58 protein-coding genes (2 of these 58 running past the window's edge) are annotated in these 56,748 nt (G+C 61.6%); 20 read left to right on the forward strand and 38 right to left on the reverse strand.

Features of this window, described 5'->3' with window-relative positions; genetic code table 11:
- From FKB36_RS10265 to FKB36_RS10280, 4 genes are all read left to right on the forward strand, one after another.
- Positions 1 to 812 carry the 3' portion of a TIGR03557 family F420-dependent LLM class oxidoreductase gene (locus tag FKB36_RS10265; RefSeq protein WP_261597974.1) on the forward strand. It extends 205 nt beyond the left edge of the window, so only the last 812 of its 1,017 coding nucleotides appear in the window; its start codon lies off the left edge, out of view; the stop codon is at positions 810 to 812.
- Positions 813 to 834: 22 nt separating this feature from the next.
- The gene (locus FKB36_RS10270; RefSeq protein ID WP_261597975.1) at positions 835 to 1,983 is read left to right on the forward strand and encodes a hypothetical protein; all 1,149 of its coding nucleotides are present in this window, start codon (positions 835 to 837) and stop codon (positions 1,981 to 1,983) included.
- A 121-nt stretch (positions 1,984 to 2,104) separates the two neighbouring features.
- Positions 2,105 to 2,524, forward strand: a complete 420-nt coding sequence (locus tag FKB36_RS10275) for a pyridoxamine 5'-phosphate oxidase family protein (protein WP_261597976.1) — start codon at positions 2,105 to 2,107, stop codon at positions 2,522 to 2,524.
- Positions 2,525 to 3,434: 910 nt separating this feature from the next.
- Positions 3,435 to 4,394, forward strand: coding sequence for a zinc-binding dehydrogenase (locus tag FKB36_RS10280; protein WP_261597977.1), 960 nt, complete (start codon positions 3,435 to 3,437; stop codon positions 4,392 to 4,394).
- A 104-nt stretch (positions 4,395 to 4,498) separates the two neighbouring features.
- On the opposite strand, the gene pfkA is transcribed toward FKB36_RS10280, so the two are convergent.
- The 4 genes from pfkA to FKB36_RS10300 form a co-directional block, all read right to left on the reverse strand.
- Complete coding sequence (gene pfkA / locus FKB36_RS10285; protein ID WP_261597978.1) at positions 4,499 to 5,470, reverse strand: 6-phosphofructokinase; 972 nt, start codon at positions 5,468 to 5,470, stop codon at positions 4,499 to 4,501.
- On the reverse strand, positions 5,467 to 6,678 hold the full coding sequence (locus FKB36_RS10290; protein WP_261597979.1) for a phosphoglycerate kinase: 1,212 nt from the start codon (positions 6,676 to 6,678) through the stop codon (positions 5,467 to 5,469). Before FKB36_RS10290 ends, pfkA begins: the two co-directional genes overlap by 4 nt.
- A 248-nt stretch (positions 6,679 to 6,926) precedes the next feature.
- On the reverse strand, positions 6,927 to 7,295 hold the full coding sequence (locus FKB36_RS10295; RefSeq protein ID WP_261597980.1) for a PRC-barrel domain-containing protein: 369 nt from the start codon (positions 7,293 to 7,295) through the stop codon (positions 6,927 to 6,929).
- Positions 7,296 to 7,468: 173 nt separating this feature from the next.
- Positions 7,469 to 7,714, reverse strand: a complete 246-nt coding sequence (locus FKB36_RS10300) for a ChaB family protein (RefSeq protein WP_261597981.1) — start codon at positions 7,712 to 7,714, stop codon at positions 7,469 to 7,471.
- A gap of 182 nt (positions 7,715 to 7,896) precedes the next feature.
- Here FKB36_RS10300 and FKB36_RS10305 point away from each other — a divergent pair, with 182 nt between their 5' ends.
- Both FKB36_RS10305 and FKB36_RS10310 read left to right on the forward strand, forming a co-directional pair.
- Complete coding sequence (locus FKB36_RS10305) at positions 7,897 to 9,006, forward strand: TIGR04013 family B12-binding domain/radical SAM domain-containing protein (protein WP_261598078.1); 1,110 nt, start codon at positions 7,897 to 7,899, stop codon at positions 9,004 to 9,006.
- Positions 9,007 to 9,008: 2 nt separating this feature from the next.
- A complete protein-coding gene (locus FKB36_RS10310) occupies positions 9,009 to 9,650 on the forward strand; it encodes a metallophosphoesterase family protein (RefSeq protein ID WP_261597982.1) in 642 nt (213 codons plus the stop codon).
- Here the strand turns inward: FKB36_RS10310 and cyaB are convergent.
- Both cyaB and FKB36_RS10320 read right to left on the reverse strand, forming a co-directional pair.
- Positions 9,637 to 10,167 (reverse strand): class IV adenylate cyclase, encoded by a 531-nt coding sequence (gene cyaB / locus FKB36_RS10315; RefSeq protein WP_261597983.1) that lies wholly within the window; start codon positions 10,165 to 10,167, stop codon positions 9,637 to 9,639. The two genes, FKB36_RS10310 and cyaB, sit on opposite strands and share 14 nt — an antisense overlap.
- A 36-nt stretch (positions 10,168 to 10,203) precedes the next feature.
- Entirely contained in the window at positions 10,204 to 11,700 is a 1,497-nt protein-coding gene (locus FKB36_RS10320) for an AAA family ATPase (RefSeq protein ID WP_261597984.1), read from the reverse strand.
- 140 nt (positions 11,701 to 11,840) lie between these two features.
- Between FKB36_RS10320 and FKB36_RS10325 the strand changes: the two genes are divergently transcribed.
- From FKB36_RS10325 to FKB36_RS10345, 5 genes are all read left to right on the forward strand, one after another.
- The gene (locus tag FKB36_RS10325) at positions 11,841 to 12,572 is read left to right on the forward strand and encodes a peptidylprolyl isomerase (protein WP_261597985.1); all 732 of its coding nucleotides are present in this window, start codon (positions 11,841 to 11,843) and stop codon (positions 12,570 to 12,572) included.
- Between the two features lie 906 nt (positions 12,573 to 13,478).
- Complete coding sequence (gene rqcH, locus FKB36_RS10330; RefSeq protein ID WP_261597986.1) at positions 13,479 to 15,377, forward strand: ribosome rescue protein RqcH; 1,899 nt, start codon at positions 13,479 to 13,481, stop codon at positions 15,375 to 15,377.
- A complete protein-coding gene (locus FKB36_RS10335; protein WP_261597987.1) occupies positions 15,374 to 16,399 on the forward strand; it encodes an mRNA surveillance protein pelota in 1,026 nt (341 codons plus the stop codon). The genes rqcH and FKB36_RS10335 overlap by 4 nt, the downstream gene beginning before the upstream one ends.
- A gap of 725 nt (positions 16,400 to 17,124) precedes the next feature.
- On the forward strand, positions 17,125 to 17,487 hold the full coding sequence (locus tag FKB36_RS10340; protein ID WP_261597988.1) for an EMC6-like membrane protein: 363 nt from the start codon (positions 17,125 to 17,127) through the stop codon (positions 17,485 to 17,487).
- A 6-nt stretch (positions 17,488 to 17,493) separates the two neighbouring features.
- On the forward strand, positions 17,494 to 19,263 hold the full coding sequence (locus tag FKB36_RS10345; RefSeq protein WP_261597989.1) for a ribosome biogenesis/translation initiation ATPase RLI: 1,770 nt from the start codon (positions 17,494 to 17,496) through the stop codon (positions 19,261 to 19,263).
- A 358-nt stretch (positions 19,264 to 19,621) separates the two neighbouring features.
- Here the strand turns inward: FKB36_RS10345 and FKB36_RS10350 are convergent, their stop codons facing one another.
- From FKB36_RS10350 to FKB36_RS10425, 16 genes are all read right to left on the reverse strand, one after another.
- Positions 19,622 to 20,773: a hypothetical protein gene (locus tag FKB36_RS10350; protein ID WP_261597990.1), complete on the reverse strand. Its 1,152-nt coding sequence runs from the start codon at positions 20,771 to 20,773 to the stop codon at positions 19,622 to 19,624.
- Entirely contained in the window at positions 20,770 to 21,261 is a 492-nt protein-coding gene (locus FKB36_RS10355) for a chemotaxis protein CheD (RefSeq protein ID WP_261597991.1), read from the reverse strand. Before FKB36_RS10355 ends, FKB36_RS10350 begins: the two co-directional genes overlap by 4 nt.
- 16 nt (positions 21,262 to 21,277) lie before the next feature.
- The gene (locus FKB36_RS10360; protein ID WP_261597992.1) at positions 21,278 to 21,898 is read right to left on the reverse strand and encodes a chemotaxis protein CheC; all 621 of its coding nucleotides are present in this window, start codon (positions 21,896 to 21,898) and stop codon (positions 21,278 to 21,280) included.
- A 13-nt stretch (positions 21,899 to 21,911) separates the two neighbouring features.
- Complete coding sequence (locus FKB36_RS10365; RefSeq protein ID WP_261597993.1) at positions 21,912 to 23,867, reverse strand: chemotaxis protein CheA; 1,956 nt, start codon at positions 23,865 to 23,867, stop codon at positions 21,912 to 21,914.
- Positions 23,860 to 24,894: a chemotaxis-specific protein-glutamate methyltransferase CheB gene (cheB, locus tag FKB36_RS10370; RefSeq protein ID WP_261597994.1), complete on the reverse strand. Its 1,035-nt coding sequence runs from the start codon at positions 24,892 to 24,894 to the stop codon at positions 23,860 to 23,862. The genes FKB36_RS10365 and cheB overlap by 8 nt, the downstream gene beginning before the upstream one ends.
- Positions 24,895 to 24,896: 2 nt before the next feature.
- On the reverse strand, positions 24,897 to 25,259 hold the full coding sequence (locus FKB36_RS10375) for a response regulator (RefSeq protein ID WP_074369477.1): 363 nt from the start codon (positions 25,257 to 25,259) through the stop codon (positions 24,897 to 24,899).
- Positions 25,260 to 25,328: 69 nt separating this feature from the next.
- Positions 25,329 to 26,135 carry a CheF family chemotaxis protein gene (locus FKB36_RS10380; protein ID WP_261597995.1) on the reverse strand — a complete coding sequence of 269 codons (807 nt, stop codon included), beginning with the start codon at positions 26,133 to 26,135 and terminating at the stop codon, positions 25,329 to 25,331.
- Positions 26,136 to 26,171: 36 nt separating this feature from the next.
- Positions 26,172 to 27,299, reverse strand: a complete 1,128-nt coding sequence (locus FKB36_RS10385) for a hypothetical protein (RefSeq protein WP_261597996.1) — start codon at positions 27,297 to 27,299, stop codon at positions 26,172 to 26,174.
- 2 nt (positions 27,300 to 27,301) lie between these two features.
- Positions 27,302 to 28,900, reverse strand: a complete 1,599-nt coding sequence (gene flaJ / locus FKB36_RS10390; RefSeq protein WP_261597997.1) for an archaellar assembly protein FlaJ — start codon at positions 28,898 to 28,900, stop codon at positions 27,302 to 27,304.
- A 4-nt stretch (positions 28,901 to 28,904) separates the two neighbouring features.
- Positions 28,905 to 30,758, reverse strand: a complete 1,854-nt coding sequence (locus FKB36_RS10395; protein ID WP_261597998.1) for a type II/IV secretion system ATPase subunit — start codon at positions 30,756 to 30,758, stop codon at positions 28,905 to 28,907.
- A gap of 4 nt (positions 30,759 to 30,762) precedes the next feature.
- Complete coding sequence (locus tag FKB36_RS10400) at positions 30,763 to 31,506, reverse strand: ATPase domain-containing protein (protein WP_261597999.1); 744 nt, start codon at positions 31,504 to 31,506, stop codon at positions 30,763 to 30,765.
- Positions 31,507 to 31,518: 12 nt separating this feature from the next.
- Complete coding sequence (locus FKB36_RS10405; protein ID WP_261598000.1) at positions 31,519 to 31,971, reverse strand: flagellar protein FlaF; 453 nt, start codon at positions 31,969 to 31,971, stop codon at positions 31,519 to 31,521.
- Positions 31,968 to 32,492, reverse strand: coding sequence for a flagellin (locus FKB36_RS10410; RefSeq protein WP_261598001.1), 525 nt, complete (start codon positions 32,490 to 32,492; stop codon positions 31,968 to 31,970). The genes FKB36_RS10405 and FKB36_RS10410 overlap by 4 nt, the downstream gene beginning before the upstream one ends.
- 3 nt (positions 32,493 to 32,495) lie before the next feature.
- Positions 32,496 to 33,320, reverse strand: a complete 825-nt coding sequence (locus tag FKB36_RS10415; RefSeq protein WP_261598002.1) for a FlaD/FlaE family flagellar protein — start codon at positions 33,318 to 33,320, stop codon at positions 32,496 to 32,498.
- 484 nt (positions 33,321 to 33,804) lie between these two features.
- A complete protein-coding gene (locus tag FKB36_RS10420; protein WP_261598003.1) occupies positions 33,805 to 34,386 on the reverse strand; it encodes an archaellin/type IV pilin N-terminal domain-containing protein in 582 nt (193 codons plus the stop codon).
- Between the two features lie 10 nt (positions 34,387 to 34,396).
- On the reverse strand, positions 34,397 to 34,969 hold the full coding sequence (locus FKB36_RS10425) for an archaellin/type IV pilin N-terminal domain-containing protein (RefSeq protein WP_261598004.1): 573 nt from the start codon (positions 34,967 to 34,969) through the stop codon (positions 34,397 to 34,399).
- Positions 34,970 to 35,328: 359 nt separating this feature from the next.
- Here FKB36_RS10425 and FKB36_RS10430 point away from each other — a divergent pair, with 359 nt between their 5' ends.
- A complete protein-coding gene (locus FKB36_RS10430; RefSeq protein ID WP_261598005.1) occupies positions 35,329 to 36,000 on the forward strand; it encodes a hypothetical protein in 672 nt (223 codons plus the stop codon).
- 136 nt (positions 36,001 to 36,136) lie between these two features.
- Here FKB36_RS10430 and FKB36_RS10435 read toward each other — a convergent pair whose 3' ends face one another.
- The 14 genes from FKB36_RS10435 to FKB36_RS10500 all read right to left on the reverse strand — a co-directional run bounded on the left by FKB36_RS10435 (position 36,137) and on the right by FKB36_RS10500 (position 46,201).
- Entirely contained in the window at positions 36,137 to 37,924 is a 1,788-nt protein-coding gene (locus tag FKB36_RS10435; protein ID WP_261598007.1) for a Na(+)/H(+) antiporter subunit D, read from the reverse strand.
- A complete protein-coding gene (locus FKB36_RS10440; RefSeq protein WP_261598008.1) occupies positions 37,921 to 39,402 on the reverse strand; it encodes a monovalent cation/H+ antiporter subunit D family protein in 1,482 nt (493 codons plus the stop codon). The genes FKB36_RS10435 and FKB36_RS10440 overlap by 4 nt, the downstream gene beginning before the upstream one ends.
- A gap of 1 nt (position 39,403) precedes the next feature.
- Positions 39,404 to 40,891, reverse strand: a complete 1,488-nt coding sequence (locus FKB36_RS10445) for a monovalent cation/H+ antiporter subunit D family protein (protein WP_261598010.1) — start codon at positions 40,889 to 40,891, stop codon at positions 39,404 to 39,406.
- On the reverse strand, positions 40,888 to 41,265 hold the full coding sequence (locus FKB36_RS10450; protein ID WP_261598011.1) for a cation:proton antiporter subunit C: 378 nt from the start codon (positions 41,263 to 41,265) through the stop codon (positions 40,888 to 40,890). The genes FKB36_RS10445 and FKB36_RS10450 overlap by 4 nt, the downstream gene beginning before the upstream one ends.
- Positions 41,262 to 41,690, reverse strand: a complete 429-nt coding sequence (locus FKB36_RS10455) for an MnhB domain-containing protein (RefSeq protein ID WP_261598012.1) — start codon at positions 41,688 to 41,690, stop codon at positions 41,262 to 41,264. The genes FKB36_RS10450 and FKB36_RS10455 overlap by 4 nt, the downstream gene beginning before the upstream one ends.
- On the reverse strand, positions 41,687 to 41,965 hold the full coding sequence (gene mbhE, locus FKB36_RS10460) for a hydrogen gas-evolving membrane-bound hydrogenase subunit E (RefSeq protein WP_261598013.1): 279 nt from the start codon (positions 41,963 to 41,965) through the stop codon (positions 41,687 to 41,689). The genes FKB36_RS10455 and mbhE overlap by 4 nt, the downstream gene beginning before the upstream one ends.
- Positions 41,962 to 42,207 carry a hydrogenase subunit MbhD domain-containing protein gene (locus FKB36_RS10465; protein WP_261598014.1) on the reverse strand — a complete coding sequence of 82 codons (246 nt, stop codon included), beginning with the start codon at positions 42,205 to 42,207 and terminating at the stop codon, positions 41,962 to 41,964. Before FKB36_RS10465 ends, mbhE begins: the two co-directional genes overlap by 4 nt.
- Positions 42,204 to 42,521, reverse strand: coding sequence for a monovalent cation/H(+) antiporter subunit G (mnhG, locus tag FKB36_RS10470; RefSeq protein WP_261598015.1), 318 nt, complete (start codon positions 42,519 to 42,521; stop codon positions 42,204 to 42,206). The genes FKB36_RS10465 and mnhG overlap by 4 nt, the downstream gene beginning before the upstream one ends.
- Positions 42,521 to 42,784 carry a monovalent cation/H+ antiporter complex subunit F gene (locus FKB36_RS10475; protein WP_261598016.1) on the reverse strand — a complete coding sequence of 88 codons (264 nt, stop codon included), beginning with the start codon at positions 42,782 to 42,784 and terminating at the stop codon, positions 42,521 to 42,523. Before FKB36_RS10475 ends, mnhG begins: the two co-directional genes overlap by 1 nt.
- Complete coding sequence (locus tag FKB36_RS10480) at positions 42,781 to 43,281, reverse strand: Na+/H+ antiporter subunit E (protein WP_315901837.1); 501 nt, start codon at positions 43,279 to 43,281, stop codon at positions 42,781 to 42,783. Before FKB36_RS10480 ends, FKB36_RS10475 begins: the two co-directional genes overlap by 4 nt.
- 825 nt (positions 43,282 to 44,106) lie before the next feature.
- A complete protein-coding gene (locus FKB36_RS10485) occupies positions 44,107 to 44,349 on the reverse strand; it encodes a type II toxin-antitoxin system HicA family toxin (RefSeq protein ID WP_261598018.1) in 243 nt (80 codons plus the stop codon).
- The gene (locus FKB36_RS10490; protein WP_261598019.1) at positions 44,327 to 44,623 is read right to left on the reverse strand and encodes a type II toxin-antitoxin system HicB family antitoxin; all 297 of its coding nucleotides are present in this window, start codon (positions 44,621 to 44,623) and stop codon (positions 44,327 to 44,329) included. The genes FKB36_RS10485 and FKB36_RS10490 overlap by 23 nt, the downstream gene beginning before the upstream one ends.
- 323 nt (positions 44,624 to 44,946) lie before the next feature.
- Positions 44,947 to 45,798, reverse strand: a complete 852-nt coding sequence (gene speB / locus FKB36_RS10495; RefSeq protein ID WP_261598020.1) for an agmatinase — start codon at positions 45,796 to 45,798, stop codon at positions 44,947 to 44,949.
- Between the two features lie 25 nt (positions 45,799 to 45,823).
- Positions 45,824 to 46,201, reverse strand: a complete 378-nt coding sequence (locus tag FKB36_RS10500; RefSeq protein ID WP_261598021.1) for a translation initiation factor IF-5A — start codon at positions 46,199 to 46,201, stop codon at positions 45,824 to 45,826.
- A 90-nt stretch (positions 46,202 to 46,291) separates the two neighbouring features.
- Here FKB36_RS10500 and FKB36_RS10505 point away from each other — a divergent pair, with 90 nt between their 5' ends.
- From FKB36_RS10505 to FKB36_RS10540, 8 genes are all read left to right on the forward strand, one after another.
- Positions 46,292 to 47,068 (forward strand): bifunctional fructose-bisphosphatase/inositol-phosphate phosphatase, encoded by a 777-nt coding sequence (locus FKB36_RS10505; RefSeq protein ID WP_261598022.1) that lies wholly within the window; start codon positions 46,292 to 46,294, stop codon positions 47,066 to 47,068.
- A 7-nt stretch (positions 47,069 to 47,075) separates the two neighbouring features.
- On the forward strand, positions 47,076 to 47,888 hold the full coding sequence (locus FKB36_RS10510; protein ID WP_261598023.1) for an NAD(+)/NADH kinase: 813 nt from the start codon (positions 47,076 to 47,078) through the stop codon (positions 47,886 to 47,888).
- Between the two features lie 73 nt (positions 47,889 to 47,961).
- A complete protein-coding gene (locus FKB36_RS10515) occupies positions 47,962 to 48,678 on the forward strand; it encodes a DUF169 domain-containing protein (protein ID WP_261598024.1) in 717 nt (238 codons plus the stop codon).
- Between the two features lie 118 nt (positions 48,679 to 48,796).
- Positions 48,797 to 49,285, forward strand: a complete 489-nt coding sequence (locus FKB36_RS10520; RefSeq protein ID WP_261598025.1) for an amino acid-binding protein — start codon at positions 48,797 to 48,799, stop codon at positions 49,283 to 49,285.
- Positions 49,285 to 50,271, forward strand: a complete 987-nt coding sequence (locus FKB36_RS10525) for a homoserine dehydrogenase (protein WP_261598079.1) — start codon at positions 49,285 to 49,287, stop codon at positions 50,269 to 50,271. The genes FKB36_RS10520 and FKB36_RS10525 overlap by 1 nt, the downstream gene beginning before the upstream one ends.
- Positions 50,255 to 51,382, forward strand: coding sequence for a sugar-specific transcriptional regulator TrmB (locus tag FKB36_RS10530; protein ID WP_261598026.1), 1,128 nt, complete (start codon positions 50,255 to 50,257; stop codon positions 51,380 to 51,382). Before FKB36_RS10525 ends, FKB36_RS10530 begins: the two co-directional genes overlap by 17 nt.
- A gap of 646 nt (positions 51,383 to 52,028) precedes the next feature.
- Complete coding sequence (locus FKB36_RS10535; protein WP_261598027.1) at positions 52,029 to 52,454, forward strand: DUF2284 domain-containing protein; 426 nt, start codon at positions 52,029 to 52,031, stop codon at positions 52,452 to 52,454.
- A gap of 150 nt (positions 52,455 to 52,604) precedes the next feature.
- Entirely contained in the window at positions 52,605 to 54,020 is a 1,416-nt protein-coding gene (locus tag FKB36_RS10540; RefSeq protein ID WP_261598028.1) for an RNA-guided endonuclease TnpB family protein, read from the forward strand.
- 11 nt (positions 54,021 to 54,031) lie between these two features.
- Here the strand turns inward: FKB36_RS10540 and FKB36_RS10545 are convergent, their stop codons facing one another.
- Positions 54,032 to 55,135 (reverse strand): inositol-3-phosphate synthase, encoded by a 1,104-nt coding sequence (locus FKB36_RS10545; RefSeq protein ID WP_261598029.1) that lies wholly within the window; start codon positions 55,133 to 55,135, stop codon positions 54,032 to 54,034.
- A gap of 238 nt (positions 55,136 to 55,373) precedes the next feature.
- Positions 55,374 to 56,748 carry the 3' portion of an APC family permease gene (locus tag FKB36_RS10550; RefSeq protein ID WP_261598030.1) on the reverse strand. 50 nt of this gene lie beyond the right edge of the window, so 1,375 of the gene's 1,425 nt are visible here — the last part of the coding sequence; the start codon falls outside the window, past its right edge; the stop codon is at positions 55,374 to 55,376.

Below are 56,748 nucleotides of genomic sequence, written 5' to 3' on the forward strand. Positions count from 1 at the left end.
CCACCGGCGTGACCTGCCCGCTGATACGCTACCACCCGGCGATCATCGCACAGGCCGCGGCGACCGCGGCAAACCTGATGCCCGGACGGTTCGAACTCGGCCTCGGGACCGGCGAGAACTTGAATGAGCACGTCACCGGGGGAATCTTTCCCACATCCGAGCCGTTGCGGCTCGGTATGCTCCGCGAGGCGGTGAAGATCATCCGGACGCTCTGGAAGGGCGGCACGCAGGACTACTACGGCGCCTACTACACCGTCGACAACGCGCAGATCTTTGAACTCCCGGAGGTTCTCCCACCGATCCGCATATCGGCCCAGGGGCCGATGGCGGCAGAGGTTGCCGGTGAGATCGGCGACGCGCTCATCCACTTCGAGCAGAAACCGGAAGAGGTCGTCGAGACGTTCCGCGCATCCGGCGGCGAGGGCAAATCGTGCATGATCGAGACCGTGGTCTGCTACGCCGGAAGCGAGGAAGAGGCGAAGCGCACTGCGTACGAGTGGTTCCCCATGGCGGCAAACAAGGGAGAGTTGAACTGGGTCGTTCCTACGCCGGCACACTTTGAGCAGTTGCAGCAGATGGTGACGCCGGAGGATGTCGCAAAGAACGTCCTCTGCGGACCCGATCCGCAGAAGATCATCGAGAAGGTGGGAAAACTCGTCGATATGGGGTACGACAGTGTTCTGTTGCACCAGGTCGGCCCGGAGCAGGAGAGGTTCATCAACCTCGCCCACGACGTCATCCTGCCGGAGTTCGGGATCAAGCCTCCGCGGCCCGAGTCCGGGGGGCGGATGGTCATCGGGCCGGCACGGTGAGCATGACCCCGGTGAAGGAGAGATGGCGAAGAGCGTGACCACCACAACCGTCCGCGACCTCATGGCGGAGTTCGCCAGCCTGACCGGGCTCGACCCGCCCTACGACCACCCGCGGCGCTACCTCTGGACGGACGCCTACGCGGTCTGCAACTACCTCGAACTCTTCCGCCGGACGGGTGACGCGGCCTACCGCGACCTTGCCCTCCGCCTCGTCGACCAGGTGCACCACACCCTCGGCCGGCACCGCGACGACGATCCGCGGACCGGGTGGATCAGCGGTCTCCCCGACGAGGAGGGGGAGGCGCACCCGACCCGGGGCGGTCTCCGGATAGGTAAACCGCTTCCCGAACGCCGGCCTGGTGAGCCGTTCGACGAGCGACTGGAGTGGAAACAGGACGGGCAGTACTACCACTACCTGACAAAGTGGATGCACGCGCTCAACCGGGTGAGCAGGACGACCGGAGACCCGGCCTATACCCGGTGGGCGGTGGAGCTTGCAGGGGTCGCCCACGCCGCGTTCACCTATACCCTCCCCTCCGACGGCAGGAGGATGTACTGGAAGATGAGCACCGACCTCTCCCGGCCGCTCGTCCCGGCGATGGGGCAGCACGACCCGCTCGACGGGTTCGTCACCTACAGCGAGTTTCAGGCGGCAGGGGGAACCGGTCTCTCGGTCGAGATTGCCGATATGGCCCGGATCTGCCGCAGCGAGCCCCTCTCCACGGACGACCCGCTCGGCATAGGCGGCCTTCTCTACGATGCCGGGAGGATCTCGCAACTCGCGGGCCGGGAAGGGTTTGCATACGAAGATCTGTTGCCGTCAGTTCTCGATGCGGCCCTCTCCGGTCTCAGGCGCTTCACCCGGGGTGGGACGCTCCGCTACCCCGCTGATCACCGCCTCGCCTTCCGGGAGCTCGGGCTCTCGATCGGCCTGTCGGGTGTTGGGCCTCTCCTGGAACGGGTCAGGGATAACCCGGTCCTTTTCGGGCGGGATGGGAACGTGCAGCAGCGAGCGGAGGCTCTCATGGAGTACGTGCCGCTCACCGATGCGATCGAGCGCTTCTGGATGGACGGTACCAACCAGAAAGCCGGCACCTGGGCGCAACACCGGGAGATCAACATGGTGATGCTCGCCACCAGCCTCGCTCCCGGGGAGTTCCTGGGGGTCTAACTCGGGTGGATGCGATCCCTGCCAGACAAGACCGTCCGGCGGCCCAGGGGGGGCGTGAAGCCCTGACCCATATCTATTTAGGAAGGGACGATTAGTTCTGATTCGAAGGAGGTATGTACCTATGGTATCTAAACTGATGGACTACTTCAACAAACAACCGAGACTCGGGGTGCTCAGCACCGCGAACAAAGAAGGCAAGATCGATGCGGCGGTCTTCGGGTCGCCGATGATGGTCGACGAGAAGACCGTCGTGATGGGGCTCGGGAATAACCGCACGTTTGCCTACCTGCAGGATAATCCCAATGCCGTCTTCACGATCATGGAGCAGGGGGCGACGCTTGCGGACTGGAAGGGGCTCCGGGTCTACCTGAAGATGAAGAACTACGCGACCTCCGGAGAGACGCTCGATGCTTACCGGCAAAAGGTCGCTGAGGCCGCGGGTGAGGATGCGGCGGCGATGATCCATGCCTCGGTGACGTTCGAGGTCGGCGAGGTGCGACCCCTCATCGATATGGGCCAGGGCTGGGAGAAGTCTGTCTAACTCTTTTTTCCTTCGATCCCGGCGCTCCGGCTCCTTTATTACCTATCGCTATGGTTGTTCTTCCAGAACGGCAGGGACGGCATGCTGCGATGAGAGCCTGCCGTGCCGTCATGGGGCGCGCACCGAGAGATGCCAGGACCGGGAGTGATCTGCGATCGAATCCCTGGTCTCCCCTCTGGGTGAATGCCGTCCGCAAGCATGGTTATGCATCTCATTCTCTGGGGCCCGGCAGCTGGACGGTGCCCGAAAACGCCCCCTGCTCCCCCTCACCCCTCTCTTCGGCAGCAGTGCAGCAGTCCGGCCAGCGCTTTGCCATCCTGAACGGTGTACGATCTTATAGAGCCAGATGGTGCGCTTAAAAAAGAACTCATCGCTCCAACTGAGTGCCGGATAACCGGTATGCCTGCAGACCGCGCAATTATCCGGTATCCCCTCTCATTCCGGCTACCTTTATTGAATTTGCGGAAGATGCGGTTTTTTTGGCAGCGCGGCAACATTTAAGGATCATGAAGGATAGTTACCAACTAGAGGTCGTCATAAAACACCCTATCGGGAAGAGAGATACCTCTCCCGATATTCCAACTCGAAACCTCTGGGATTTTTGAATCCCTGCCGTCTGATAGCCGCGAATCGCGTGCATCCCGGACTCGATAGACGGCTGCCATCCCGGCGGATGCCGGCTGGTCTGCGTGGTAAGGTAGAGTAGACGAATACACCCTGCCGGGCGGGTGCACGGGCTGGACCCCGCGCCCGGCGACGGCAGGGGCGGCCAGCATCTTCGCTTGAACCCGGCCGCTGGGGAAACGTCATGGGATGACCGGATATCTGGGCGGGATTGTGATTGTAGGTGCTGGATCGCGAGATTGCACGTCCGAAGAGGATGTGCAGTTGAAACCAGGAGAGTATTAGCATGATGAAAGGATGGGAATTTACCTACACCCATAAACCGCTGAGACTTGTTGAAAAACCTGATCCGGTTGCGAAACCCGGTTACGTAGCGCTCGATGTGAAGGCCTGCGGGCTCTGCCATTCGGATGTCGGCGCACTGGAGGATGAGAAGTGGTTGGCGCTGATGAAGTACCCGCTCATCATCGGTCACGAATACGCCGGCGTCATCACGGAGGTCGGCGAAGGCGTCACCGGATATAACGTGGGAGATCGAGTCGGCGTCTGCCCCATGCCTACCAAAGACGGGTACGGCGGGGGATACGGCCGGGACGGCGGATACGCCACGAAATCGACCGCTCCGGCGGAGATGCTGGTCCCGGTTCCCGATAACGTCTCATTTACCTATGCTGCGGCCGCTACGGATGCGGGGATGACCTCCCACCATGCGGTGGCCGTGGCGGGGGGTGCCGGGCCCGGCATCAACATGGGCATCATCGGCATCGGTGGCCTGGGCCAGATCGGCACCCGGGTCGCCGTCCTCAAGGGCGCCAATGTATACGCGGCTTCCAGGAACCCCGCAGCACGGGAAGAAGCCATGAAACTCGGATGCAAGGCCGCATACCCGTCGATCAGCGAGGTCGCCGAGCACCATGATCTGGATGTCATCGTCGATTTTGCCGGGGCCGGCAAGACAACCGCGGACGCCCTGGAAGCGGTCGGGGTCAATGGCCGTGTGGTCCTGGTCGGCATGGCAAAACTGGAGACCACCCTCAACACGATGCCCCTGATCACGAAAGAGGTTACCATAGTCGGCAGCCAGGGCGGCAACGTCGACGATATCGCCAGCGTCTACAAGATGATGGCATCAGGCGACCTCAAACCGGACGTCATCGAGATCGGATTCGATGATATCCCGGCGGGCCTCGAAAAACTCAAACAGGGCGGGGTAAGAGGGAGACTGGTTGCCGTCATGGACAGATGAGGTCCACGCGACATCGCGGAATGCATCCGCGTCATTCACCCGGGTAGCTTCCAACGCCCTACCCTTTTTTGGTGGGAGAGGGAACTTCCGGCCCCGTACCCCGCCTATTCCGAGAGGAACGGGAATATCCGCACTAAGTCCTCGTTGAGCGGTTTCTTCTTCTGCCAGGTCTCTTCAAGCGGAGTGCATCGAAGGTTGCCGCCTACCTCTCCCACCATGCATTCGCGCTGGCCCTCGAGCAGTGCCTCGACGGAGGCAACACCGAGGAGGCTCCCGAGCACCCGGTCGCGCAGCGTCGGCGGCCCGCCCCGCTGGAGGTGACCGAGGACGACGACCCTTGAATCGAAGTTGAGGCGCTCGCCGACCTCCCGGGCGATCTCAAACGAGACGCCCGGCGTCTTCCCCTCCGCCACTACCACGATCGCGCTCTTCTTCCCCGTGATGAACCCCGCCCGTATGCGCTCGCTGATCCGGGCGATCGAGACCTCTTCTTCCGGGATGACCAGTTCCTCGGCGCCGCCGGCGATACCGCTCTCGAGCGCCAGGAACCCGGCCGTCCGCCCCATCACCTCGATGAAGAAGAGTCGTTCGTGAGAGCGGGCGGTGTCGCGGATCCGGTCGATCGCCTCGACCGCGCAGTTTGCGGCCGTATCGAACCCGATGCAGTAGTCGGTCCCGTAGACGTCGTTGTCGATGCTCCCCGGCACCCCCACGAGCGGTGCCGTATCTGCATCGGCGGCGAGCAGGCTCGCGCCATGAAACGTCCCCTCACCCCCGATCAGGATGATACCGTCAAGCCCCAACCGTTCGATGGCCTCCGCCGCTTTGAGCCGCCCCTCCCGGGTGTAAAAGTCCGGGCTCCGCGAAGTTTCCAGGATGGTGCCGCCCATGTGGATCGTGTTCCGGATAGCCCTCCGGTCGAGCGGCACCCCATCACCGGCGATGAGCCCGGTATATCCCCGGCGTATCCCGACGACGGCAAGGTCGTTCGCGAGCCCGGTCCGCACCGCCGCCCGGATGCAGGCGTTCATTCCGGGCGCGTCGCCCCCGCTCGTCAGGATGCCGATCCGCTTCACGGCCCCTCCGCATCGTCGAGCGCCTCAACGCCCGGGAGCGGCTTTCCCGCGAGCATGGCGAGGGCTGCACCGCCGCCCGTCGAGACATGGGTCATCTCGTCGGCAAGCCCGAACCGTTGTACCGCATCCGTGGTCGAACCCCCGCCGATGACCGTTGTGCCGTCGAGATTGGCAAGGGTCGCGGCGATCCGGCGCGTCCCTTCTGCGAACTCCGGGATCTCGAAGACCCCCACCGGGCCGTTCCAGGCGACGGTCCGCACCGCCCGAAGCTCCCGGGAGAACTCATCGACGGCCGCAGGCCCGATGTCGGCGATGATCTGGCCGTCCGGGACCTCCGTCGCGGGCACAACCCGGTTCGGGACGCCCGCTTCCAGCCTCTCCGCGACGATGACGTCTGAGGGCAGAAGGAGACGGACGCCGCGTCGTTCCGCATTCTTCTCGACCCTCCTGACTTCGTCCAGGCGGTCGGTCTCGACCTGCGACGCACCGGTCCGGTAGCCCCGGCTCGCAAAGAACGTCGCCGCCATGCCGCCCCCGATGAGGAGGAGGTCCACCCGGGAGATGACGTTATCGAGGAGTTCCAGTTTGTCGCTCACCTTGGCGCCACCGATCACCACGGCAAACGGCCTCTCGGGGTTCTGCAGGATGCGCGTAAACGCGTTGACCTCTCTCTCCAGGAGGAGCCCGGCCACCGCCGGCAGGTAGTTCGGGACGCCCACGATCGAGGCGTGGGCCCGGTGGGAGGCCCCGAAGGCGTCGTTGACGTAGATCTCGGCGAGACTGGCGAGTCCCTCTGCAAAGGCAGGATCGTCCTTTTTCTCTTCCGGGTGGAACCGGAGGTTCTCGAGGAGAACGATATCACCGTCGTTCATCGCCGCGACCGCGCTCTCCACCTCCGGCCCGATGCAGTCATGGAGTGCGGCGACCGGCCGGTCGAGGAGGAGAGAGAGCCGGTTCGCCACGAGGGCGAGGCGCAGCCGTCCCTCGACCCTGCCCTGCGGCCGGCCCAGGTGAGAGCAGAGGATCACCCGCGCCCCCCGCTCGCAGAGATACTGTATCGTCGGCAGGCTGGCCCGAATACGGGTGTCGTCGGTGATGGCGCCGGCTTCGTCGAGCGGTACGTTGAAGTCGGTGCGAACGAGCACCCTTTTGCTCGTCACGTCGATCTCCCGGACAGTCTTCTTCCGTCTTGGTATCACGTTCTGCATACCGATGTACCCCCGGAGCAGCGGAGAACTAGGGGGGTTCCTTGCCGCATATCCGGGCGCTGGATCCCCTTATCCGGCTGCCTCCCGTCTTTCAGCCGTTCTCCGCCGGATTACGGTCTCGCAGTGCATGCGTGCCCCGGCATATATAGTGTTCGGAGATGTAACTCCCCGGAGATCCCAGAAGTGCCGCCGGCCCCGGTCACCGGAAGGGGCCGGCGGTGGTCGAATTCCGGTTCACTTCAGCAGGTTCACCGCTCCATGCGGCGCTCCCAGTAGGGCGTGTAGCCGTAGTGGCTGTACATCCCGGTGAGCCATCCGCGTTCGGCGGTCGTCGGCCAGTTATCCTTGTCGAAGCCCGGTGCGTTCTCCAGCCGCTCTTTTGGGACATCAAGGACGAAGGTGTCGTCGGTCGCGTTGTACCGCAGGGCCTCCCAGGGAACGGCGAAGAGTTTGTCGCCGAATCCCAGGACTCCTCCAAACGAGAGGACGGCATAGGCGACGCGGCCTTCGTTCGTATCGATCACGACGTCCTTAATCGTCCCGAGATCTTCACCCTGCGGGTTCCTGACCGAGTAATCCGCGATATCCTTTCCCCGGATGATACTCCGTGTCTGCATCTCTGTAGCAGTTCCTCTCATGTGGATCACGTCTCCATCTTCGTGGAACGTCCTGTCCCACGGTAAGAGGGTGAATACAGGCCGGGAATATTTAATCCTTATTGAAATATTCTTGCGGTCGGATATATTTCTCCCAGGGCGTGTTCTCCCGGTCGGGAGCCAGGAGCACGAATCTACTGCTTCGCCTCCTTCCGTTGCCACTCTCCCCCAGACCCTTTCCCATAGACCTGCTCCACCGCCGCCCAGGCGACTTTGTGGGCAACCTCCTCACGTGAGTCTTGTGGGTTTCTTCGCTCCGAGGGGTCGGCGTACTGCTCCCAGGCGCTGTTGAACGCTTCACGGTAGATATCCTGGCCGTGCCCGGGAAGCGCCTTTCTCACCGGTAGCGGCAGGTCTTTGTTCAGTCCGTACTTCGGCATTGCCCCTCACAGCCGATCTGCGCCGTCTCTCCCATCCTCACAATGAACGTATCGGTTCGGCGAAAGGCCCGGCAGGTCGTCACTTTAATCGCCTGTCAGGAGAGATAGGTGGATACATGCCGTGCAGGCAGAACCGCCGGGATCCCGGTGAGCGCACGCTGCACGGCCGGAACACCGCAGAGATGAAGGTATACTGGCGACAGATCTCCCAGGCGAGCAACTCCTTCGCCGCGCTTGCCGCAGCGTGCGAGGTACACGGATACGATATCGAGACGGCGGACGGGCCGCGCTCCGACGTCACCCTCTACAGCCTGAACTCGATCAATGAGCGCCTCTACCGCGACGAGATCGCGGGAGCCGACTGCGTGACGATCGTCGGCGGCCCCCACGCCTCCGCCTGTTACCAGGAGGTGGCGGGGTACGCCGACTACGTCGTCGTCGGGGAGGGGGAGTACACCCTCCCGGCCCTTCTTGCCGCCATCGAGGAGGGGAGGGCGCCTCCTCCCGGGGTCGCGACCGCGGCCGGCTACACGCCCGCCCGCCATACCGTCCTCCTCGACGGCTACCCCCCCTTCTCGCGGGTCAAGGGTTTCGTCGAGATCACCCGGGGCTGCCCGTTCTCCTGCGGCTACTGTCAGACGCCGCGCCTCTTCGGAAGGTGCATGCGCCACCGTTCTATCGATGAGATCGTCCGTTACGCCTCGCGCTTCCGGGATATCCGGTTCGTCACCCCGAACGCGTTCGCCTACGGTTCGGACGGCGTTCATCTCCGTCTCGACAAAGTCGAGCGTCTCCTCCGGCGCCTCGACGGCCGGGTCTACTTCGGCACCTTCCCCGGTGAGGTGCGCCCGGAGTGCGTCTCGCAGCAGTCGGTCGAACTCGTCCTCGAGACCTGCGCCAACACGCGCCTGCACTTCGGGGCGCAGTCGGGGAGCGACCGTGTGCTGCGCCACCTGCGCCGCGGACACACCGTCGAGGACGTTGTCAGGGCGATCGACCTCTGCCGGGAGAACGGTCTCGTCCCGGTCGTCGATTTCATCCTCGGGCTGCCGTTCGAGAGCGACGACGACCAGCGCGCGACGCTCGATCTCGTAAAGATGGTCACCCGGGAAGGAAAGGCGCACATCCACTACCTTATGCCGCTTCCCGGGACTCCTCTTCAGAACGCCCGCCCCCGGCCGCTCCTTCCCGAGACGGAGAAGGTCCTTGGGAAACTGGCGCTCGGCGGCAGAATAACCGGCTCGTGGATGGATCATGAGATAAGGTTTTTTAGACGCACTCCTCACCTATAGGCATGACGGATGTGCTACTCCTAGCAGATCTGCACGGTAACTACGGAAAGCTTGACGCTTTTCTCAGCTACGACTACGATGCAGTCATCATTGCAGGCGACATCACCAACTTCGGTCCACTTGAGCCTGTAGATTCGGTACTCTCCAACTTTGAGGTGCCGTGTTTCGCAATCCCCGGAAACTGCGACCCCCGCGAGATCGTCGACGTGCTCGAGCGCTCGGATGCGGTCTGCCTGCACGATTCATGGATCGCGCTCGGCAAGATCACGCTCGCGGGCCTTGGCGGTTCGAACAAGACCCCGTTCGACACGCCGTTCGAGTTGACGGAGGAAGAGATCGACAGAGACCTCACCCGGATCACCAAGAACATGGACAAGAACATCCACAACGTTCTGCTCTGTCACGCCCCGCCTTACGAGGCGCTGGACGTCGTCGACGATAACCACGTCGGCAGCCAGAGCATCCGCAAGCACATGACCCGGTTCGATCTGGTCTGCTGTGCCCACATCCACGAGGCACGGGGCGTCACCGAGGTCGACGGCGTCAAGATCGTCAACCCCGGCCCCGCTTCAGAAGGCTACGGCGCTATCATCCGTTTCGGGAAGGAGCCAAAAGATATCAATATCGACCTTATTGCTGTTTAGAGAGCAGCATCTCCAGATACGAGGTGTAGACCGGTGGACCATCTACACCCAATTCTTTTGCAATAGCCCCAATCCGGTCGGCGGCATCTTCTTTGTTCTCTTCGGTCAGGATCTCGATCTCGGCGAACGTCCCGAGCCCCTCAACGTCGTCAAGCGTGACCGTCACGTCTCCCATCTCGTAGAACTCCCGGACCTTCGAGACCGTGGCGGTCCGCCGGAACCCGAGGCGGGAGAGGATCGCTTCAAGCGTCTCGCCGTCGGCAACCGCGAGGTTGAACTCTTCGCGGGCCTTCGCGCTCCCGACCCGGATCTTCGGGCCCTTGTAGGTCATGGCGACCCCGGTGTCGTCGTACCTGACCCGTAACGCCTCGTCCGTCTCCCCGAAATCGCGGTGCGGGGCGTTGTAGTAGACGTCGCGCTCCTGCTGTCTTCTTTCCATCCGCATTCCCTGCCGGCCGAGCTCGGTCCTGACGCTTTCTAGGTCTTCGACCGCAAATTTTGCTTCTATCTCGAGCATGTCGTCAGATCGTCTCCCGGGAACGCTGATAAACCCTTACTCTCCGACCGTGAGCGGGCCGGAGGCCTTCTGCCGGATGAGGTCTCTCTGCCGCTCTGCGGCGGCGAGGAGCGCGTCGTCCCCGAGACGCTCCGCGGAGACGACCGCCCGCTCCGTGAGGATCAGGGCGGTGTCGTGGTCGTCGCGGTGGTGGAACCGGAGCCCGATCTCCAGGTTCAGGTCGGCGGCCTTCCCGTACTCGTGCGCATCAAAGAGGTGACCGGCAAGCGAGAGGAGGACGTACAGCCTCCCCGGGAGGCGATGTATGGAGCGCTCGAAGCAGTCTGCTGCGCGGGCGTTGAGCGCAACCCCCCTCTCTTCAGCGAGGTCGCGCCTGCAGTGCTCCTGCAGGAGAGGGTGCGCAAAGGCATATTCACCGTCCGGAAGCCTGCGGAAGATGCCGCTCGCCAGCAGCAGGCCGGTCGCCGGCGTCACGTCCGTCTCCGAGAGATCGAGCATGCAGGCCATGACCGGCACGGGGAACGGGGGGTTTAAGACGCAGAGGTCCTCCGTCCACGCCCTCACGGGCCCGGGGAGCGCGGCGAAGGCAAGCCCCGCCGGACCGTCTGCCCCGGCGATGACATCCGCGACGTTCTCCCGGGATGGTGCGAGCCCCCGGCCATACAGGGCGTTAAAGCATGCCATAAGGCTGAACGGGTCGGCCGAGGCCTCTTCGAGGAGGGCGGCGGCCGGATCGTCGATAGCGAGGCCGAACCGCCTCTCTCCGAGTTCATGGATCTCGTGCCTCCGCATCTCGGAGAGCTGCACTTCTACGATACCGAGTTCCCGGATCTCCTCCTGCATCGCCGCATACCCGGAACCGGCGCCATCTTCCGTCCGACAGGTGAAGGCGAAGAGGATGCCGGGCGGGAGGTTGCGCACGACGTCCTGGAGGAGGCGCCGGTCATGGCTCGAGGCGAGGTGGACGTCGTCTACGAGGACCGCCGCGACACGGCCGGTCATGCTCACCTCTCTCCCGAGTTCCCTGAGCAGTTCCTCGAACGCCTGGTACACGTGGTTGTATCCGACCTCGGGCGACCGGGCGAAGACGCCGACGATCTTCTCGCCGTCCTTCGGGAGCAGGCCGATCGGCTCGACCGGAGCGGCGTATTTCTCGAAGACGTCATCGGCATACCGGAGAGCCTCCCTTATGCTCTCGGCATCAGGGACCCTTCCGGATGCCGAAGACCGCCGGAGATCGTTCAACAACTCCCGGAACGCAGAGAAGATCATCCCCGGGAGGTCGAAGACCTCCGCCCTGAGGACGGGTGACTGCCGCCCGCCGGGGCGTGCCCGGACCTCGTATGCGAGCCGGTTCAGGAACGAACTCTTTCCGATTCCCGGTGGGCCGGATATCATCATCGCCTGCCCGTGCTCTCCCGCCCGCGAGAGGACGGCCGGGAGTTGCTCAAGTTCCTCCTGCCTGCCGCAGAACTCCTCTGGAGGCGAGGGGGCGTACGAGACCCCGCTGGCCTGCTGCTGTATCTCGTCCATGATCCTCGGGGGGTGTTCCGGTAGACAGTATAAATACCATTCCATCCAAATAAATTGGAACAACAAGACGCAGGCATGCGGCGGACCGGTGCGGAAGGTGTTCCGGGCTCGCAGTGCATCTGCTATTCAAGGTGAATGGAATGGCACTTCAGGAAGGAGATTTTATCAGGCTCAGGTACACCGGCCGCGCCGGTGAGAATATCTTCGATACCACGGATGAGGAGAACGCAAAGGAAGAGGGGATCTACAACCCGCAGGCGGAGTACGGTCCCGTCACCGTCCGTCTGGGGAGCCACCATATCATCCTCGGTCTTGAGGACGAGCTGATAGGGAAAGAGGTCGGCGCCGAGGGCGAGGTCGAGATCCCGCCAGAGAAGGCGTTCGGGGCGCACGAGGATGACGCTGTAAAGTCCGTCCCGGTCTCGCAGTTCCGCGAGAAGCCCCAGAGGGGGACGCGGATCGAGGCCGAGGGCCGCGAGGGCGTCGTCGTCGACGTCATCGGGAGGCGCGCAGTCGTCGACTTCAACCACCCGCTTGCCGGCAAGACCCTGAACTACTCCTACGCGATCCTCGAGAAAGTCGAGGAGCCGGTGGAGCAGATCAAGGGCCTCATCAAGCTCTTCTCGGGCAGAACCGATATCGGGATCACCATCGCCGACGGCACGGCCGAACTGGAGCTCCCAGCGGCGATCACCTACGACCGGCGCTGGATGGTCTGGCGGGGTACCCTCGTCCGCGAAATATTCGAGAACTACGCCGATGTCAACGATGTCGTCATGAAGGAGACGATCTCCCGCCCGAAGAAACCGGAGGCGGCGCCCGAGATCATCGAGACCGCCGAACCCGAAGAGACGAACGAGACTGAGGAGTAATTCTCCTCTGCTCTTGTGATTTGTTTTTTCTTTTGACTTTGTTGAATCCCTCCTCTAAAGGCCGAATTGCCTCCAGAGTTATCCGCACATCATCGACTCACGGGAAGTGCGACTGCCATCCGGCAGGAGTTTGAGCATTCGGAAGCGAGGGCAAAACCCCGTACGCTGAACCGTGGGGATATCGCGGCTGGGGGGAGTGCGACTGGTCGAAGGGCAGGAACACGAGAAGGACAAAGTTCTTTGAGAGGGCAGGGGAGGGGGGATGCTCCCCCCTCCCCGCCGGCCCCACCCCCGCGTGGCGATATCCACCTGAAATCCGAAGACGGTGACATGTGAACCGAAGAGAGCAGCGTAATTCAATTAAGATTCTCAAAAAGTTTCGAGTCACAATTTCCTCAACGGCCACCTCCTTCAGATTCCCATCCCCCGGCTCCTGCTCCCCGCCTCATCTGTCGCGCCTCCGGGCCATCGCATCCTATGGACAGTTGTTTCCAACAAACCGTCGCTTCCTAGGGGATTTTCATCCTCCGATGCTTTGGTTTGTGCCCTCCGGTCAGTCACAACTCATGCACGGCTTTTCCTGGGGTATACGCCTGAGCACTACCCCCGCCCTGAGGGCGGGGGAGGAGCGCGAAGCGCGGGCGGGGTGGGGGTTACAGGTGTCCGAGTGTAAGGTAGAGGCAGGGGAGGGGGATGCTCCCCTTCGAAGAGCTTCGTTCTTCTCGTGCTCCGTTCCTGTGGAAGGTCGCACCTTGCATCTTGCGGTGCTCACGCTCTGGTTCTCCGAACCGTCGCATTCCCTGCCATTCCCACCCTCATACCTCCGCCCGATTCCCACCAGATCAAGAACCTGCGTCACTCGCCCGTACCCTTCTTTAGGTACCGGGCCGAATGTATTCTGAATCAATGGCGACACTACAGGGAATGAGCGGGGTCGATCTTCGGGCGCTGGTAGCGGAGGCTGCCGATCGCCTCCCGCTCTGGGTCGGCAAGATCTACCAGTTCGACGCGAAGACCCTCGGCATCAGGCTGAACGGCGAAGACCGGGCAAAATACTTACTTCTCGTCGAGACGGGGCGGCGCGCCCACTTCACCGCGGAGTTTCCCGTCCCCCCGAAGAACCCGCCGAGTTTCGCGATGCTGCTCAGGAAGCACCTCGAAGGCGGAAAGGTGCTCGGTATCCGCCAGCTCGGGCTCGAGCGCACGATAAGCCTCGATATCGGGAAACGGGACACGACCTATCACCTCATCTTCGAACTCTTCGACGAGGGGAACGCCGTCCTCTGCGGCGAAGACTACACAATCATAAAACCCCTCTGGCATCACCGGTTCAAGACCCGGGAGGTCGTTCCGGGTGCGGTCTACGCCTTCGAGGGATCCGACTGCCTGTCTCAATCATCGGAGGCGTTCCAGACGATGCTCGTAGAGTCCGACCGCGACATCGTCCGGACGCTCGCCGTCGGGTGCATGCTCGGCGGCGCGTATGCCGAAGAGGTCTGCCTGGCGGCGGGCGTCGAGAAGAGCGCCGCCGCCGCGGAAGTGGACGCGGAGGCTGTCCGGGGAGCGTTCGAACGGTTGATGGCGGATGTCGGGGGGCGCCGTGAGCCGGTGATAACGGCGTCCGGGTGCTGGCCGGTGGTGCTTGCCGGAGAGGAGGTTCGCGAGCGGTTCTCGACCTTCAGCGAGGCGCTGGATGCGTTCTACCCGAAGACGGCGTCCGGGAAGGAGGAGGCCGCGGCCGAGAAACCCCGCCTCTCCCAGACGGAGGTGATCCGCCGGCGGCAGGCGGAGGCGATCAAGGGGTTCGAGAAGAAGATCGAGCGCAACCAGCGGATCGTGGAGGTGATCTACGAGAACTACACGGCCGTTGCCGGGATCATAGCGACGCTCGACGACGCGAGCAAGAGCCGGTCGTGGCAGGAGATCGAGCAGATCCTGAAGGCGAACGGCGATAACCCCGCGGCAAAGACAGTCCGGGCGATCCACCCTTCGGAAGCGGCTGTGGACCTTGACCTCTCGGGGGAGCGGGTGAAGACGTTCGTCCACGAGACGATCGAGCAGAACCTCGGCCGCTACTACGACCAGATCAAGAAGTTCAAGAAGAAGAAGGCAGGCGCTCTCGCGGCCATGGAGCGCACAGTTCCCGAGAAGGCCCGGACGAAAAAGAACCTTGTCCTCCGGAAGAAGCGGTGGTATCACCGCTTCCGCTGGTTCACCACCTCCGACGGCATCCTCGTCATCGGCGGACGGGACGCCTCCCAGAACGAGGAACTCGTCAAGAAATACATGGAAGGGGGCGACCTCTTCGTCCACGCCGACGTCCACGGCGGGAGCGTCGTCATCGTGAAGGGCACGACCGAACACCTCGATGAGGCCGTGCTGTTCGCCGCCTCCTACTCCAACGCCTGGAAGGCCGGGCACTTCACGGCAGACGTCTATGCCGCCCGGCCCGACCAGGTGAGCAAGACGGCCGAGTCGGGCGAGTACGTGGCCCGGGGAGCCTTCATCGTCCGTGGGGAGCGGCAGTACTTCAGGAACGTCTCGCTCGGGGCGGCGATCGGCCTTGCGATGGCGCCCGAGGTCGCCGTCATCGGCGGCCCGCCCGGTGCCGTCACGGAGCGGGCGAAGGTGTGGGTGGAACTCCGTCCCGGGCAGTTCGAACCGAACGACACCGCAAAGAAGGTAGTCCGGGCACTCAGGGAGAAACTCTCGGAGGACGAGTGGAAAGGGCTCAAGAACGCCCTGAACACCGAAGCGGTCGCCGCATTCGTCCCGCCGGGAGGCTCCGATATCGTGGAACCATGAAGGCCGAAGTCCGGGAGATAAAGAAGCAGTTCGGCGAGATACGCCTCTTTCCGGAGACGCTCGACGACCTCTGGCACCTCTCCCACCTGGTCGGGCCGGGGGATCTCGTCTTTGCGACGACGTTCCGGAGCGTGGAGGCGGCGACCGATAAACTCCGGCCGGAGAAGGTCGAGAAACGGCCGGTGCGGCTCGGTATCCGGGTCGAGAAGGTGGAGTTCCACCAGCACACGAACCGTCTCCGGATCGCCGGCGTCATCGAGAGCGGGGTGGACCTCGCCGCGCACCACACCCTGAACGTCGAGGCCGGGTTCGAGATCTCGGTCATCAAACGCTGGCGGTCTGTGGACTGCGAGCGGCTCCGGCGGGCCGTCGATGCCTCTGCATACGGCGTGGTTCACGTCGTGAGCGTCGAGGAGGGGGAGACGCAGGTCTACCGGCTGCGCCAGTTCGGCCCGGAGTGGGTGACGACCATCACGGCCGGGAGCAGCAAGGGTGCCGAGACCGGCACCCGGTCGGTGCTCTTCGAGAGGACGTTTGATACCGTCTCCACGGTCACCGGCCCTCTCGTCGTCGCGGGCCCGGGGTTCGTGAAGGACGAGTTTGCGGATTACGTGAAGGCCCGCGCCCCCGACCTCGCCGGGCGGATGGTCGCTATCGAGACCCGGAGGATCGGGCGGGGCGCCGTGCAGGAGGTGATCGGGCAGGGGATCCTTGACCGGCTGCTCGGCGACCTGCACCTTGCCCGGGAGGTCGGGCTGATGGACGAGGTCCTGCTCCGGATCGCGACCGAGGGCGCCGTTGCCTACGGGATCGACGAAGTCCGGAGAGCGGTCGCCTACGGTGCGGCGGAGACGGTGCTGGTCGCCGACACCCTGCTCCGGGACGATGAGGCTACGGGCGTCATCGAGCAGGCCGAGCGCGTCAACGCAACGGTCGTGGTGCTGAGCACCGAGTTCGAGCCCGGGGAGCGCCTTGATGCCATCGGCGGCGCTGCGGCGCTCCTGCGGTATAAGATCGAGTGAATCGGGTTTTTTGTGAGGGGGTGTGCTCGCCTCCCTCACCTGTCTCTATCGTGTAAGGTTCTATCAATAGCCCCCACCCTTCCCGCGCTTCGCGCTCCTCCCCCTTCCTGCGGGGCGGGGGCAGTCATGGCGATATCCGATGAACAGCCGTGCATGGTTCTTCTCCAGAGTCTTCCCATACACTGGACCGTGGTGGATATCGCCCCTGGGGGAGGGGCCGACGGGGAGGGGGAACGAGTTCCCCCTCCCCTGTCTCTAACCTGTAAGACTTTTCCAGCAGCCCCCGCCAATTCGGTATATCTGTCACCCCCACCCCGCCCGGCCTTCGGCCTCCTCCCCCGCCCCTCGGGGGCGGGGGCAGTGCGTGGCGATACCCTCTGGAAAGCCGTATCCCCGGGGCAGCACCACATTTTCCCGCATCTCTCCGTTCAATGGGGATATCGGCCTTGGGAGAGGGGGCGGCTGGGAGGCGGGACGGCCCCCTCCTCTGCCCCTCCTGTATAGGTTCCTTCTGTGACCTCTCACCCATATCCCGCGTGAAAAGCGGTCGGGATCACCCTGCCCCGCCGTTCCACCCGGTGGGACCTACCTTTTATTACCGGAGAACGCTCTATAATGTAGTAATTCCGTCAATCCCGGGAAGTGGCCCGAAGCCGGTTTGCTCCCGGCGGGCCGCCGCCCCGAAGGGACTTCCCTTTCAGGACTGGCGCAACACTGGTGTCACGATGAGCGAGAATGCGGTAGCAGCAGAGTCTGAAAAGACACGGCCACGGACGCGTGCCGAGAAACGGGCTGAGCACAGGGATCGGATAACACGGACGCTTGTAGCCTGCTTCATGGGCATTCTGGCCGGAGGACTCTCGTTCTACCTCTCCGGCACGCCTGACCCGACAAGCGGTCTTCAGGAGAACGCCATCATCGGGATCCTTCTTCTCATGGCGGGCGTCGTCTTCCAGAAACACCTATTCATGCTCATCCGGGTCGACTACATGGCGCTGACCGGAAAGGACTGGTTCTACCAGAGCTTCATGACGTTCGCGCTCTGGTTCATGACCTGGACGATCCTCCTGACCACCACCGTTCTGTGATCTCCCATGCGTATTGCTGTTGTACACCGTGACCGGTGTCACCCCGTAAAGTGTGGCACCGAGTGCATCCTCTACTGTCCCCGCGTCCGGACCGGTGACGAGACCGTCGTCATCGGCGAAGACCAGAAGGCCGTCATATCCGAAGAGCTCTGTGTCGGGTGCGGCATCTGCGTGAAGAAGTGCCCCTTCCAGGCACTCGACATCATCAACCTCCCCGAAGAACTCGACCAGCCGACCCATCGCTACGGTCAGAACGGTTTTGTCCTCTATGGCCTCCCGATCCCCGTCGAGGGGAAGGTCACCGGCCTCCTCGGGCCGAACGGTATCGGGAAGAGCACGTCGGTGAAGATCCTCTCGGGCTCGCTCGTCCCGAACCTGGGGAGGACCGACGCCCCGGTTGCCTGGAAAGAAGTCCTCGACCTCTACCAGGGAACCGAGCTCTTCGACTACCTCCTGGTACTCTCGCAGAAGAACGTGAAGGTCGCGGTAAAACCGCAGTACATCGACCAGATCCCGAAGGTCTTCTCCGGTTCGGTGCGCGACCTCCTCGCGACCACCGACGAGCGCGGCAAACTTGACTACTACATCGACCGATTGGCACTCACGGCGGTCATCGACCGGCCGATAACGACCCTCTCCGGCGGCGAACTCCAGCGGGTGGCGCTCGCCGCCTGCTTTGCGCGTGACGCCGACTTCTACTTCTTCGACGAGATCACGCCCTACCTCGACGTCTACCAGCGGATGGCCGCCGCGAACCTGATCCGGGAACTCGCCCTGGAACGGCCGGTCGTGATCGTCGAGCACGATCTTGCCATCCTCGACATGCTTGCCGATACCGTGCATATCGCCTACGGTGAACCGGCGGTCTTCGGCGTCATCACCCACCCGAAGGGCGTCCGGGTGGGAATCAACCAGTATCTGGAGGGTTTCCTCCCTGAGGAGAACGTCAGGTTCAGGACGTATGCGGTGACGTTCGATGCCCGGGCGCATGCCGCCGACTCGGACCGGGAGGTGCTGCTCGAGTTCCCGGCGATGACGAAACGGTTCCCGCAGTTCTCGCTCACCGTCGACGGTGGGGAGATCCGGAGCGGCGAGGTTCTCGGGGTGCTCGGGGCGAACGGTATCGGGAAGAGTACGTTCGCCCAGCTCCTCGCCGGGGTGCTCGAACCCGATACGGGCGCGATGGATACCCGGGTTCGGATATCCTACAAGCCCCAGTATCTCAAGGGCGATACGGAAGCGACCGTCGAGGAGCTCCTCCGGCAGACGACGACGAAGTTCGACACGTCATACTACCAGCACGAGATCCTGGAACCCCTCTCCCTTGCTCAGCTCCTCCAGGCGCCGGTGAATACCCTCTCCGGCGGCGAACTCCAGCGGGTGGCGATTGCGATCTGCCTCTCGCGTGACGCCGACCTCTACATCCTGGACGAGCCGAGCGCCCACCTCGACGTGGAGCAGCGGGTGAAGATCTCAAGGATGATCAGGAAGCATGCCGAGGGGCGGGCCGCGAGCACGCTCGTGATCGACCACGACATCTACGTCATCGACATGATCAGCGACCGTATCCTGGTCTTCGAGGGCGAACCTGGCATCAACGGCAAAGCAGCCGGGCCGTTCTCGATGGCGCCGGGGATGAACCGGTTCCTCGAGGCGCTCGGGATCACCTTCCGGCGGGATAAGAGCGGACGGCCGCGGATCAACAAACCCGGCTCGTTCCTTGACCGGGAGCAGATGGCCGCCGGAGAATATTACTATACGGAGATCTCGAAGTAGTGGGCGGCGGGAAGTTTTTTTTCTTTTCGGCTCTGTTGAAACCCTGTTCCGATCTTCATCCATTCCCTGATGAGGGTGGTGCCATACCTGGCCTGTCCCTGGGACGACCTTTTTTCTTGGACATGTCCTCATGCAGTGGACCGTGGGAATATCGCCATTGGGGGAGGCGGCTCGCGGGGAGGGGGGGCGCGCCCCCCTCCCCTGTCCCCACCCCCCTTCGGCGATGTCCACTGGAAATCCGTGTCCGGGAGCGTTGATGAACTGCACTCAGTTTTTCAAAAAATGCTCGCAGACACGGGGGACAGTGGGATCAAGAAAGCCGGCGGTCCCTCCTCAGTTCCCCGCACTCAAGTCCCGCTCACCCGGGGATCACCGCGCCGACCAACCCCTCAAAAAATGCCCGGACTCCCTCAAACAGCCCGGCACTCTCCTCGGGTGTCACCACCGGCGCCGGAGTCGCGGGCAGGGGCGTCTCGGTCACCACCGGGGTCGGCACCGGAGCGGCGGAGAGGCTGAGGGCGGCGTGACCCGCCATCGGCGGGATGTAGCCCACGCTTCCGGGAACGACGAACCAGCACCGGCCGTAGGCATCGACGAAGAGCTTCTTGACGAAGTTCGAGCGGATGCCGTCTCTGGACGTGATATGCAGGGCAACGCCGGATCCGTTCCATCCGTATATCCCGTTGTCGGATGCGATGTAGAGCATCCCTTCGCGCGTTGCCGCGATATCGTTGATCGTGACCGGGAACGTGCTCAGGTCATCGGCGTCAAGGACCGGGGTAACCCCTGCATCGGGAGCATAATGGAGAACCGTTGTGCGATTGAAGAGGTACACCCCCCCGAACGGATCGACCCGCACTTCGGAGACCCGGCGGAAGGTGTCGCTGCCGCAGGTGACCTGCTCGAAGCGGGCGTTGCCCTCCCGATCCCTGAGCACCCGGACTCCGTCGCTCTCCGACCCGACGACGAGCGCATCGCTCGCGGCATCGACCGCCATGCTCACGATGGTATAACTCCCGAGGCCTTCGGGCCCGGCAGGCTTGTACCACGTCCACTCTCCGTCCTGGTAGCGGTGGAGGCCCGCCCGGCCGGTGGCAACCCACATCTCATCCCCCCACCGTGCGATGCAGTTGATGTTGAGGTTCTTGAGGAACTGCAGGTTCTGGATGTCACGGTATCCCGTCCCGTCGCCGATCTGCAGTCCGTTCGGGTACCCTATCCAGAGGTGCCCGCTCGCGTCGAGGGCGACCGTGGTGACCATGGTTTCGAGGGGTGCGATCATCCCATAGGGCGTCTCGTCCGGGTGCCGCGCGTTGACCGAATACCAGGTGCCGTTCTGTGTGTATACGGAGATCCCGCCGTCGGTAGCAAAGATGACGTCCCCGTACCGGCCATTGATCACGTCTTTTACCCCGGCGGACGCGATGCCTGAGTTGTAATCGGGCACTTCGACATACAGGGCTGATGCAAAAGGGGTGAAGAGGGCTGTCGCGGCTAAAATGAGTATCAAAGCGCGGCGCATGTCCCGTCCGCCCTCTTGATGATGAGGCGGCCCTTTTCTTCCGGCCAGTAATACACGGACCGCCCGACCTTGCCGCCGGTCTCCTCATGCTCGATCCTGATGCCCTGCTCCTGGAGCAGTCCCTTCACCGCAACGGCGTTTCGCTCGCCGATGTTCAGGGAGTTGGCCGAAAACTCAAACATACTTGCGCCGCCGACCACAATTGCGGTGATCGAGGATTTTGTGCTCCCGGCTCTCCCCATCTCTCCGAGGAGAGCATCTATGGCCGTATCTGCGAACTTACCCGGGCGATCCACCTCTCCCCGGCTTTCGGGGAGCATGATGTGAGCGAGTCCCGCAAGGGACCTCCGCTGGTCGTGCAGGATGAGCGCGATACAGGACCCGAGCCCAATCGTCCCCATGGGACATTTCCCGACCCGGAGCTCGCCGAGGCCCAGAATTATCGCTGTCTCTTCGCCGAAAAAATTGTTCTCCATGGTATCCCGGAGGTAGTTATGAGAGCGGTTCCATCATCCGTTCCAGCATGAGGAACAGCTGCTGCGTAAGTTCGGTGTTCGGAAGCATGTAGATGCTCCCATAGACCGGCGGCGCCTCGCTCGTGAGTTCGGTGTTGAAGATCAGGACATCGTTCACGTCGCTCGCCACCTGCGCGACGACCGACTCGAAAGCGGCATGCGCCATATCGATGGCCAGCGCCGGAGGAGACGGCAGCATGACGATACCCAGCAGTTCGGCCGTCGCATCAAGGAATGCCGATATCATGATGTTCCCGATCTCGATCGCAGCGCTCTGGTCCATCTCGTTGATCTCGCGATCGAGATCGGCATCGACGGTGCCGAGCATCTGGTTCGTCAACTGGATGACGGTCTCCCGGGGCATGCTGACGACGACGTACCCGCCGTCTGCGATCTCTCCCTGAATCTGGAAGACGACCATGGCGGTTATCTCATTGCTGATGTATTTGTGGAGATCGGCGATATCGATGGCCTGCACCTCCGGCACCGTCATCTCAATCGGGCTCATCAGCATCTGCGATAATGACGTTGCCGCGTGAGCGGCACCGATGTTCCCAAGTTCTGCCAGCGCGTCCTTCTGAAATGGATCCAGTTCCATGAACTATTCTCTCCTAAATCATTGTATTTACATCGAGTACCGGCACGACATCCCCATCTCCGGGGATGGTGATCCCGCTGATCCCCCGGCAGTTGCCTGCAATGCTGGAGAGCGGTTTCACCACTACTTCCTGTTGGCCGTCGACGGTATCGACGACGATGCAGCATCTCCTGCCGTCGTTCTGCAACACAACGAGCGTGTTGCTCTTCTCTGCCCGGCCGAACATATCCTCAAGGCGATGCATGGGAAGGGTCTGGTCCCGGAGCAGGATCGCCTCGCTGTTGCCGATCCGGTGAATCGCCTCCGGTCTTGTCTGCGCCACCTCGACGACGTTGCTGATCGGGATGGCGCATCGCATGCCGTTGATGTGCACCATCATGACATCGATGATCGCCATCGTCGGGGGGAGGACCAGCTCGAACCTTGTTCCTCTGCCGACCTCGGTCTCGACCTTGATCGTCCCTTTGAGCGATTCGATCGTCTTCTTGACTACGTCGAGTCCGACGCCCCTGCCGCTGATGTCGGTGATCGTCTCGGCCGTGCTGAACCCGGGCTCGAAGAGCAGGCCGACAAGTTCCTCTTTCGTTGCGTTTGCTGCCGCCTCAGGCGCCATGAGGCCCTTTTCAACGCCTTTCCTCCGGAGTCTCTCATGATCGATGCCGGCACCGTCGTCCTCGATCTCGATCACGACGTTGTCCTTGTCCCGCCGCGCCGTCAGCCGCAGAGATCCCTTCGGGGGTTTACCGCTGGCTTTTCGGATCTCCGGTGTCTCGATACCGTGGTTCACACCGTTCCTGATGAGGTGCAGGAGCGGGTCGGAGAGTCCGTCCATCATGCTCCGATCGAGTTCGGTCTCGCCGCCCTCGATGGTGAGCTCGACTTCCTTCCCGTCGTGGTTTGCAACGTCCCGCACGACGCGGGGAAGGCGGTTGAAGATACGCTCGAGCGGCATCATCCGGATCCCCATCATGAGGTTCTGGAGGTCGGAGACTGAGCGGCCGACCATGGAGAGCGCCTCATCGAACTCCTTGATACCGTGCTTCTTCGCGATCTGCTCGAGCCGCCCGCGATTGATAACAAGATCCTCCACCAGGTTCATCATCCGGTCGAGCCGCTGGATGTCAACGCGGATGTTCTTGATCTCCCGGCTCTTCTCGGCCTTCGCTGCTCGTTGCACCTGCTGTGGTGACGGTTCGGGCGTTTGAGCCTCCTTGCTTTCCGCAGGGGGGGTGATGGGTAAAGCAGCCGGCAGCGAACCTCCCGCAGAGAGGGCAATGAGCGAGAGTTCCGTGCCGGAAGCGATCGTCCTGAGCGCATCCTCCCCCGCCTCGCTCTCGATAAGAACCTCGAACGGCCCGTCGAACATCCCGTCCTCGAGGAGTTCCCGCGCAGGGACCGTCGAGAGGATCGTCCCGAGTTCTTCCAGATTCTGCAGGAGCAGCATCGCCCGGACATCTTTCATCGTGCTGGATGGGTCGACGGCAACCGTCAGTGTATACAGCGGGCGATCATCGGCGTCTTCCACCGGTTCGGGAGTGGTCTCGGCCGGGGGTGCTGCACCGGGAGATGGCCCCTCCTCACCCTCTTCTTCGGCAAACGCCTGAAGTTCCTGAACCAGGCTTGCGGACTGCTCGTCGGACGGGGCTCCTCCCGACTCGATAGCATCCAGCATCTCCTCAATCGTGTCGGTGCAGGTGAGCAGGAGATCGGTGAGCGACGCGTCAACCTCGCGCCGTCCGCTGCGGATGAGGGAGAATACATCTTCCATCGAGTGACAGAGATGTTCCATCGCATCAAATCCCATCGATGCAGACATGCCCTTGAGCGTGTGCGCGGACCGGAAGATCTCGTCAATGGCGGTCTGCTGGTCATCCCCGGTCTCGAGAGCAAGGAGGTTGTTCACGATGTTCTCGTGATTCTCCCGTGACTCCTCAACAAACAGCTTCCGATATCCCTCTTCATCAAACATGATTCACCTCGAGTTGCTTGACTGCTCTCGCGATCTCGTGCGCGAGACCCTTGAGCGGAACCACCTTATCGACGCAGTTCCTGGAGAGGGCGGAGCGCGCCATCCCGTATACGAGGCAGTCCTCTTCGGCGCATACCATCGTCCTGCCGCCCGCTGTCTTCACCGCGAGCATCCCCTCGCCGCTGTCGTTCCCCATCCCCGAGAGGATCACGGCGACGGTGCGCGGGCCGAATACGTGTGCTGCAGAGGTGAAGGTCGTGTCGACAGCAGGCCGGACCGCGTGCAGGCGGGGAGCGGTCGAGTGGATGATTCGCCCGTGTTTTTCTCCGCTCTTTGCTGCGACTCCCGAGATGACGGTATGAAACCCGGCCTTTGAGATCAGGACTGTTCCGGTCTGCAGTCCGTCTCCGTTCTCCGTCTCTTTCACGGGGAGAGCAGAGACCCTGTTCAGACGTTCGGCGAGCGATGCGGTGAACCCCTCGGGCATGTGCTGGGTGACGACGACCGCGGCAGGCAGGTCCGGCGGAAGTGCAGAGAGGAGCGTATCGAGCATCGGTGGACCCCCGGCGGAAGAGCCTATCACAACGACCGCATCTGCCTCACTCCGGCTGGCTGCAGCAGGTCTTACGATCGTCGGGAGCGCGACAAGGTTTCTGATCTTCTGGATGAGTTCGCTCTCGATGCCCCTGACGTTCGGAACATCCCTCGGTTTGAGCATGAAATCGTCTGCCCCGAGCCGCAGCGCCCGGTGGGTCATATCGGCCTGGCGGGACGTCAGGGTGCTCAGGACGATCACTTTCGGTTTCGCGCGAACTTTCGAGAGTGCTTCAAGCGTCTCAAGGCCGTTCATTCGGGGCATCTCGATGTCGAGCGTGATGACATCGGGTTTCAGATCGGATATCTTTTCGAGGGCATCGATGCCGTTGACCGCCGTTCCGACTACTTGGATATCGGGGGCGTCTTTGAGCAGATCCCGTAGTATCGTGCGTATAAAGAGCGAATCGTCGACGATCAGAACCCGTATCATGGTTATGCACTGAGGACGTTCTTGACTTCTTCGAGGACTTTCGGAGCCTGGAACGGTTTGACGATGTAGCCTCTCGCACCGCTCTTGACGGCAAGTTTGACCATCTGCTCCTGGCCGACCGCCGTGCACATGATGACTTTTGCTGCAGGATCGGCCGCTTTGATGGCCTTGAGCGCCTCGATCCCGTTCATCTTCGGCATGACCACGTCCATCGTGACGAGGTCCGGTTTGAGCTCCTGATACCTGGCGAGGGCCTCTGCGCCGTCCGCTGCCTCACCGACGATGTCGTGCCCGCCGGAGAAGAGGATGTTCTTCAGCAGCGTTCTCATGAACATTGTATCATCGACGATTAGGATTCTCCCCATCAAACACCACTCGTTGAATATTTGATAAAAAAATTATATATATCTTCTCATTTTGGAGAAATAAGGTTTTTAATCTAATGGAGATTTTACAGACTCTGAGATGTATCTTACGCCTTTCGGGGTCAACTGCACTTCCTTCCTGACGTAGAGTACTTCAGCGAGGCCCGAGCCGAGAAGTTTCTCGTAGATGGCCTCGAGTTCTTTATGCGAGAGTTTCAGCATGTTCTCGATGGAACTCGAGTCCATCCCGCTGTAGACCAGCATGGCCACCTGTCCGGTCAGGGGATCGATCTCTTCGCGGGTCTCGGTGTCGTGTGTCGCCTCTTTGAGGAAGTTGTAGAGAACCTGGAGCGTCGTCAGCGGGCAGAGAACGAAACTCGTCACGAGTTCGTTCTCGCTGAGGTGGTCGATCTTCACGACGTCGAGGTTCTTCTCCTGGATCTCCCGGGACGTAAGTTCGATGCCGGTCACCTCGTCGAGCGGGATGCAGACCTGCTTCTCCTGGCTGACGAACCAGATGCCGGTCTTCATGACGGCGATCGCGCCCTTCTCCCACTGGGCGTTCTGGACGAGTACCCCCCCGCGGATTGCGGGCGACATGAAGAACGCGTTCAGCCGGTAGGCGCTGGCCTGGGTGATGATGAACTTCTTCAAGATCACGAGAACCTTCTCGACCGACGCGATGCGGTAGACGGCCTCTCCATCCACCCCGGCGGTGATGATAACCTGGTTCTTCTTCTCCTCGAGGTCGACCACGGATTTGTAAGGAACTTCCTGCTTGAGAGGAACATCGATGCGGAAACGGTCCTCAGCGATGCCCATCGTTGTCGGAACCCACTTGCCTTCGTGCTCGATCTTTACCGGAACCGATTTCATCTTTTCTTCCCCTGTATTATCTCCTGCGTGGCACCATCACTGTGATCTCATTGTCGCGAGGATATCCTCGAGTTCCGACGCAAGATCTTCTGCATGGAACTTCTCCCCTTTCAGTTCGCGGACCAGGCTGATATCCTCCACGTACTTCTTCTTCTTGGAGTCGGCTTTGAGCGCGGTGATCAGGTCGTCCTCGACCGCGCCGCCGGCCGCAAAGGAGACCATGTCGAAGTCTTCTTTCGGTTCCTCCCCTAACTCCTCGAGAATCTCTTCTTCCGGGACAGGCTCCTCCGCATCGATCTCATCCTCTTCTTCGCCCCCGATCTCGATCTCGTCGAGGTCCAGTTCATCGAGCGCGGAGAGTTCCTCACTCAGCGCGCTCATATCCGGCATACTGTCGTCTCCAGGCAGTTCGGGGACATCCATCGCTACCGGCGGGAGGGCGGCGGCGGGCTCATCGGCACCCCCGGCAAGATCGATCTCGGCCGTGAGGTCGAACCCATCGAGTTCGTCCTGGTGCGACTTGAGGATATCCGATATGGCATCGGCATCCTCCGCTGAGAGAAGGGAGATCTGGTCGGGATCAAAGACCGTCCCCTGACCGGACGCTTCACCGTCGAGATCGAGCCCCTCCAGCGAGTCGATGTCGAGGTCTGCAAGTGAAGCGAGAGGATCGAGAGAATTCCCGCCGGCCTTCGGGGGTGCCGGGGTTATGGGCTGATCGGGAACCGTACCCTCGACCGCCTGGTCGAGCATGACATCGATCTTCTCAATATTGCTCTTTTTCTCCTCTTCAGGAGCGCGGGCGTGCGCGATCGCTTCTGTGATCGATGCCTTGAAGGTCCCGAGCATACCCCGGATGCTAGAAAGATCGATCCCGGAGGACGGGCGCTTCGAGGTAGATGCCGGGCTCTCTGCCGGCGTATCCGGTTTTGTGGTCTCCGGTACGTCGGGCTTCTTCTTCTCTCCGCGCTCTCGAAGTGCGGCACGCAGCCTCGACGGTTTCAGTTCGGCGAGGTCGAGCGCCCCGGTGACGACGAGCGCGAGAAACCCTGCGAGCACGGTGCCTGCGACGATGATCTCGGTGGTGGCGTCGAAGATGACGAACACGGAACCTGTACTGACGGTGATCAGGAACAGAAGCGGACGACGTAGACTCTCTCTCACTTTCACACCCCCGTGAATGTCGGAATGACAAAGAATGCGCTCACGACGATCGGTGCAATGATGTAGATGATACCCGTTACCACGCAGAGGAGGCTTGTGAAGAAGTAGTAGAGGTATCGGTCGCCGCCCATGACAATCTTTCCTGCCAGTACATTTGCAATGGTCAGCATTAAGAGGATCGTTACCACGTAGGTTCGCATTGTATCTTCGGGAAAGTTGGCGAAGATGTTCAGCGATGATCCCATGCTGCTGCCGATCGAGGCCGACCCTCCCGAGAGCGCGGCTGAGGTCTCTGTGAAGTGGTTCATCACCTCCGTCACGGCGCGGGACATCGCGAGGAGGATCTCGAAGAGGAAGACGAAGATGGCGATCATCGCTCCGTGCATCGGCACGAGCAGGACGACGAACCCTTTCACCATCATGTCGCGCTTCCTCCGAAGCAGCACCTGTTCGAGCATCGACGAACTGACGATCTTTCCGATCGCGTCCGGCGACCCGCCGAGAGCCACCGCGTCGCGAAAGATGTTCATGTACTTGTAGATCAGGTAACTGCCGGTCTCCCCGATGAACTTCTTCCAGCTCAGGGCTTCATCGAGTCCGAGGTTCAGTTTCGTCGAGACCGAGTTGATGAACGGTTCGAGGTGAAAGAGCGACTTCCTGTCGACCTCCCGGAGCGCGTCGCCGGTGGTGATGCCCTTGCCCCCCATAATCGACCCGAGGCCCCGGATGAACGTGGCGAAGTCGTTGTCCCGGTTGACGACGTTTGCGTCGTCGATGTAGCCGATGACTCCGAGCGGCATCAGGAGCAGGCCGACAAGCAGGAAGATGATGCCCGCGTTCGCGCCGACGAGGATGAGCATCAGTGCAATTGCAACGGTTACCGGCAGGATAAGGCGTTCCAGCCGCCGGATGAAGGCCTGCTCTCGAGAACAGGGTTCGACAAGGCCGTGCGTGCGGGGGTCGTCGGGGACGGCCCGGTACATGATCGTGAGGCCGAAGATCGATATGGCGAGAATGATGAAGTAGGATGTGTTCAGCGTCGATTCAATCCCGTCGGGTGCGTAGATGGCGACCGAGATCATCATGATGATCGCAACGAGCGATCCGGAGAGGAGCATCGCGATGTATGCGTCGCCCCATTTCTTCAGGAGTTCGATCCCCTGCTCGAACGAGTTCCGGTAGATGCTCCTGATACTCGAGAGTTCCGTCCCGATAAAGTCGTCGTCCGGAACACCGGAGTCGATGGAGTTGGCGTAGCGGTTGAGCATGCTCTTGAGGGTTGCATTCTTGCAACGCTCGGCGATCGCCCGGAGAGCGCTGGAATAGTTCTGGCCCCATTTGGCGACCAGGCGCTGCACCTTTGCTATGTAGCGCGACGGGATGTACTCGAACCGCTCGGAGGTGTACTGGAAGATCTCGGGCCTGGTCACGGACGATGTGGTGATCGCGGCCATGTAGGTGTACATGAGGAGCAGATCCTGCTCCATCTTCTTGTTCTCGAGGATGGTGGAACGAAGACCGCCGAGAGATTCAATCTGCTCCTCGAACGGGATCTTTCCCTGGTTTGCCGCTCGCAGCCGTTCGGTCACATCCTCAAACACCGTCTTACACCTCGATGTTGAGCAGCCCCTGCTTCTTGATCTTCGTGGTCATATGGAAGAGGTCCCAGAACTGGGTGTAGCCTGCCTTGTGGAGCCGTTCAAGGATTTTAGCGCGTTTGTCGACCTCGTCGTAGATCTCGGCCCGCCGGTTCTCGGGGATGCCGAGCATCGTTGCGATCTTGTTCTCGAGGAGGAAACTGCTCCCTCTCCCGGTGAAGGTGAAGGAGTCGGTGGCGGGGTCCCAGACGAACGTCGCCATGAAGGAGAACCCCTGCGTCTCGGGGTCGTAACCCACGAGTTCGTTGACGCTGAGCATCCGCCGCACGGTTCCGCCCCGGGGGAGTTTTACCGCGCTCTGGATGATGACCAGGTTGAGGTTGTCGACGTAGGTCTTCGGGATGTTGATCGGGTCGCCGCAGAGACGCTGGATCAGTTTCTCGACCGATGCTGCGTGAAAGGTGCTCATCACCGGGTGGCCGGTCTGCATCGCGGAGAATGCGACGGATCCTTCCACACCACGGATCTCACCGACCAGGATCTGGTTCGGGCGCTGACGCAGAGCCGCTTTGAGGAGATCGAACATCGTGACCTCCGAGCCTTCTCCTTCGCCCTTTCCTTTGGCTTTCGCGACCTCGCGTGTCCAGTTCCTGTGGGGGACGGTCAGTTCCGGGGTATCCTCGATGGTGACGATCTTGTTCTCGGGCGGGAGGAAGGTCGTAAGGGCGTTCAGGGTGGTCGTCTTGCCACTCGCCGTCTCGCCGGAGACGAACATCGACATCCCGTACTCGAGGCAGATCCAGAGGTAGGCGGCCATCATGTAGTCGCACGCCCCGCTCTCGATCACCTGCAGGATGCTCAGGGGCACCTCGTTCACCTTACGGATGGTGAAGTTGCTGCCGTGCTTGCTGATCTCGGTTCCGTAGACGATGTTGATACGCGAACCGTCGGGGAGGGTCGAGTCGACGATGGGGTTTCTGTAGGTCAGCGGCTGCTTGATCCGCTCGGCTAGTTTGATGACGAAGGCATCGAGTTCCTTTGAGTCCTGGAACCCGACGACCGACTTTAAGCCCTTGAAGATCTTGTGTTCGATGAAGATCGGCCCGACGCCGTCGCAGGTGATATCCTCGATGTACTGGTCGGAGAGGAATGGTTTGAGCGTCCCCATCTCGATCTTGTCGCGGACGATCAGGTACTCGAGCGCCCTGTACTCCTGTTGCGCGAGGATGATCCGCCCGTCGGCGAGATGGGGATGCTCCGATACCTGCGGTTTTGCTGGTGCGCCGATCTCCGAGGTGAGGAAGGTCCTTATCCGGCTCTTCAGATCCTTTGCTGTCCCGCCGGCAAGCAGGGACTCGTCGATCTCCTCTCCCGGCTGCTTCACGTAGACGAGTTGCTGGATGAAGCCCTTCAGCACCTCGATACGTGCCTGCTCGGTCACCGGCTCCTCGTCGAGGGCGTCGATAAGGTCGATCAACTTCTCCTCGATCACCGGGAGGATCTCTTTAACGGAGTGGAGAAACGACGGTTCGATCGGGATATACCAGTTCCGGACGTCGTTTGGGTCGGGGAAGATGTGGATGAACGTCGTCTCGTTCACCGGGTAGATGATGTTCGGGTTCTCCATCGATTTCAGGTCTTTCTTCAGTTCGGAGAGGAAGAGCGGGATGCCGACGGTGTTGACCGGCAGGATGTGGAGGTACTCGAGGAGGTGAGGACTTGCCTTGACGTAGTCGCGTGCGTTTGCCGGGAGCATCCGGTAGAGCGCGCAGGACTCCACGTTGTTGTAGCAGTCGTTCCCCTCGTCGATGAACTCCGGTTCGAAGGGGAGGGTCACCGTTGCTTCCAGCGCCGATGCCATTCCTTTACACCTTCGCGACCGATACGGGGATGATCTTGATGCCGTACCCGGGGTGAACCTCGAAACTGATGATGTTCCCTGTAGTCTTTCGTGCGCCGCGGACCTTGACGACTTCGAGCATCATGACGTACTTGCCCCCGACGAGCGCCTTCTTCATGAAGAGGTGAGCGTCGCAGATCGAACGAATACGGACGAGGGAGTCCTCCACGAAGGCGTAGGTGTGCAGGGTCACGAGGATGGTCTTACCGTGGTCGACGAGGTTCTTGCAGTTGGTGAAGAACGTGAGGACGGTGTCCTGCTTGGCGTACTCGGTGAAGAGGGTGAGCGAGTCGATGACGATCACCTGCGCCTTGCTCTGCTCCATGTAGGCGATCATCCGCTCGAGCGTCCCCTGCATCTTCTCCTTCGTCCACTCGAATCCGACGACGTGCATGGGGAAGACCCGGAGGTAGCCCCAGGCGAAGTAGTCGGATATATCGAGGCTCATCGACTCCATCTGGGAGAGGAAACTCTTGCTCGTGTTCTCGGTCGAGAAGAGGTCGACGTTGAACCCCTGTTTCAGGGCGCCCCAGATGATCTGCTGGGTGAGTACGCTCTTTCCGGTGTCGTTCTCCCCCTCGATGAGGGTGAGCGACTGGAGCGGGAGGCCGTCGGCGATCTTCTTGTCGAGTTCGGAGTTGCCGGTCGAGAGGATCGTCTGGTCGGGTAACTCTGGATTGGTGCTGTCTCTCGTCTCACTCGTGGCCATCTCTCTTCGACCTCATAGATATGTTGAACTGGAGACCCCGTTTGGGGTGACGACCTGGACCCATGTGGGGTCCGGGGCCGCGAACTCGACGGCGAGGGTGAGGGTCTCGCCGGGGTCGAGCCCGCCGGGATGGATCTCGTCCGGGGTTATGCCCTCGTTGCTCCAGTTCCCGTAGGGGATGTAGACCGGGACCCCCCCGCTCTGGAGGTAGACGTCGACTGACGGGATATCGAAGATAGGCTCGCTCCCGGTGTTCTTGACCTCGACCCTGAGGGTCTGGTCGGCGATCGTCGTGTTCTGGATTGCGATCGCCGTCCGCATGCGGGTCTCCTGGTTGGCGGCGAGGTTGCTCTGCGCTTCGACCATCACCTCGGTGGTGGCGAGGGTGCCGCCGATCAGGACGTAGGCGGTGGCGACCAGGAGGAGGATGCCGACTCCGGATGCAATGAGGGGTCCCGCGCTCATGGTTGACCACTCGCGGTGAAGGTGGTCGACCGGGTAAGGCCCGAGGGGAGGACGAACTGGAAGTAGACGACTTCTCCTCGCGCCGGAATTTTATTGGTCATTGCTTCGATATAGAGGGTCTCGCCGGGGTCCCAGTAGTTATTGTCGTTGTCATCCAGGATGCTGTAGGCCCATTCTCCGCTCTGGAGCTTTCCACCCAGGAGTACCTCCGCCCGGTTCAATCGGATGAAGTCGCCCTGGCCGCCGAGGAAGACGTCTGCGCCCCGTACGCTGGCGCCGGGTATCCGGGATGTACCGATGTTCTTTAACCAGATGTGGGCGATACCGTTCCCTTCCTTATGGCCTGCATACGTCGTGATGATCTTCACATCGGTGCTCAGCCGTTCGTCCACACTATGGGAGGATGACGAGATCGTGCCCGACAGGGTGTAGATGATAGGGAATACTGCGTTAATGAGGACGCCGGCCGATATGATGGCGGCGATAAGGAACATCGCTGTGGTGAAGGTTTCGCTTGACATCCATTATATCCTGTCCAGCAACTCTATCCAGGCATCACCGGTTTTCCGTTCCTGTGGGGAGGTCTTTTCGCCGTCCAGCCCCCCGTCCCGCCGGGAGAGCATCAGCACCTCGATCATGTCCCGGTCGAGCGTGGAGTCGTCGGGGTCGAGGATCCGGTTTAAGATGTAGAGTTCCGAGACGAACTCGTTCGGGCCGATCTCCTGGACGTCTCGCCGGGTCTCGGGCGCCATCCGCATGATCTCCCCGATCTGGTCGGAGATTTCTTCGGAGATGTAGTCCATCGATCGGTAGGCGTCGATCATGATCGCCATGTGCTCGTGCCCGTATCGGGAGCATCCCCGGTGCACCCACTCAAAGAGCCGATGCACTTTCTGGAGTTTGAGTTTTCCCGCGGGTTTTGCCTGCGGGAGAGCCGCAGTGCGGGTCTCCTGGGGGCGGGCCTCGCCGAGGGAGGGCGAAAAGAGGTCGCCGCCAAGTCCTTCGATCCCGACGGCCGCCGGAGCGCCGAGGTCGGCAGGTATGCCGTCCAGTTTCGGCACAGCGTCCAGCTTCGGCATGGCGTCCAGTGTCGGCGTCTCATCGTCCGGCTGCTCATCGTCCGCGGCATCATAGGACGGCATGATCCGGTTTCCGGCGTAAGATACGCCGACGCTGGTGAACGGGTTGTCCAGTTCGTTCATCCGCTCGCGGAGATCGATGAGCAGCCGCTTGATCGAGGTCTTGACGAAGTCCAGCTCCTTCTCGAGGGTGTCGAGACGGGCCTCCGGGTCCTCCGAGGACGCACCGGAGAGTATTTTATCGATTTGAGCCTGGTCTACCCCCACCATAATATTGAATTATATTTGTGTCATAGTTAATAAAAGTTGCTCATGTTGATATTTGTTTTCCGGTCGCCTTAGTGCCTTCTAGGCATAATGGGGGATTTTTTTTGGGATACGGTTCGTTGAGGCATCTGATCGCGGCCGGTGGGTGTGGTACCCGGGGCGGCAGCAGCGTCTTGCACCGCGCTCTGATCGGTTGTAACCGGTGATTCCCCTTTCAACGATGGGCCCGCAGGCGATCGTCCCGCCCCTCGGGTATGAGTATATGGCTGCTTGCAAGTGACCTCGTATAAATCAGAGTGCGACACCCGGCAGGCTCGGTTGGAGAGCGAGGTTGTGTTGATAGTCAGTAGAGTTCGATTTGCAGCAGGCTGTATCTGGTGCGCCATCTGAAACCCCTTTTATCGGAGGGGTATTACCTGTCTCCGATGGAAACGAGCAATTGCACTGGTTTGGTCGACCTCAAACGGCTCGACGCTAAAAAAAAAGGTTAGAGGAGTATGTTAATCTTGTTGATTGCAGGGGGGACCGTCCTCTTGATCGGGTAAACGGCACCGGCAGCCGGCTGCAGGTTTACAGAGAACTGCTGGTTCGGGGCGGGGTCCTCGACATGTATACCCAGCACAAACTGCTCGCCCGGCTCAAGGAGCGTGTTGGCGGTCACGTTGTTGTAGAACTCAAGAATAGTCCAATTGTCTTTAATCTTGAGGTTTTCCTCGGTTTCACCTGCTGTATACGTCATCTCCTGGCGGTGGTTCTCATCGATGTAGACGACCACCATCTGGGTCACATCGATGGGAGTACCTCCGGCCGTGTTTGCGACTGCAAACTTGATGAACCCAAGGCCACCATCGGTTGTGGTGTTGTTCACGCCATAGACATTGCCGACGATCTCGATGCTGGAACTTGCCTGGCTCACGCCGGTGTGGACGACCTCCTGGCTCTTCTGGGTGGTGAAGAAGCCGGCGCCGAGTATAACGTACGAGAAGACCGCGGCCACGACGATGAACGCGATCAGGACGATCGCCGCCTCAAGACCGGTGAATGCGTTTTCGTTAAAGTTCTTTCTCATTCTCGTCACCTCAGTAGACCTCATAGAACTTAGTCGCTGCCAGATCCGGAGGAGCCACACGAGATACCGGGTAGGAAGCACCGATATCCGGCTTCACTTCGACGGTGAACCTCTCGTTCGCGCTGATGGCTATGTAGTCTCCAACGGGCACATCAACACGCACCGTTTCAAACTTCTCCAGAAGTTGGTTTGCTGGTGTCGCGCTGTTGAACCAGGTCAGTGTGACGTTGTTATCTGCAGTGCCATAGTCATACGTTTTCAGGTTGTCTTTCGTCGAGACGGTATACGTGACCTTCTTCATGTCGACCGGAGCTCCACCCGCTGCAAGCTGCAGGTAGAACGACACGTTATACACCTTGCCTGCAGTGTCGTTCGTCTCGAGTATCACCGGTCCTGATACTTCCATGTTCGAGCTCGCCTGCGCCACACCGGTGTGCACAACCTCCTGGCTCTTCTGTGTCGTGAAGAAACCGGCGCCGAGCACCACGTACGAGAAGACCGCGGCCACGACGATGAAGGCGATCAGCACGATCGCGGCCTCAAGGCCGGTGAATGCGTCTTCGTTTCTCATCAATTTGCTCATGTATCGTTTCCTCCTGTTACCGGAGTCCGAATGAGCGCCTCATCCGGATCAATGCGGTTCTTTTGAGTATATGCGCAAACCTGTATAAAAAGTTATTCAAAACGCCGGGGATTTGAAAATAGCCGGTTTTGATAACGAATACGGATAAAATCCCTTTTATCGCCCAGCGCCGGCCTCAGGCAAGTATTTGTAGCAGGCGGTACAACGATACCTGTACTGAAAAACCTCGTGATCGGGCGACCCATTCAGGAAACAACGTTTCATTACGGGAAATAATCAGCATCTTTCCCGGTGCCGGGGACGGATGGGGGTTCGGCCGCACAGGTTCGTCTCAACCGAAGGGGAGGAATGAACGGGATATGACGAAGAAACAGGATTTCATCTACGTCGTTCTGGGAATCGCGGTCGTCCTCGTGATAGCCCTCGTCGTCAAGCCGGCGGCGACCGGCGAGCTGCCGGGGTTATGGGGGGCCGGGGAGCCGGAGCCGACGATAACCCCGGCATGGACGCCCACGATCCCCCCTGCGACCGCGGCGCCGACGCCGACCCCGGTGCCCACCTGGGATGGGAAGCCCAGGCCGCTCGGGTTCGTCGACCCGGGTACCTACCAGATCCCGGCAGGGGAGAGCAGCCCGAACATGACCGCCTTTCCTCCGGAGACCGCGTCAGGCGTCGCCCGATGGGTGACCTACGCGACGATCGACGGCCAGTGGTCGGGGACGACCGGGATCGTCCGGGTCCCGTTCCCGATCTGGCGGCTCGACTACTCGGATATCGCGACCTCAAACGACGAGATCCCGCTCTTCAACTGCCAGGTCATGGACGCCGAAGACCCGAACCGGTTCGTCCGGGTCTTCACCCTCAACTTCCGCGACTTCGTCGCCATGAAGGACAAGTCCGATCTCAAGAAGGAGCAGTGGGTGAGCACCTTCTACGAGGGCTACCACGACTATTACTTCGTCATCAACGCCCGGTGCATCGACTCCTACAGCCTGAAGATCCAGGTGCCGGAGACGTATGTAGGTGCATGATGAGGTTGATGCACATCTCTCTTCATGACAGGGACGGTGCAACCGGCGGCGGCCATCAGGCAGAAACCTTCTGGTATGAACCGGGCTGAGCGTCTCCTCCTGAACCGGATCCGGTTCCTCACGAACTGTACCTATCCTACCCGATCAGAAAGAGGACGGCAAAGTAGATGATGAGGAAGAGCGTGACGAGCAGGAGCCCGTATCCGGTACCCCACATCCGTGCGGGGTTCCCGGGATACTCGTCTCTCGTCCGCATGAGGTCCTCCTCAAGGGAGGCCGCCCGGGCGCGAGGGAGGGCGGCCCGCGCCACCGGCAGCAGGGCGGTCCCCGCGAGGATCGTTGTTGCCATGACCGGGTCCTGAACGAACCAGCCGAGTCTCGCGATCACGCTCCGCCGGGCGGCGGCGAGCGCATCGGAGACCCGGTTCACCGCCGTCGTGGAGAACCCGAGGAGCCCCCTGCCGCCCAGCCGGTAGACCTCCATCAGGTCCGGGACGGACTTCTCCTTCGGTTTGAAGAGATTCCACCCGAGCAGGAGGATCACGGCCGCGACGACGACGATCCCGCCGGTCTCGATGAGGTGGCCTGCGGTGAACGGATGGTAGTCGACGGGGATGGGGAGGATCGCAAAGAGCAGGCCCGGATACACCCCGAAGAGGATGCAGCAGAACGCGGTCGCGACCATCGCGATCAGCATGGGAAGCGGCGCCTCTCTGGCCTCGATCTCGTTGTTCTTCTTGAAGAAGACGTAATACGTCAGTTTGACAAACGAAAGAAGCGTTCCTACCGCACCCAGGGTCAGGAGAAGCCCAAGGCCGGTCATCTGCATCGACGCGGCCGCATCGATCACCATGCCTTTACTGATGTAGCCGTTGAACCCGGGGATTCCCGAGATGGACGCCGCGGCGATGACACAGGCGATCATGGTCACCGGCATCCTGCGTGCGAGCCCCCCGAGCTCGGTGAGGTTGTGCCTGCCGGTCGTGTAGATGACCGCGCCCATGCACATGAAGAGGAGCCCTTTGTAGAGGATATGGTTGAAGAGGTGGGCGATGCCGCCGCTGACCCCGAGCGCCGTCCCGATACCGATGCCCACGACCATGTAGCCGACCTGGCTGACGATGTGGTAGGAGAGGAGCTTCCGGACATCGTTCTGCAGGAGCGCAAGGGAGACGCCGTAGATGACCATCAGCCCGCCCATGTACGCGACCGCCTCCGCGCCCGGGAAGGTCCGCGCAAGGAGGTAGATGGCGGCCTTCGTCGTGAAGACACAGAGGATCACGCCTCCTGCGACCGACGACCGGGGGTATGCATCAGGAAGCCAGACGTGGAGCGGGATGAACGCTGCGTTCACGCCGATCCCGATCAGGAGGAGGATCGAGCTGATGCCGGGTGCGACCTCTCCGACGGCCATGCTCCCGGTCGCTGCCACCTGCAGCGCGATGCCGCCGAGGAGGCAGCCTCCACCGAAGATATGGAGCAGGATGTAGCGCATGCCGGCGCCCCGGGAATCCTCCCGCCCCCCATACCAGATGAGCGCGACCGAGGTGACAGCAAGCGCCTCCCAAAAGATATAGAGCGAGAGGAAATCCCCTGCAAAGACGATCCCGAGTCCGCTCCCGATCTGGATGAGTGCGGCGATATGGTGGCCCGTCCGCTCTTCACGCATCCCATAGACGATGGCGATGACCCCGATGAAGGCGAAGATGTAGCCGACGATGAGGCTCAAGGAGTCGACGTGCAGGAGCGCAAGGTCATACCCGAGGAAGGGGACGGTGAACGTGGACCCGGGGGTCAGCACGAGCGTCGCGGCCAGTGTGGCGACGCTGACCGCGAGCAGGTACGCCTTCCGGACCTTCCCCGAGAGGAGGGGCACCAGGAGGGCGCCCACGATCGGTATGAGCGCCGGCGGGATCTCGATCATGGCAGGACCCCCGTAAGTTCCCCGATCGCGACCTCGACGAGCCGCAGGAACGCCACGTCGGGGGCGAGGAAGAGGAGGACCGAGCCGACAGCGGTGATCGCGAGCGGGACGAGCATGGAGAGCGGGGCCTCCCGCACGCCCTCTCTCCCGCTCTCCGGCTCTTCAAAGAACGCGGTGTGGATGATCGGGAAGAAGTAGAGAATGTTGAGGACGGAGCTCGTGATGAGCACCAGGAAGGCGGCCAGGTTGTGGGCCTGCATGGCGCCGAGGACGAGGTACCATTTGCTGATGATCCCGCAGACCGGGGGAAGACTGCAGATCCCGATCGCTCCGATCGAGAACATCAACATCGTCACCGGCATCCGTCTTCCGATCCCTTTCATATCGCTGACATACTCCACTCCCGCGGCGACGATCAGCGCTCCCGCACAGAAGAAGAGCGTAATCTTCATGAACGCATGGAACGGGACATGGAGCATCGCTCCGGTGATGCCCATCGGGGTCAGGAGCGCGACGCCGAGCAGAATGTAGGAGAGCTGGCTCACCGTCGAGTAGGCGAGACGCTGTTTCAGGTTGTCCTGCTGGAGCGCAAGGAGCGATCCGGTGATGATGGTTGCCCCGGCGATGACGGCAAGGAGCGTGCCCATCCCGATCTCCGCCGTCAGTTCAATGCCGTAGACGTAGCAGACCACCCGGACGATCCCGAAGACCCCCGCCTTCACCACGGCGACGGCGTGCAGCAGGGCGCTGACCGGCGCCGGCGCCACCATCGCGGAAGGGAGCCAGCCGTGCAGCGGCATCCACGCCGCTTTTGCAAACCCTATGAGGAAGGTGACGAAGAGGATCTGCTGCAGGATCACCGGCCCGGTGCCGGCGAGGATCCCGCCGGGCTGAAAGTCGGTCGTGCCGGTGAGGAAGTAGGTCAGTATCACCGAGAAGAGGAAGAAGACCCCGGCGGTGATGAGGTACGCCAGGTACTTCCTTCCCGCCTTTCTCGCTTCCTCCGTCTCCGTATGGGCGACGAGGGGGTAGGTGGAGATCGTCAGGATCTCGTAGAAGATGAACATCGTCACGAGGTTCGCCGAGAACGCGATCCCGAGCGCCGCTGCAATCGCGACGGCGAAGCTGAAGAAGTAGCGCGTCAACGCGTGCTCTCGAAGTGCTCGCATGTAGCCGATGGAGTAGATCGACGTGACGATCCAGAGCCCCGAGGCCACCAGGGCAAATATCATGCCGAACGCGTCCACCCGGAAGGCCATATCGAGCCCGGGCAGGAGCTCGATGAGCGTGCACGCCACCCGGTCTCCGGCAAGGACCTGCGGGAGGAGGGAGAGGACAATGAGGAAGTTGGCGGCGGCCGCGAGGATGGTCCAGCCTTCCCGGATCTTCTCGTGCCGGCGGGAGAGCAGGATCAGGACTGCGGCGGCGAGCGGCACCAGCACGGCGCAGGCCGGGACGATGGAGTGGATGGTAGCCACGCTACGCACCTCCGAGCAGGTCGGCGACGGCCGCATCGATGATGCCGAGCGGGATCGAGACGGCGAAGAAGAAAACGACGCAGCCTGCGGCGAGCACGAGCATCGGGAGGAGCATGCTTACAGGGACGCGGCTCTCGAGTTCGGGCGTCTCCGCATCGGCATGCCTGAAGTAGGCGTACTCGAGGACCCGCCAGAAGTAGATCGCGTTGAGCAGGGTGCTTGCCAGGATGACCACGACGAAGAACCATTCTCCCGCCTCGATCGCCCCGAGGGTGAGGTACCATTTGCTCATGAACCCGACCGTCGGGGGCAGGCCGATCATCGAGATGGCCGCGATGAAGAACGCCGCGCAGGTGTAGGGCATCCTCCCTGCAAGCCCCTTGAAGTCGTCGATCTTCCGGAGCCCGACCCGGTAGATGATCGCCCCGGCCACCATGAAGAGGCAGCCCTTGATCAGGGCGTGGTTCAGGATATGGAGGACTCCTCCGGTCATGGCAACGCTGTTTGCGATCCCTATCCCTAGCATGATGTAGCCCATCTGGCTGACGCTCGAGTACGCAAGCATCCGTTTCAGGTCGGTCTGCGCGATCGCGATCACGGACCCCGCGATGACGGCGATTGCGGCGACCCAGGCAAAGAACTCCAGGATCGGGAGATGGTCGACGATGAACCCGACGGTGAAGACACTGAAGAGGATCCGTATGGTCGCATAGATGCCCATCTTCGAGATGACGGTCGAGATGAGGACGCTGATCGCGGACGGGGCGTGGGAATAGGCGTCCGGCAGCCAGGTGTGCAGGGGGAAGAGCGCCGTCTTGATGCTCAGCCCGACGATGAAGAAGATGAAGGCGACATGGATGATCGTCGAATCGTACAGCGGCGGCAGCAGTCGTGCGAGGTCTGCCATATTGAGCGTACCGGTGACGACGTAGAGATGGCCGATCCCGATAAGGATGAAGCAGGCGGATATGGTGCCCATGATCAGGTAGTTGAACCCTGCAAGCAGGCCCTTCTTCTCCCGTCCGGATGCGACGAGGGTATAGGCGGCGATCGACGAGATCTCGAGGAAGACATAGAGGTTGAAGATGTCGCCGGTGACGGTGATCCCGCATACACCCACAACGAGCAGGAGAAACATCACGTAAAACGCGACGGTCTTTTGGGGGTCGATCTCCCCGCCTATGCTCCGCTTCGCGTAGATGCAGGAGAGCAGGCTGAGAAAGACGAGGATGACGAGGACGTAGGCGCTCAGGTGATCGACGACGAGCTCGATCCCCCACGGGGGCGCCCAGTCGCCGAGGTAGTAATGAATTGTGCCGCCTCTGAGGACCTCCCGGAGGATTGCAAGCGAGAGGCCGAACTGGATCGTAAGGACGGCAACGGCGACCGGATAGCAGTATCTCCTCTCCGCCCATCCGGCGAGGAGGACGGTGAGGGCACCTACCAGCGGTAGGATGACGGCCAGGATGGGAAGGTGCTCGGAGATCACCGCCGTTCGCTCCCGAGTTCCAGCAGTTCGTCCTCTTCGATTGTACCGTAGGACTGGTAGATCCGTATCGCCAGCGCATAGGCGACTGCCGTTATGCTCACCCCCACGACGATCGCGGTCAGGATGAGCACGTGCGGGAGAGGGTTGACGTAAACGACGTCCGTTCCCGGTACGAGAATCGGTGCGGTGCCCCCCTCCACATCGGCGATCGATATGTAGAAAAGGTAGATGGCGGTCTGGAAGATGTTGAGTCCAATGACCTTCTTTATCAGGTTGCTCTTTGCAATCATCGCGTAGAGCCCGATGAGCATGATGATGACCGCCATGTAGTAGTTGTAGCGCGTGAGGAATGCCACAACGAGGTCTTCGATCATTCTCCCTCCTCCTTTGTGGCGACGTCGTAGAAGATGGAGGTCATCACCGCCATCACCGTGATGCCGATCCCGATCTCGACTGCTTCCATCATCAGCCCCCGCACCCAGGGCGTATCGAGGGGGAGCGGGATGGCGGCGTACCCGAGAAAGTTGGCGCCGAAGAGGATGCAGAGGAGCCCGATCCCGATGAAGATCGATATCCCGAGGATGCTCGCTATCGTCCGGACTTTTTCTCGGATTCTCCGCTGCGTTTCATCGAGCCCGAAGGCGATGCCGATAAGGATGAACGCAGATGCAACGATCACCCCGCCCTGGAATCCCCCGCCGGCCCGGGAACTGCCGTGCAGGATGATATACAGGCCAAAGACCAGGATGAACGGTACCGCCAGTCGAGTGACGGTCCTGATCACCACGTTCTCTCTCACAGCCGCTCACCTCGCCTGAGCAGCAGGATTACCGATACGCCGGCGGTGAAGATCACGGTTATCTCGCCGAGCGTATCGAAACTCCGGAAGTCTGCAAGGATTGCGGAGACCAGATTGGCGGCCCCGGTCTCCTCGGCGCCTTCTTCAATGTAGCGCGGGGCGACATGGGCGTGCGCAGGCGCATCCGGGTCTCCGAACGCCGGCATATCTCCTTCCGCCCAGAGGAGGAGGGCGCCGACGACGATCACCGTAAGAAGGGCGGCCCATCTCTTCAATCTCTCGACCTCCTTGTCGTCCGTGATACCGCTGCGATGGAGAGGACGGTGGTGATGCCCGCACCGATCGCCGCCTCGGTCAGACCCACGTCGACGGCGTTCATCTCCACCCAGAGCACCGTCATGATCAGGGAGTACGCCGCAAGGATGACCACCGCGGAGAGGAGGTCGCGCACGGTGATCGCGGCGATAGCGCAGATGATCAGGAGGATGAAGAGCGCGAAGTTGAACTCCCAGATCATTCCCGCTCCTCCCCGCGCTTCCAGGGCTTCTTCCCGTGGATGTAGGCCGCCCGGACGATCGCGTGCGTGGCGGTCGGGGTCAGGATATAGAGCATGACTATGATGAGGACGAGTTTCACGGTTTCGGGGCCGAAGTCTGCATAGAGGACGAATCCGAAGAGCATCAGGGCTTGACCGAGTGCATCGCATTTTCCCGATGCATGCGCCCGGGTATAGATATCCGGGAGGCGGATCAGGCCGAGTGCGCTCGCGATCATGAAGAACAGCCCGAGAAGGATCAGGGCCACGCCGAGTATGCGGAGGAGTTCGATCATCAGCAGATGCACCCCTGCTCGTAATATTTCGCCATGGCAAGCGTTGCTATGAAGTTGATCATCGCATAGGCGAGCGCGATATCGAGGAAGACCGGCCGCTCGTAGATGAACCCGATGATGACGAGCAGGACGATCGTCTTTGTCCCGATGACGTTGACCGCCAGCAGCCTGTTGGAGGCTCCGGGACCGACCACCACCCTGTAGAGGCAGAGAAATGTCGTGAAGATGAGGACGACGCCGGAGATCATGAAGATGCCAGTCATGCGTCCTCCTCGTAGATCGCTGCCACCCGCTCCTGTATCGTCACGTCATCCGTGGTGGTGAGGGCGCTCGCGAACTCAGGGGTGAGAGCATGCACCACGTATCGTCCTTCCTCGACGTCGATCGTTGCCGTCCCGGGGGCCAGCATGATGGCATTGGCGAGCGTGGTCTGTGCGAGGTCGCTCTGGAGCGATGTCTCTACGATGACGATGGACGGGTCGATGGGGAGAGCCGGGTGGAGGACCCGGTATGCGACGTCGAGGCCCCCAAGGAGTACCTCGAAGAGAAGCCAGGGGATAAATAAGATGAATCTGGCCGTCTTTCTGAGGACCTGGTGACCCTTCTTTGGGACAAACAGCTCGTGCGACATGATGGTGACGGCACCAGCGCAGATGATCCCCGCTATCAGATGGAAGGCATCAAAATATCCGGACAACAGCACCCAGAAAGCGAAAAGGGCCATGAACATCAATACTTTACTCAGTACTCTTCCCTTCATGGTTCTCCCCCACTTCTGCGATTTTTCGTCCGGTCATACAGATACAAATTACGTTTTTTGGCTGGTAGGTAAAACATCGTTTTGGCTTCATCTATGAGCTGAAGGCCCATGGCGCGTTCTGTTGAGATGCTTCCGACAACCCTCTCAATATTGCCCGGTTACCAATGCAGGTAAGTTGGGTGACATCCCTTAAGAGGTTTTCAGCAGGCCCTGCTTTGACCGTCAATCCAGACGGTTGCGCAAGCGGTTCGGAGCTGGCCGGGTCAAGTTCAGGGATGAAGTCGGGCACCGGTTCGTTCGTAACGGTGATTGTGATCTCTTCTCCCTATCCGCTCTCGCCTTCGAGAGAGAGGTCGGGTCCGTGTAGAGCAACCTCTTCAACGCAATGCGTCTGATAGATTCCGCACAATACCTTTCAAACGCTCTCGAATCCCGGCGGAAGGCAACGCTTTCCACCGGGGCTTCACACGATCACCAGATGATAGTAGAGGGCAAAGACCGAATGCGCCGACGTATTCGGGTCTTATTCCCCATATTGGGTGCTTGATAGTTGGGCACGCATGAAAAATATAGTTATCGGAGAGACGAAGGGGCTCTTGACCAGAACTGAACCGGGATTCCTCACTACGTTTTCCTGAAAAAAGAAATCGTCCCCAAAAGATCTATTGAACGTTCCGTACCCCCGATCGGAACACTCACCTTCGGGATTTCTCCCCTCTGAACAGGGTGAAACGGCTTTCCATTGGACATCGCCACCCGGGGGAGGGTTCGGGAGGGGGCGTCCCCCTCCCGGCAAAGGGGTTTCAGGGCAACCTCAAGGGGGGACTATCTGATCGCATCGATCAATTCATTCCGAGGGATCTCGGTTGCTTTTGAAACCTCGTCGAGTATCGAATATAGCGTTCCAACTCTTAATTCGTTGTGTAGGGGAACAACAACGTGAAATTCTTTATCCCCTTTTTGGGCAACCATCCGAACATGGCTTCCTGTTTGCCGAAGATATGTGTACCCGAGAGATTCGAGGAATTTGACGAGCTGAAATCCACTAACAACTGGTCGCCTTGACATTGCGATCGACTGTGAATTGACATTCAAACTGTTGACTGAGCGGTTCGGCGTCGGTCTCGTCGAGTTCGAGGATGAAGTCGGGCACGGGTTCGGTCGTAACGGTGATCGTGATCTGCTCTCCCTGTCCGATATCGCCTTCGAAATAGAGTTCTGTTGCTTCTATGATATTATCGACGAGTTCACCGATAGTCTCCCCCTCTGTGATGATGCCGTGATCTGTAGCACGAGCGGTCCATCCCCTATCGTAATAGAATATTTTAAATTTGACTAACATGGCGCTCACCTCAAATCATTTGAGATGTGTGCGGTTCGGCATAATAAACGTAGTCCCGATACCGGGTCCGGCGTTTCGAGGGGTAGCATCTTTCTGCTCTGACACTCTCCCCGGGCTAAACCCCGGGGGCTATCCGCGTCGGCACCCCGCAACGGAGAAGGGGAGATCGGCCGGTGGGCGGCACCCGGGGATGAATGATACGCGATGGGGGGTGATATACGACAACATCGCTCCATCCCGCGATCGGGGAGGATACGGTATGAGAAGGGTGTGCTCTCCCTCTCGGGCACCGCCGGGAACCGGATGGGGCAGCCCGTGCCTCTTCACCGCCCGGCAATCCAGTGCCGGGCGATGAACTCCCGCACCATCTGCGCCGCCACCGCCGCCGTCTGCCCGGAATCGAACGGGGCGACTTCCACGTAGTCGAACCCGGCGACATGCGGGGCAAGGGTCCGCACGACCTCCCGGATATCGAGCGGCGTCATCCCGAACGGCTCGGGCGTCCCGAGGCCGGGGGTGAAGCAGCAGTCGATCGCGTCGGCGTCGATCGAGAGGTAGGCTCTTCTCTCAGCGATCTCACCGAGGACCTCGGCGAGGACGGCGGTGATCCCCCGTTCCCGCACTGCATCGGCGGTATACAGCCGTGTCTCCTCCGCCGCAACCTCGAACTGCTCCCGATCGCCGCTCCGCGCCCCGATGATGACGACGTCATCGACCGACTCAAGGATACGCCGGGTGACGCACCCGTGGCTGTAGGGCGTCCCGTCGAGTTCGTCCCGGAGATCCAGGTGCGCGTCGCAGACGACGTAGATATCCGGCCGGACGGCCCTGACCGCGCCGACCGTCGCGGTATGCTCGCCGCCGAGCATCACCGGCACCTTCCCGTCGCCGACGATATCGCCGACGACGTCCGCGACCTGACCCACGACCTCCTCCGGCAGCCGCGAGACCGCAAGGTCGCCGAGGTCCGTCACCGGCACCAGAGAGAAGTCTATCCCGGTCGCGGGGTCGTAGGACTCGAAGTTGAACGAAACCTCCCGGATAGCCCGGGGCCCGAACCGTGTCCCCGGCCGAAACGACGTCGTGCCGTCGTAGGGGACGCCGAAGACTGCGTAGCGGGCATCCTCATACGACGCATCCGCGTCCGCAAAATGGAGATGGGCAAGTTCATGCATGCCCGTCTTCGTAAGCCAGAAAAGGTCACTCAAGTTTCTTCTTGCCCAGGGATGAGATGTACGGGATCTCCTTACCCGGCTCAAGGCCGCTGACCTGCTCTTCGGTCAGATTGAGTTCGAACATCTCGAAGTCCTTGACGTCCATGAGCTGGACGTTCGTGTCGGCGATCGATATGACCTGCGCTGTCTTGCGCTCCACAATGGGAACGTAGGTCTTTGCCGAGACCGGCTGAACGATCGAGCGCTTGACGCCGTCAAAGATGCCGATGCAGTCGATCCGGGACTTTGCTGCCCCGTGCTTCCCCGGCTTCGAGATAGCGATGGAGACAATCCTGCACGGCTCATCATCTACAACGACGTAGCGTCCCTCTTTCAGTTTCCCAACTTCTGTCTGTTCCTTCATATTGTCTCACTCAACAAACGCGTGATTAATGTATCTGGATTGCATTACATAAATACACCGTAGAATAAGGGGACGGGACGAGGAGAATTGATGGAGTTCATCCGGGCGTGTGACGACCTGGCGGGGGCTGTCCGTGATGCCGTGGCCGGCATGGCCGGAACGCCGGAAGCAGGAGAGTTCGTGAGGATGGGCGCGGACGGCACGCCCACCAAGAAGATCGATCAGGTCGCAGAGGATATCATCGTCGACTACTTCACGTGCCATCCTTTCTGCCGGTGCCTGATCAGCGAGGAACTCGGGTGCGCCGAGATGGGTGGAGAGAAGGGTACTATTTATCTCGACCCGGTCGACGGCACCCACAACGCCGTGGTCGGTATCCCGTTCTACGCCCTCTCCATCGCATACGCCGAGGACGGGATCACCCGGGCGGGCTACGTCCAGAACCTCGCCACCGGCGAGACGTTTTGCGCCGTCCGGGGCGGGGGAGCGTTCCTCGACGGGCGTCCTATCCGCGTCTCCGGGGTATCGCTCCTCGAAGAGAGCGCGATGAGCGTTTACGGCCGGAAGTTCGACCCGACCCGGATGTTCGGGATCGCCCGGAAGATCCGGCGGTTGCGCCTTCTCGGGGCATCGGCACTCGAACTCTGTTACGTCGGGTGCGGCCGCCTCGACGGATTCGTCGACCTGCGGGGGACGCTCCGCGTCACCGACGCGGCGGCAGGGCTGCTGGTCTGCGAGGAGGCCGGCGGGACGGTCTCCGATCCCGAGGGGGGCGTACTTGCCTTCCCCGACGAGGTCGCCGCCGGGAGGAGCCTCGTCGTCACGAACGGCGTCATGCACAACAAGGTCGTGGAGTACCTGAGGTGAACTGCGTATGAAGATCGTGCTGGTATCGCGTATCGATAACGAGGACGCGCTCCGCTACACTGCGGAGCTTGCCCGGGATCTCGAAGGTATGGGTCACGACATCGTTCTCGAAGAGGGCACGGGACGGCACCTCGGCAGAGACGGTATCCCGTTTCAGGAGTTCGCCGGCGATCTCGTCGTGGTCGTCGGCGGCGACGGGTCGGTCCTCCTCACCGTCCACCAGATGAAGAAGCAGATCCCGGTCCTCGGGATCAACTGGGGCGAGGTGGGTTTCCTCACAGACCTGGAACCCGAAGAGGCGCGCGCTTTCTTCGCCGCCCACCCGGGGGGATTCCAGGTCGAACAGCGGATGCGAATCAACCTCACCGTCGACGGGAAGTCGTTCGGCGACGCCCTCAACGAGGGGGTCATCGTCACTGATCGGCCGGCGAAGATGCTCCGGTTCGCTGTCTATGTCGACGGAACCCCCGCAGAACGGGTCAGGGCCGACGGTCTGATCATCTCGACCCCGACCGGATCGACCGCCTACGCCATGAGCGCCGGAGGGCCGATCATCGACCCACAGATCGAGGGAATCCTTCTCATCCCCCTTGCACCCTACATGCTCTCGTCCCGGCCTCACGTCATCAGCACCGGGAGGAATCTCGAGATCACCCTCGAGACCGAGAAACCGGCACACCTCGTCATCGACGGGCAGATCGCGTTCGAACTCGAACGAGAAGCCACGATCACGGTCAGAAGATCGGACGAACCGGCCCTCTTTGTCTCTACTGAAAAACCCTTCTTTGAGAAGGTGAACCACAAGTTGCGCAACCTCTGACCCCGCTCTACCCCAAACCGAGGGTATAAGAGTGACCGTGGGGACTATTCTCCACAGAGGAGTGAGCACGATCATGGAAGACCAGATGCGCATGGAGATCCCCTACGCGGAGATCGCAGAGACGCTCAAGACCGCCCTCGACCTTCGGGGCTCGCCGGTCGCGGTGAAACTCGCAAAGACCCCCGACGGTATCCCCGAAGGGGTCGGGCCGATCGAGGAGACCGTCCGCCACTGCCAGATGATCAGCAGGGCGCGCCTGAACGGCGAGATCTTCTACGCGACCGCCGAGAAACACGTCTGTATGGGGGGCGGCTGGGCGCTCGGGCTGAAGGAACTCACCCCGAGCCTCCGTTCGGGTGAGTTCTACTACAAACTCGGCAAGTTCGAGAGTTGGGCCGCCTGCATGCGGACGATACAGCAGGTGCCGCACGTCCCGGAGCTCGAGACCTACGCGACCGTCTATGCGCCGCTCGAGAAGACGCCGTTCGACCCGCACGTCGTCGTCATCGTGGCAAGCCCCCGGGCGATGCTGAAACTCGCGCAGACGACACTCTACCTGCTCGGAGGGCGGATCGAGTCCACGATGTCGGGGATCCAGTCGGTCTGCGCGGATGCGACTGCGCTGCCCTACCTCTCCGGTAGGATCAACTACTCGCTCGGGTGCGACGGCTCGCGCCGGTTCTCCGGGATCGAGGACAACGAACTTGTCATGGGCATCCCTGCCGAACTCCTTCCCGAGTTTGCCCGGGCGCTTCCGGTCATCACCGCCGCACCCGGGTCGGTGAAGTGACCGGCCGCCCGGCTGCACCGTTTTTTTCGTATACCTCCCGCAGGTGAACCGGCCGGGGTACAAGGCTTATCTCCCCGGCAGGTCAACTAATCAACAGGTGGTTTTTTTGCAGGTATCCATGAAGCTCGAGATGAAGGACCGGCCGGGACAGTTGGTCGCAGCCCTCCAGCCGATCTCGGCCGTCGGGGGAAACATCGTCGCGGTCATCCACCAGAGGGAGACCCCGGCAGTTACGGAGACGCTGGACGTCCAGATCGTGCTGAAACTCCCCGAAGGGCGCCTTTCGAGGCTCCTTGAGCTGCTCCGCGAGCAGGGCGTCAACGTCGTGCGCATCGACGAGGAACGGCTCCTCTACGAGTGCACGTTGATCATGATTGGCCACTTAATGCACACGGACCTCTCCGACACGGTCGACCGGATCGACACGACCGGCTCGGCCGAGGTGACGGAACTCTCTCTCGTCATGCCGGCGATCGCCTCCCCATCCTCGGCCCGGATAACCATCCGTTCGACCACCCGGACGGAGATGAAGAAAGCGATCCGGATCCTGCGCGGCGTCGCGGAGCAGAAGAGCCTCCTCATCATCGAGCCCCTGGAGGGTGCATGATGCGGATCGCCATCCTCGGGTTCGGCTCCGTCGGCCGGGGCATCGCCCGGGCAATCCTTGCAAAAAACCTTGATATCACCGTCACCGGCCTTGCCGACTCAAGGAGCGGGATCATCGATCCGGCCGGGATCGACCTTCAAACGGCGCTTGACCAGAAGGAGAACGGCGGCCCCTGCGGCAGCCCGGAGGTCAGCCCCGCCGACGTGGTGGCGAAGGCGGATTATGACGTCCTCGTCGAGGTGACCCCGACGAACGTGGATGACGGCGAACCGGCGCTCGGCCATATCCGGGGAGCCCTCGGGCGGCAGAAACATGTCGTCACCTCGAACAAAGGCCCGATTGCCCTTGCCTACCCGGAACTCCGGGCGCTTGCAGCAGCAAACGGCGTCTTTTTGAAGTACGAAGCGACGGTCTGCGGGGCGATCCCGCTCATCCACGCGATGCAGGAGGGGCTTGCGGGCAACACCATCTCCCGGCTCTACGGGGTCTTCAACGGCACCTGCAACTATATCCTCACCCGCATGGCCGAGGACAGCCTCACCTACGAGCAGGCCCTTGCCGAGGCCCGGGAACTCGGGTATGCCGAGGCCGATCCCACCTACGACGTCGAGGGGATCGACGCAGGCGTTAAACTGGTCATCCTCGCAAACACCATCCTCGATATGCAGACGACGCTCGACGACGTGGAGAGGACGGGGATCACCCTCCTGACGCCTGAGGCCCTGCAGCTTGCGGAAGACCAGGACTGCACCATCCGGCTCATCGGCGAGATCGTCCCGGAGGCCGGGGTGCTCCGCGTCTCGCCGCGGATCGTCGCAAAAGCGCACCCGCTCGTCGTTGAAGGGACGCTCAACGCGGTCACTGTGGAGACGGATCTCGCCGGAGACCTGACGTTCATCGGGAAGGGTGCGGGCTCCACCGAGACCGCCAGCGCGGTGATCGGCGACCTTCTCTACATCCGTGATCGGCATGTCCAGGGTTCTTGAGCGTAGAATTGAGTACCTGCGGCTGATGCGTCAGGCGACGCTTGAGAGAGGCTACTTCACGGTGGTCAATATCGCTGAGGCGACGAAGACCCCCCGGAGCACCGTCCAGGACTGGGTGAACCGCCTCATCGAGGAGGGGTGCGTCCTCGTCACGGAGGAGCAGCGGGGGCGGCACGCGGCGCGGTATGCGGCGAGCAGCGTGATGCCGGAGAGCGCCTGCCGCCGGGTCTTCACCACGGTCGACGGCGATGAGGTCGAGATCTACCATGAGTGCATGAGCGGGGGGTGCGCGGCCTTCTGCGAGTTCCACCACGCCCGTGCCGGCGGCGCCCTGCAGTCCGTCCACCGGGACGGGACGCTGCTCCGGGAGCGGGCCGGCCTCGGGCGGCGGGAGGTCGCCGTCGGGCTCGACCCCGCGCCGGCGGTCGGGATCGTCGGCGTCTTTCACGAGGACGGCTGCATCCTCCAGCAGATCCGGTGTATCGGCGGCCCGGCCTACTCGCTCACCGATATGATGTCCTTTGCCGAAGGCGTCTGCGGCGTCACCGTTCGCCGCGAAGGAGCGGTGGTCGAGGGCGAGGTGGTTACCCGGGCGCTCGCCTACGTCGCCGTTGGGATCGACGACACCGATGTGGAGGGTGAGGGCGCGACGTTTGCCCTTGCCCTCGCCCTCCTTCAGCATCTCGCGAAACTCGACGGCGTCATGCCGATCGGCCACCGGGTCGCGATGCTCAACCCCCGGCTCGAAGGCGCGACCGCTGGAAACTCCTGCAGTTACATCGAACTCGCGGTGGAGCCCGAGAGGGTGCCGCAGATCGAGGAGGCGGCCGTGCGGTTCGTCGCCGGCGAGGCGGTCTCGGTGGAGTGGGGGATCGCCGTCCGGCAGGGGTTCCGGACGCCCGGAGCGCTCCGGGCCTACGGGAGGAGCGCGAGAGAGACGGTGCTCACCCGGGAAGCGGCGGAGGCGGCCGCTGAACGGTTTGGCATTCGCCTCCACGGCGGCCGGGGAATCATCGGGGCGCTCGCGGCCGTCGCGCTCATCGGGCTCCCGCACGACGTCCTCCTCGACCCCGGGCAGGACGTCTGCACCGGGTGGGAGCCGGGGGAGTGAGCGGGGTCTGGGTGAGTTTTTCGCTTGCGGCGGTTGTCGCTCTGATTGGAGTGGGGTTCCTTTTTGAGATTCTGTGGCTTCTGGGTGTGCTCGCTTTTTAATCAGTTACACCAAGAGCAAGTTCAAGACTTTCGGTCTTCTCGTGCACCAGTTCTTCGCACCTCACGGTGCTCACGCTCCCGCCCCCTCAGGTCAGTCGCGTAATGAACCATCGCAATCGCCACGCACTGCCCGCCCCCATGGGGGCGGGAGGAGCGCGAAGCGCGGGTGGTGGGGGTTAAAGAGTTCCCCGATCGGTAGAGACAGGGGAGGGGGGCTGCACCCCCTCCCCGTCGGCCCCTCCCCCAATGGCGATACCCCCACGGTCCAGCGTATGGGCATTTTTGATGATATCCACCGTTTCCGTAGTCCTCTACAGTCCAGTGCACTAGGCTATATCATCCTTTGATTGTTCTATTAGCCGCCAAAGTAATCCCAACGTCATCTCATGCCCATGCTCACTCACCTGTTGCACTCGTACCCTCCGGGACACCTCTCTCCCGAGTGCCTCTATATCTTCTCGCCCCCGCCACTGGAATCCCACGCTCCCTCGCGCTACCCATAAATACCCGGAGCCGGCAGATACCCCTCATCGAGGTGAAGCGCGGTGAGAAGCGAACTTGAAGAGGAGATCGCGAAACTCTCCTCCCTCGCCCGGGAGCGCGGCGCGGAGGCACGGCGGATAGCGGCCCGCGATGTCGTCGTTGCGGAATGGGTGCGGTTCAAGTGCCGGTTCGGGTGCAAGGGCTACGGAAAACACATGTCCTGCCCGCCCTACGCCCCCACCCCCGCCGAGACCGGGCGGCTGCTCACCGAGTACAGCACCGCCCTCCTCCTGCGGTTCGAGGGCGTTCCGGGGCATCCCGACCTCAAACCCGACGAGATACCCCTCGACTTCCACCCGTTCCTTCGCGACCTCATCCTCTGGGTGAACTCGACGGTGCACCTCCTCGAGAAGACGGCTTTCTACGACGATTTCCCGAAGGCCTTCGGGTTCGGGGGATACCCCTGCATCTACCCTCCGCGGGGTTGAAGGAGCGGAACTTGAGCACCGGAGGTGCGACTGGCAGAGCGGGAGGGCTCCCTCCGCACGGGGAGGTGAACGCGGCACCCCAACGTCTGTTCACTTTCGCCCCGTGCGGCTCTTCTTTATGCTGGAGGAGACTCCATACGACAGTATCGTATGCTGCGGCGGTACCAGTACCGGCTCTATCCCACGAGGGATCAGGAAGTCCTGATCGCCAAGCATCTCGGATGCTGCCGGTATGTGTACAACTGGGCGCTCGACCGCAAGAATCTGGCATATCACGACGACGGGATCAGCCTGTCCGGGTACGACCTCATGAAGCAGCTTCCCGCCCTCAAAGCGGAGTTGCCCTGGTTGAAGGAAGTCAACGCCCAGTCGTTGCAGCAATCGATCCATCACCTTTCCCGTGCGTTCACGAGCTTTTTCGAGGGGCGCGCCGACGAGCCGACCTTCAAGAAGAAGCACGCCCCCGAACAGGCGTTCACGGTGCCGCAGTCGTATACCGTGGACTTCGAGCAGGGAACGGTAAAACTCCCGAAGATCGGTGCGATCAAAACCGTCTTCCACCGCCGGTTCGAAGGCAGGATGAAGACTGCGACGATCATCTGCAGATCGACCGGGCGATACCTGATCAGCATCGTGGTCGAGGACGGCAGGAAGCCCCCGCACCCTGCCGATCCGATCCCGGACCAGACTGTTGGGATCGACCTGGGGCTCACGCACTACGCCGTTCTCTCGACCGGGGAGAAGGTGGCGAATCCGAACTATCTCAAGAACACGCAAACGCGGTTAGCCGTGCTCCAGCGCCGGCTCGACCGCAAGCAGAAGGGTTCCAAGAACCGTGGCAAGGCCCGGCTCAAGGTTGCCCGGTGTCACCAGAAGATTGCCGACCAACGGCGGGACTTCCAGCACCAGCTCTCTTCTCGACTGGTCCGCGAAAACCAAGCACTGGCCGTGGAGTCCTTGAACGTGGACGGCATGGTGAAGAACCATTCTCTCGCGGGAGCAATCAGCGACGCCGGGTGGGGTTCTTTTGTCTCGATGCTGGCATACAAGTGTCAGGAAGCCGGGAAAACCCTGCTGAAGATCGGGATGTTCGAGCCCTCATCAAAGACCTGTTCGGTCTGCGGATACTGGAAGACCGATCTGACACTGAAGGACCGGGAGTGGGCCTGCCCCGAATGCGGCACGCACCACGACCGGGACTTGAACGCCGCGATTAATATCAAACAGTTTGCACTTGCAGGCGCGGAACGCGCCGAAGAGCCTGTGGACTCGCTCCCAATAGGGAGGAGGATGAAGCAGGAAGCCCCCGCGCAAGCGGGGGTAGTTCACTGCGAGCACCTGCACTGTGTCGCCGAGGAGCACAAGGGGGTCGTCGACGAGAGCATCCGCAGGCTCTGCAGGCATATGGACCTCGTCCGCCCGACGATGGAGGGTGCCGGGATTGGCGTCTTCTCCACCGCCCGGAAGGCCGGGTGGGACCTGCACGTCGTCCCCTGCCGCGACTTCGAGTACGGGAAGATCGAGCACGGCAACATCACGTCGGTCGGCCTCGTCCTCATCGAGTAACGCCCCGGCCTTCAATCGTCCCGTACGCCCTGAATGAACTCCTCGGTCATCCGGCAGGCATCGTCGTCCCTGACCTGCACCGGCGGGTGTTTCATGAAGTAGGCGGACGAAGACGTCAGCACACCGCCGATACCCCTATCAAGGGCGAGCCTGCAGCACCGGATTGCGTCGATGACGATCCCCGCGGAGTTGGGCGAGTCCTCGACGGAGAGGCGGAGGTCAAGGTACATGGGTACGTCCCCGAAGAGCCGCCCTTCCATCCGCAGGAAACAGACCTTGTTGTCCTTCTGCCAGCAGACGTAGTCGCTCGGGCCGATGTGGATCTCATCGTCGTCGAGAGGCACTTCGAGGATCGACTGCACCGCTTCGGTCTTCGACGTCCTCTTCGAGGCGAGGCGGTCCCGATTCAACATGTTCAGAAAATCCGTGTTGCCGCCGGTGTTGAGCTGGTAGGTCCGGTCCAGTTTCACCCCTCGCCGCTGGAAGAGGTCGGCGAGGACCCGGTGGGTGATCGTTGCGCCGAACTGGGCCTTGACGTCGTCGCCGATGACCGGAAGGTCGCGTTCGCGGAACCGCGCCGCCCAGGCAGGATCGCTCGCGATAAAGACCGGCATGTTGTTGATGAGGCCGACGCCCGCTTCCAGCGCGCAATCGGCATAGAACCGTGCGGCCTCCTCGGAACCCACGGGGAGGTAGTTGAGCAGCATCTCGGCACCCGAGTCCTCGAGTTCCCGGACGATCTCCTCGCGTGAGGCCTCCTCCTCGTGGGCGAGGACGAACCGGTGCTCCTCCTTGTAGCCCTGCATGTGCCCGGGAAACCCGTCCAGCACCCGCCCCATCCGGACGGAAACACCGGTTCTCGGCATCCCGGGGCAGAATGTCGTCGTGCAGTTCGGGGGGGAGAAGATAGCCTCCGCGAGATCCTTCCCGACCTTCCTCGCATCGATGTCGAACGCCGCGGCCACCTCGATATCGGACGGTCGGTAGCCGCCGATCTCCCAGTGCATCAGCCCGGCTGCGTCCTTCTCGCTCTTCTCCCGGTAGTATTCGATCCCCTGAAGCAGCGAACTGGCACAGTTTCCGACGCCCACGATTGCAATCCTGATCGAGTCCACGACAGCCCCCCAATAGATCCAGTATGCCGGATAGCGCACCCATTTTCGAACGACGCGTCCGGCACCATGTAAGATGGCACAACCCTGAAGGCAGGTATGCGTTCGACATAATGCGAAGCGGGAGATATAAGGGTATGCTTCAGGGGCGCCGAGGGGCCATGCTCTAGAGAACGGGGCGGAGCGCCGGATCCCCGTCGCTGCTGCCGGTCTGGAGCGGTTGCCCGGAGGGGAATACCCGTCATCTTCCCCCGGGTTTACGGTTGTCCGGCCGCCGGATCCGTTGGAAGACCGTACGGACGATATCCAGGAGATTTGCGAGGTAGATCTCCCGCGCCTCGAGCCTCCGAACGAGTACGGCCTCTTCGGAGAGGAAGAGGGCCTTGAGATGGTGTATATCCTCTTTTGGGGAGTAGAAGAGGTAGATCGGGATACCTGCCAGGATGACCAGGCCTCCTGCGACCTTATCGAAGGTCGTGGTGGAGAAGAGGAGAAAGAGGCAGATGGCGATGCCGGCAAGGGGGAGGAGGTGCTGGCCGCGGAGGTTCGCCTTGTCGTCTTTTCGCAGGACAATAAGGGCAAAGCAGGTGAGCAGAAACGAGAACGCAAGGTTGAGGACGGCGAAGGATATCAGTCCCGGGAGATTCCCTATACTGGAGAGGACGAACGCAATGATTCCCTGGACGATGAGGACCACGTAGGGCGTGTTGTAGCGCGGGTGGAGCCGTGCGAAGGCGCGAGGGAAAAGCCCGTCAATCGCCATCGCATACGCGAGCCGTGCACTGCCGAGCATCCCTGACTCGTCCGACCCCGCCACCGAGAAGAGAGCGCCGACCGTCATGATGATCGCTCCTGCCGATCCGAAGAGAACGGTGCCGGCGACGACCAGCGGCACGGTGCTCTGGCTGAGTTCGGTCCAGTTGACGAGCCCGAAGAGGACGAAGTTCGTCGAGACGTAAAAGAAGGAGACGATCAGCATCCCGGCGATGATGGCGCGGGGGATGGCCTTTCCCGGGTTCTCGACCTCGCCGGCCGGGAGCGTCCCCAGCTCGAACCCGGCGTAAGCCCAGAAGATCAGGATCAGGGCATGGGAGGCGTTATCGAGACCGAGGGGGAGCAGGGGGATGTAGTTCGCGACGACCGTCTCCGGCCGGATGATGAAGACGCCGAGCCCGGCAACGATGAGGAGGAGGAGCGGGAAGAGTTTTATGAGCGTGAGAGCATCGTTCAACCTCCCTGCGGCCCGGACGCCGACGATATTGACGAGCGTCAGGCCCGCGACAAAAAGCCCTCTCACGACGACCTCTGCTGTCGGGGTGAGGGGGATCAGTGCCTGGAGGTAGTTTGCGAACGCTATTGCAAAGACCGGGAGGGCGAGGAGTTCGGCGATCCACATGCTCCAACCGGTGAGAAATCCGTAGAAGTCGTCGAACGCCTCCGAGACGTATGCAAACGGACCGCCGACACGGGGGACGTAGTAACTGCAGTAGGCAAAGACCAATGCTATCGCTATGGCGAAGAGTCCGGCCACCACCCAGAGGACGATCGAGAACGGGCCGACCAGGCCCGCGGTGAGGGCGGACGCGATGTAGATGTCGGCACCGACGATCGCCCCG

This window comes from Methanoculleus formosensis, from assembly GCF_025384765.1.
GTDB classification, from domain to species: domain Archaea; phylum Halobacteriota; class Methanomicrobia; order Methanomicrobiales; family Methanoculleaceae; genus Methanoculleus; species Methanoculleus formosensis.

Coding starts and splice junctions, on each gene's coding strand:
- FKB36_RS10435 (WP_261598007.1), bottom strand. CDS start 37,924: ATGATCGAGATCCCGCCGGCGCTCATACCGATCGTGGGCGCCCTCCTG.
- FKB36_RS10295 (WP_261597980.1), bottom strand. CDS start 7,295: ATGCAGACACGGAGTATCATCCGGGGAAAGGATATCGCGGATTACTCG.
- mnhG (WP_261598015.1), bottom strand. CDS start 42,521: ATGATCGAACTCCTCCGCATACTCGGCGTGGCCCTGATCCTTCTCGGG.
- FKB36_RS10395 (WP_261597998.1), bottom strand. CDS start 30,758: ATGGCATCGGCGCTGGAAGCAACGGTGACCCTCCCCTTCGAACCGGAG.
- FKB36_RS10530 (WP_261598026.1), top strand. CDS start 50,255: ATGTCCAGGGTTCTTGAGCGTAGAATTGAGTACCTGCGGCTGATGCGT.
- FKB36_RS10340 (WP_261597988.1), top strand. CDS start 17,125: ATGAGCGAGAATGCGGTAGCAGCAGAGTCTGAAAAGACACGGCCACGG.
- speB (WP_261598020.1), bottom strand. CDS start 45,798: ATGCATGAACTTGCCCATCTCCATTTTGCGGACGCGGATGCGTCGTAT.
- FKB36_RS10475 (WP_261598016.1), bottom strand. CDS start 42,784: ATGACTGGCATCTTCATGATCTCCGGCGTCGTCCTCATCTTCACGACA.
- FKB36_RS10280 (WP_261597977.1), top strand. CDS start 3,435: ATGATGAAAGGATGGGAATTTACCTACACCCATAAACCGCTGAGACTT.
- FKB36_RS10485 (WP_261598018.1), bottom strand. CDS start 44,349: ATGTCAAGGCGACCAGTTGTTAGTGGATTTCAGCTCGTCAAATTCCTC.
- FKB36_RS10310 (WP_261597982.1), top strand. CDS start 9,009: ATGACGGATGTGCTACTCCTAGCAGATCTGCACGGTAACTACGGAAAG.
- FKB36_RS10500 (WP_261598021.1), bottom strand. CDS start 46,201: ATGAAGGAACAGACAGAAGTTGGGAAACTGAAAGAGGGACGCTACGTC.
- FKB36_RS10415 (WP_261598002.1), bottom strand. CDS start 33,320: ATGGTGGGGGTAGACCAGGCTCAAATCGATAAAATACTCTCCGGTGCG.
- FKB36_RS10505 (WP_261598022.1), top strand. CDS start 46,292: ATGGAGTTCATCCGGGCGTGTGACGACCTGGCGGGGGCTGTCCGTGAT.
- FKB36_RS10345 (WP_261597989.1), top strand. CDS start 17,494: ATGCGTATTGCTGTTGTACACCGTGACCGGTGTCACCCCGTAAAGTGT.
- FKB36_RS10375 (WP_074369477.1), bottom strand. CDS start 25,259: ATGGGGAGAATCCTAATCGTCGATGATACAATGTTCATGAGAACGCTG.
- FKB36_RS10300 (WP_261597981.1), bottom strand. CDS start 7,714: ATGCCGAAGTACGGACTGAACAAAGACCTGCCGCTACCGGTGAGAAAG.
- FKB36_RS10320 (WP_261597984.1), bottom strand. CDS start 11,700: ATGGACGAGATACAGCAGCAGGCCAGCGGGGTCTCGTACGCCCCCTCG.
- FKB36_RS10430 (WP_261598005.1), top strand. CDS start 35,329: ATGACGAAGAAACAGGATTTCATCTACGTCGTTCTGGGAATCGCGGTC.
- FKB36_RS10510 (WP_261598023.1), top strand. CDS start 47,076: ATGAAGATCGTGCTGGTATCGCGTATCGATAACGAGGACGCGCTCCGC.
- FKB36_RS10305 (WP_261598078.1), top strand. CDS start 7,897: ATGAAGGTATACTGGCGACAGATCTCCCAGGCGAGCAACTCCTTCGCC.
- FKB36_RS10365 (WP_261597993.1), bottom strand. CDS start 23,867: ATGTTTGATGAAGAGGGATATCGGAAGCTGTTTGTTGAGGAGTCACGG.
- FKB36_RS10425 (WP_261598004.1), bottom strand. CDS start 34,969: ATGAGCAAATTGATGAGAAACGAAGACGCATTCACCGGCCTTGAGGCC.
- FKB36_RS10325 (WP_261597985.1), top strand. CDS start 11,841: ATGGCACTTCAGGAAGGAGATTTTATCAGGCTCAGGTACACCGGCCGC.
- FKB36_RS10520 (WP_261598025.1), top strand. CDS start 48,797: ATGAAGCTCGAGATGAAGGACCGGCCGGGACAGTTGGTCGCAGCCCTC.
- FKB36_RS10490 (WP_261598019.1), bottom strand. CDS start 44,623: ATGTTAGTCAAATTTAAAATATTCTATTACGATAGGGGATGGACCGCT.
- FKB36_RS10360 (WP_261597992.1), bottom strand. CDS start 21,898: ATGGAACTGGATCCATTTCAGAAGGACGCGCTGGCAGAACTTGGGAAC.
- FKB36_RS10480 (WP_315901837.1), bottom strand. CDS start 43,281: ATGAAGGGAAGAGTACTGAGTAAAGTATTGATGTTCATGGCCCTTTTC.
- FKB36_RS10450 (WP_261598011.1), bottom strand. CDS start 41,265: ATGATCGAAGACCTCGTTGTGGCATTCCTCACGCGCTACAACTACTAC.
- FKB36_RS10540 (WP_261598028.1), top strand. CDS start 52,605: ATGCTGCGGCGGTACCAGTACCGGCTCTATCCCACGAGGGATCAGGAA.
- FKB36_RS10400 (WP_261597999.1), bottom strand. CDS start 31,506: ATGGCCACGAGTGAGACGAGAGACAGCACCAATCCAGAGTTACCCGAC.
- FKB36_RS10270 (WP_261597975.1), top strand. CDS start 835: ATGGCGAAGAGCGTGACCACCACAACCGTCCGCGACCTCATGGCGGAG.
- FKB36_RS10290 (WP_261597979.1), bottom strand. CDS start 6,678: ATGCAGAACGTGATACCAAGACGGAAGAAGACTGTCCGGGAGATCGAC.
- FKB36_RS10405 (WP_261598000.1), bottom strand. CDS start 31,971: ATGAGCGCGGGACCCCTCATTGCATCCGGAGTCGGCATCCTCCTCCTG.
- cheB (WP_261597994.1), bottom strand. CDS start 24,894: ATGATACGGGTTCTGATCGTCGACGATTCGCTCTTTATACGCACGATA.
- cyaB (WP_261597983.1), bottom strand. CDS start 10,167: ATGCTCGAGATAGAAGCAAAATTTGCGGTCGAAGACCTAGAAAGCGTC.
- FKB36_RS10420 (WP_261598003.1), bottom strand. CDS start 34,386: ATGAGAAAGAACTTTAACGAAAACGCATTCACCGGTCTTGAGGCGGCG.
- FKB36_RS10525 (WP_261598079.1), top strand. CDS start 49,285: ATGCGGATCGCCATCCTCGGGTTCGGCTCCGTCGGCCGGGGCATCGCC.
- FKB36_RS10380 (WP_261597995.1), bottom strand. CDS start 26,135: ATGAAATCGGTTCCGGTAAAGATCGAGCACGAAGGCAAGTGGGTTCCG.
- FKB36_RS10355 (WP_261597991.1), bottom strand. CDS start 21,261: ATGGAGAACAATTTTTTCGGCGAAGAGACAGCGATAATTCTGGGCCTC.
- FKB36_RS10515 (WP_261598024.1), top strand. CDS start 47,962: ATGGAAGACCAGATGCGCATGGAGATCCCCTACGCGGAGATCGCAGAG.
- FKB36_RS10410 (WP_261598001.1), bottom strand. CDS start 32,492: ATGTCAAGCGAAACCTTCACCACAGCGATGTTCCTTATCGCCGCCATC.
- FKB36_RS10465 (WP_261598014.1), bottom strand. CDS start 42,207: ATGATCTGGGAGTTCAACTTCGCGCTCTTCATCCTCCTGATCATCTGC.
- FKB36_RS10335 (WP_261597987.1), top strand. CDS start 15,374: ATGAAGGCCGAAGTCCGGGAGATAAAGAAGCAGTTCGGCGAGATACGC.
- rqcH (WP_261597986.1), top strand. CDS start 13,479: ATGGCGACACTACAGGGAATGAGCGGGGTCGATCTTCGGGCGCTGGTA.
- FKB36_RS10275 (WP_261597976.1), top strand. CDS start 2,105: ATGGTATCTAAACTGATGGACTACTTCAACAAACAACCGAGACTCGGG.